At 35.1% G+C, this 57,671-nt stretch carries 53 protein-coding genes and 1 riboswitch (1 of these 54 running past the window's edge); of the genes, 18 read left to right on the top strand and 35 right to left on the bottom strand.

Annotated features, from left to right (window positions below):
- The 27 genes from dnaE to pgk form a co-directional block, all read right to left on the bottom strand.
- Positions 1-2,818: the 5' portion of a DNA polymerase III subunit alpha gene (gene dnaE, locus B9N71_RS01660; RefSeq protein ID WP_085163884.1), read on the bottom strand. The gene continues 662 nt to the left of window position 1, outside the view; the window shows 2,818 of its 3,480 coding nt (coding positions 1-2,818); the start codon lies at positions 2,816-2,818; its stop codon lies off the left edge, out of view.
- Between the two features lie 179 nt (positions 2,819-2,997).
- Positions 2,998-3,165, bottom strand: a complete 168-nt coding sequence (locus tag B9N71_RS12935; RefSeq protein WP_167370036.1) for a hypothetical protein — start codon at positions 3,163-3,165, stop codon at positions 2,998-3,000.
- Positions 3,166-3,516: 351 nt separating this feature from the next.
- Positions 3,517-4,761, bottom strand: a complete 1,245-nt coding sequence (fabF, locus tag B9N71_RS01655; RefSeq protein WP_034910454.1) for a beta-ketoacyl-ACP synthase II — start codon at positions 4,759-4,761, stop codon at positions 3,517-3,519.
- Between the two features lie 161 nt (positions 4,762-4,922).
- A complete protein-coding gene (acpP, locus tag B9N71_RS01650) occupies positions 4,923-5,156 on the bottom strand; it encodes an acyl carrier protein (RefSeq protein WP_034910452.1) in 234 nt (77 codons plus the stop codon).
- 150 nt (positions 5,157-5,306) lie between these two features.
- A complete protein-coding gene (gene fabG / locus B9N71_RS01645) occupies positions 5,307-6,041 on the bottom strand; it encodes a 3-oxoacyl-ACP reductase FabG (protein ID WP_085163883.1) in 735 nt (244 codons plus the stop codon).
- Positions 6,042-6,060: 19 nt separating this feature from the next.
- A complete protein-coding gene (fabD, locus tag B9N71_RS01640; RefSeq protein ID WP_085163882.1) occupies positions 6,061-6,996 on the bottom strand; it encodes an ACP S-malonyltransferase in 936 nt (311 codons plus the stop codon).
- Positions 6,997-7,031: 35 nt separating this feature from the next.
- Positions 7,032-7,985: a beta-ketoacyl-ACP synthase III gene (locus B9N71_RS01635; protein ID WP_085163881.1), complete on the bottom strand. Its 954-nt coding sequence runs from the start codon at positions 7,983-7,985 to the stop codon at positions 7,032-7,034.
- Between the two features lie 4 nt (positions 7,986-7,989).
- The gene (gene plsX / locus B9N71_RS01630) at positions 7,990-9,036 is read right to left on the bottom strand and encodes a phosphate acyltransferase PlsX (protein ID WP_085163880.1); all 1,047 of its coding nucleotides are present in this window, start codon (positions 9,034-9,036) and stop codon (positions 7,990-7,992) included.
- Positions 9,037-9,069: 33 nt separating this feature from the next.
- Entirely contained in the window at positions 9,070-9,237 is a 168-nt protein-coding gene (rpmF, locus tag B9N71_RS01625) for a 50S ribosomal protein L32 (protein ID WP_025316508.1), read from the bottom strand.
- Between the two features lie 4 nt (positions 9,238-9,241).
- A complete protein-coding gene (yceD, locus tag B9N71_RS01620) occupies positions 9,242-9,751 on the bottom strand; it encodes a 23S rRNA accumulation protein YceD (protein WP_085163879.1) in 510 nt (169 codons plus the stop codon).
- Between the two features lie 241 nt (positions 9,752-9,992).
- Positions 9,993-11,915 (bottom strand): BglG family transcription antiterminator, encoded by a 1,923-nt coding sequence (locus B9N71_RS01615; RefSeq protein WP_143421982.1) that lies wholly within the window; start codon positions 11,913-11,915, stop codon positions 9,993-9,995.
- The gene (gene dagF, locus B9N71_RS01610) at positions 11,916-12,656 is read right to left on the bottom strand and encodes a 2-dehydro-3-deoxy-phosphogluconate aldolase (RefSeq protein ID WP_065589631.1); all 741 of its coding nucleotides are present in this window, start codon (positions 12,654-12,656) and stop codon (positions 11,916-11,918) included. It abuts the gene before it with no gap.
- Complete coding sequence (locus B9N71_RS01605; RefSeq protein ID WP_065589632.1) at positions 12,656-13,795, bottom strand: DgaE family pyridoxal phosphate-dependent ammonia lyase; 1,140 nt, start codon at positions 13,793-13,795, stop codon at positions 12,656-12,658. Before B9N71_RS01605 ends, dagF begins: the two co-directional genes overlap by 1 nt.
- Positions 13,773-14,927 (bottom strand): amidohydrolase/deacetylase family metallohydrolase, encoded by a 1,155-nt coding sequence (locus tag B9N71_RS01600; protein WP_085163877.1) that lies wholly within the window; start codon positions 14,925-14,927, stop codon positions 13,773-13,775. Before B9N71_RS01600 ends, B9N71_RS01605 begins: the two co-directional genes overlap by 23 nt.
- 58 nt (positions 14,928-14,985) lie before the next feature.
- The gene (locus tag B9N71_RS01595; protein WP_065589668.1) at positions 14,986-15,624 is read right to left on the bottom strand and encodes a DUF4310 family protein; all 639 of its coding nucleotides are present in this window, start codon (positions 15,622-15,624) and stop codon (positions 14,986-14,988) included.
- A gap of 29 nt (positions 15,625-15,653) precedes the next feature.
- Positions 15,654-16,406 carry a DUF4311 domain-containing protein gene (locus B9N71_RS01590; protein WP_034910435.1) on the bottom strand — a complete coding sequence of 251 codons (753 nt, stop codon included), beginning with the start codon at positions 16,404-16,406 and terminating at the stop codon, positions 15,654-15,656.
- 20 nt (positions 16,407-16,426) lie between these two features.
- On the bottom strand, positions 16,427-16,723 hold the full coding sequence (locus B9N71_RS01585) for a DUF4312 family protein (RefSeq protein ID WP_085163876.1): 297 nt from the start codon (positions 16,721-16,723) through the stop codon (positions 16,427-16,429).
- Positions 16,724-16,736: 13 nt separating this feature from the next.
- Positions 16,737-17,105 carry an SFCGS family glycine-rich protein gene (locus B9N71_RS01580; protein WP_085163875.1) on the bottom strand — a complete coding sequence of 123 codons (369 nt, stop codon included), beginning with the start codon at positions 17,103-17,105 and terminating at the stop codon, positions 16,737-16,739.
- Between the two features lie 46 nt (positions 17,106-17,151).
- Positions 17,152-17,481: a hypothetical protein gene (locus B9N71_RS01575; protein ID WP_051634154.1), complete on the bottom strand. Its 330-nt coding sequence runs from the start codon at positions 17,479-17,481 to the stop codon at positions 17,152-17,154.
- Between the two features lie 654 nt (positions 17,482-18,135).
- Complete coding sequence (gene rpoC, locus B9N71_RS01570; protein ID WP_085163874.1) at positions 18,136-22,353, bottom strand: DNA-directed RNA polymerase subunit beta'; 4,218 nt, start codon at positions 22,351-22,353, stop codon at positions 18,136-18,138.
- 90 nt (positions 22,354-22,443) lie between these two features.
- Entirely contained in the window at positions 22,444-26,472 is a 4,029-nt protein-coding gene (rpoB, locus tag B9N71_RS01565; RefSeq protein WP_085163873.1) for a DNA-directed RNA polymerase subunit beta, read from the bottom strand.
- A 245-nt stretch (positions 26,473-26,717) separates the two neighbouring features.
- Positions 26,718-27,086, bottom strand: a complete 369-nt coding sequence (gene rplL / locus B9N71_RS01560; RefSeq protein ID WP_034884317.1) for a 50S ribosomal protein L7/L12 — start codon at positions 27,084-27,086, stop codon at positions 26,718-26,720.
- 58 nt (positions 27,087-27,144) lie between these two features.
- A complete protein-coding gene (gene rplJ / locus B9N71_RS01555; RefSeq protein ID WP_065589635.1) occupies positions 27,145-27,642 on the bottom strand; it encodes a 50S ribosomal protein L10 in 498 nt (165 codons plus the stop codon).
- A gap of 231 nt (positions 27,643-27,873) precedes the next feature.
- Positions 27,874-28,575, bottom strand: coding sequence for a 50S ribosomal protein L1 (rplA, locus tag B9N71_RS01550; RefSeq protein ID WP_034910418.1), 702 nt, complete (start codon positions 28,573-28,575; stop codon positions 27,874-27,876).
- 3 nt (positions 28,576-28,578) lie between these two features.
- Positions 28,579-29,007, bottom strand: a complete 429-nt coding sequence (rplK, locus tag B9N71_RS01545; RefSeq protein WP_034884321.1) for a 50S ribosomal protein L11 — start codon at positions 29,005-29,007, stop codon at positions 28,579-28,581.
- Positions 29,008-29,194: 187 nt separating this feature from the next.
- Entirely contained in the window at positions 29,195-30,274 is a 1,080-nt protein-coding gene (fbaA, locus tag B9N71_RS01540) for a class II fructose-bisphosphate aldolase (RefSeq protein ID WP_085163872.1), read from the bottom strand.
- A 73-nt stretch (positions 30,275-30,347) separates the two neighbouring features.
- Entirely contained in the window at positions 30,348-31,511 is a 1,164-nt protein-coding gene (gene pgk / locus B9N71_RS01535; protein WP_085163871.1) for a phosphoglycerate kinase, read from the bottom strand.
- A gap of 224 nt (positions 31,512-31,735) precedes the next feature.
- Here pgk and rpsT point away from each other — a divergent pair, with 224 nt between their 5' ends.
- The 4 genes from rpsT to dtd all read left to right on the top strand — a co-directional run bounded on the left by rpsT (position 31,736) and on the right by dtd (position 34,039).
- Complete coding sequence (gene rpsT / locus B9N71_RS01530) at positions 31,736-31,999, top strand: 30S ribosomal protein S20 (protein ID WP_025316521.1); 264 nt, start codon at positions 31,736-31,738, stop codon at positions 31,997-31,999.
- A gap of 198 nt (positions 32,000-32,197) precedes the next feature.
- Positions 32,198-32,740, top strand: coding sequence for an SPOR domain-containing protein (locus B9N71_RS01525; protein WP_167370035.1), 543 nt, complete (start codon positions 32,198-32,200; stop codon positions 32,738-32,740).
- A gap of 23 nt (positions 32,741-32,763) precedes the next feature.
- The gene (locus B9N71_RS01520) at positions 32,764-33,597 is read left to right on the top strand and encodes a virulence factor BrkB family protein (RefSeq protein WP_244178505.1); all 834 of its coding nucleotides are present in this window, start codon (positions 32,764-32,766) and stop codon (positions 33,595-33,597) included.
- Positions 33,598-33,604: 7 nt separating this feature from the next.
- Positions 33,605-34,039, top strand: a complete 435-nt coding sequence (gene dtd, locus B9N71_RS01515; protein ID WP_065589641.1) for a D-aminoacyl-tRNA deacylase — start codon at positions 33,605-33,607, stop codon at positions 34,037-34,039.
- Between the two features lie 155 nt (positions 34,040-34,194).
- Here the strand turns inward: dtd and metA are convergent, their stop codons facing one another.
- The 6 genes from metA to rne all read right to left on the bottom strand — a co-directional run bounded on the left by metA (position 34,195) and on the right by rne (position 41,716).
- Positions 34,195-35,127 (bottom strand): homoserine O-acetyltransferase MetA, encoded by a 933-nt coding sequence (gene metA / locus B9N71_RS01510; protein WP_085163869.1) that lies wholly within the window; start codon positions 35,125-35,127, stop codon positions 34,195-34,197.
- A gap of 211 nt (positions 35,128-35,338) precedes the next feature.
- The gene (locus B9N71_RS01505; protein ID WP_065589643.1) at positions 35,339-36,151 is read right to left on the bottom strand and encodes a peptide ABC transporter ATP-binding protein; all 813 of its coding nucleotides are present in this window, start codon (positions 36,149-36,151) and stop codon (positions 35,339-35,341) included.
- Positions 36,152-36,173: 22 nt separating this feature from the next.
- Complete coding sequence (locus tag B9N71_RS01500) at positions 36,174-37,163, bottom strand: peptide ABC transporter ATP-binding protein (RefSeq protein ID WP_065589644.1); 990 nt, start codon at positions 37,161-37,163, stop codon at positions 36,174-36,176.
- Between the two features lie 2 nt (positions 37,164-37,165).
- The gene (locus B9N71_RS01495; RefSeq protein WP_085163868.1) at positions 37,166-38,026 is read right to left on the bottom strand and encodes an ABC transporter permease subunit; all 861 of its coding nucleotides are present in this window, start codon (positions 38,024-38,026) and stop codon (positions 37,166-37,168) included.
- Positions 38,019-38,759 carry an ABC transporter permease subunit gene (locus B9N71_RS01490; protein ID WP_167370034.1) on the bottom strand — a complete coding sequence of 247 codons (741 nt, stop codon included), beginning with the start codon at positions 38,757-38,759 and terminating at the stop codon, positions 38,019-38,021. Before B9N71_RS01490 ends, B9N71_RS01495 begins: the two co-directional genes overlap by 8 nt.
- Before the next feature lie 266 nt (positions 38,760-39,025).
- Positions 39,026-41,716, bottom strand: a complete 2,691-nt coding sequence (rne, locus tag B9N71_RS01485; protein WP_085163866.1) for a ribonuclease E — start codon at positions 41,714-41,716, stop codon at positions 39,026-39,028.
- A gap of 742 nt (positions 41,717-42,458) precedes the next feature.
- Here rne and syd point away from each other — a divergent pair.
- The 7 genes from syd (at position 42,459) to B9N71_RS01450 (ending at position 48,669) form a co-directional block, all read left to right on the top strand.
- A complete protein-coding gene (gene syd / locus B9N71_RS01480) occupies positions 42,459-42,992 on the top strand; it encodes a SecY-interacting protein (protein WP_085163865.1) in 534 nt (177 codons plus the stop codon).
- Positions 42,993-43,110: 118 nt separating this feature from the next.
- Positions 43,111-44,286, top strand: a complete 1,176-nt coding sequence (locus B9N71_RS01475; protein WP_085163864.1) for an amino acid aminotransferase — start codon at positions 43,111-43,113, stop codon at positions 44,284-44,286.
- Between the two features lie 289 nt (positions 44,287-44,575).
- Positions 44,576-45,937, top strand: a complete 1,362-nt coding sequence (purB, locus tag B9N71_RS01470; protein ID WP_085163863.1) for an adenylosuccinate lyase — start codon at positions 44,576-44,578, stop codon at positions 45,935-45,937.
- Positions 45,934-46,458: a GNAT family N-acetyltransferase gene (locus B9N71_RS01465; protein WP_085163862.1), complete on the top strand. Its 525-nt coding sequence runs from the start codon at positions 45,934-45,936 to the stop codon at positions 46,456-46,458. Before purB ends, B9N71_RS01465 begins: the two co-directional genes overlap by 4 nt.
- Positions 46,455-47,237: an amino acid ABC transporter substrate-binding protein gene (locus tag B9N71_RS01460; RefSeq protein WP_085163861.1), complete on the top strand. Its 783-nt coding sequence runs from the start codon at positions 46,455-46,457 to the stop codon at positions 47,235-47,237. Before B9N71_RS01465 ends, B9N71_RS01460 begins: the two co-directional genes overlap by 4 nt.
- The gene (locus tag B9N71_RS01455; protein WP_034910372.1) at positions 47,234-47,905 is read left to right on the top strand and encodes an amino acid ABC transporter permease; all 672 of its coding nucleotides are present in this window, start codon (positions 47,234-47,236) and stop codon (positions 47,903-47,905) included. Before B9N71_RS01460 ends, B9N71_RS01455 begins: the two co-directional genes overlap by 4 nt.
- 11 nt (positions 47,906-47,916) lie before the next feature.
- Positions 47,917-48,669: an amino acid ABC transporter ATP-binding protein gene (locus tag B9N71_RS01450; RefSeq protein WP_085163860.1), complete on the top strand. Its 753-nt coding sequence runs from the start codon at positions 47,917-47,919 to the stop codon at positions 48,667-48,669.
- Positions 48,670-48,706: 37 nt separating this feature from the next.
- Here B9N71_RS01450 and B9N71_RS01445 read toward each other — a convergent pair whose 3' ends face one another.
- Positions 48,707-50,065: an MmgE/PrpD family protein gene (locus B9N71_RS01445; RefSeq protein ID WP_085163859.1), complete on the bottom strand. Its 1,359-nt coding sequence runs from the start codon at positions 50,063-50,065 to the stop codon at positions 48,707-48,709.
- A 234-nt stretch (positions 50,066-50,299) separates the two neighbouring features.
- On the opposite strand from B9N71_RS01445, the gene folK reads away from it, so the two are divergent.
- The 3 genes from folK to gluQRS all read left to right on the top strand — a co-directional run bounded on the left by folK (position 50,300) and on the right by gluQRS (position 52,301).
- Positions 50,300-50,785, top strand: a complete 486-nt coding sequence (gene folK / locus B9N71_RS01440) for a 2-amino-4-hydroxy-6-hydroxymethyldihydropteridine diphosphokinase (RefSeq protein WP_034910368.1) — start codon at positions 50,300-50,302, stop codon at positions 50,783-50,785.
- A 136-nt stretch (positions 50,786-50,921) separates the two neighbouring features.
- Entirely contained in the window at positions 50,922-51,377 is a 456-nt protein-coding gene (gene dksA / locus B9N71_RS01435) for an RNA polymerase-binding protein DksA (RefSeq protein WP_065606514.1), read from the top strand.
- Between the two features lie 33 nt (positions 51,378-51,410).
- Positions 51,411-52,301: a tRNA glutamyl-Q(34) synthetase GluQRS gene (gene gluQRS / locus B9N71_RS01430; RefSeq protein WP_085163858.1), complete on the top strand. Its 891-nt coding sequence runs from the start codon at positions 51,411-51,413 to the stop codon at positions 52,299-52,301.
- Here the strand turns inward: gluQRS and moaA are convergent.
- A complete protein-coding gene (gene moaA / locus B9N71_RS01425) occupies positions 52,281-53,255 on the bottom strand; it encodes a GTP 3',8-cyclase MoaA (RefSeq protein WP_085163857.1) in 975 nt (324 codons plus the stop codon). The two genes, gluQRS and moaA, sit on opposite strands and share 21 nt — an antisense overlap.
- Positions 53,252-53,373: riboswitch (molybdenum cofactor riboswitch) on the bottom strand. Its footprint overlaps the gene before it by 4 nt.
- 314 nt (positions 53,374-53,687) lie before the next feature.
- Between moaA and B9N71_RS01420 the strand changes: the two genes are divergently transcribed.
- The 4 genes from B9N71_RS01420 to B9N71_RS01405 are packed head-to-tail and all read left to right on the top strand — an operon-like array spanning position 53,688 to position 57,348.
- A complete protein-coding gene (locus tag B9N71_RS01420; protein WP_085163856.1) occupies positions 53,688-53,972 on the top strand; it encodes a hypothetical protein in 285 nt (94 codons plus the stop codon).
- Positions 53,973-53,984: 12 nt separating this feature from the next.
- Entirely contained in the window at positions 53,985-56,069 is a 2,085-nt protein-coding gene (locus B9N71_RS01415; RefSeq protein ID WP_085163855.1) for a hypothetical protein, read from the top strand.
- A complete protein-coding gene (locus B9N71_RS01410; protein WP_065561355.1) occupies positions 56,060-56,695 on the top strand; it encodes an SEN1982 family lipoprotein in 636 nt (211 codons plus the stop codon). Before B9N71_RS01415 ends, B9N71_RS01410 begins: the two co-directional genes overlap by 10 nt.
- Positions 56,696-56,700: 5 nt before the next feature.
- A complete protein-coding gene (locus tag B9N71_RS01405) occupies positions 56,701-57,348 on the top strand; it encodes an SEN1982 family lipoprotein (protein ID WP_065561354.1) in 648 nt (215 codons plus the stop codon).
- Positions 57,349-57,671 lie beyond the last annotated feature (323 nt).

Genomic DNA, 57,671 nt, shown 5'->3' with positions numbered 1-57,671 from the left:
CCGCAGCATAAGCATGCTCAACTTGTTCAGGTTCTTCCGCTAAGACTCCAAACATATCTTCTTGACCAATATCTTGAGCTTTTGCATATTGATCCGCTGCCTGCATTGCATCATTAATACTATGCAAAATAGCTGCTCTGTGAGGGCCTAATTTATCAAATGCCCCTGCCATAGTAAGTTTTTCAAGTACACGACGGTTGATCTTTTTCATATCTGTTCGAGCACAAAGTTCGAATATATTTTTAAAATATCCACCACTATTACGTGCTTCAACAATTGCCTCAATAGGACCTTCACCGACACCCTTTATAGCCCCAATCCCATAAACAATCTCACCTTTATCATTCACATGAAAGTGATAAAGACCACTATTAATATCTGGTGGATTAACCTTTAATCCCATCCGTAAGCATTCATCAACCAAACCGACAATTTTATCAGTATTATCCATATCGGCAGTCATAACTGCAGCCATAAATTCTGATGGATAATGAGTTTTTAACCATAATGTTTGATAAGAAACAAGCGCATAAGCTGCTGAATGAGATTTATTAAAACCATAACCAGCAAATTTTTCCACTAAATCAAAAATGCGCATGGAAAGCTCACCATCGATACCTTGCTTTTCTGCACCTTCTTTAAAAACAGAGCGTTGCTTTGCCATTTCCTCAGGTTTTTTCTTCCCCATAGCTCGACGTAATAAATCCGCACCACCTAATGTATAACCCGACAAAGTCTGAGCAATTTGCATGACTTGTTCTTGGTACAAAATAATACCGTATGTTGGTTCTAAGATAGGTTTTAATGATTCATGTTGATATTTAATATCAGGATAGGAAACTTCTTCTCTGCCATGTTTACGGTCAATAAAGTTGTCTACCATACCTGATTGTAACGGACCTGGTCTAAATAAGGCAACTAAAGCGATCATATCCTCAAAACAGTCGGGTTTTAATCGCCTTATTAAGTCTTTCATACCTCGAGATTCAAGTTGGAACACAGCTGTTGTTTCGGCTTTCAATAACAAATCAAATGACGCCTGATCATCGAGAGGAATTCGAGTAATATCGATAGGTTTATTTCCTTCTCTTAACTGACGTTCATTAATCATTTTGATTGCCCAATCAATAATGGTTAATGTCCTTAGTCCTAAAAAGTCAAATTTAACAAGGCCTGCATATTCAACATCATTTTTATCAAACTGGGTTACTGGGTGATTTCCTTCTGGATCACAATAAATTGGCGAAAAATCTGTAATCTTAGTTGGTGAAATTACAACGCCCCCAGCATGCTTACCTGCATTTCTAGTTACACCTTCTAATTGACGTGCGATATCAATTAATGATTTAATTTCTTCATTATTATCGTATAACTCCTGAAGTTGAGGCTCAACTTCAAAAGCTTTAACCAATGTCATTCCCGGATCTAAGGGAATTAATTTGGAAATCCGATCAACAAAGCCATAAGGATGTCCAAGTACTCGGCCAACATCCCTGATTACCGCTTTAGCCGCCATAGTCCCAAAAGTAATAATTTGAGAGACTGCATCACGACCATACATATCAGCAACATGATCAATTACTAGATCTCGCTTTTCCATACAAAAGTCGACATCAAAATCAGGCATTGAAACACGTTCTGGATTCAAAAATCGTTCAAAAAGTAAGTCAAACGCCAGTGGGTCTAAATCGGTAATTTTTAAAGCATACGCAACTAGTGAACCCGCACCTGAACCACGCCCAGGTCCCACGGGAATATCATTATCTTTCGACCATTGAATAAATTCCATAACAATTAGAAAGTATCCAGGAAAACCCATCTGATTAATAACCGTTAATTCTGTTTCTAAACGCTCATCATATTCAGGTCTTCTTTGTTTTCTAACTTCTGGATCGGGAAATAAAAACTCAAGTCTTTCTTCTAAACCTTCACGCGATTTATGCACCAAAAAATCTTCGGTCGACATATCACCAGTAGGAAATTTAGGTAAAAAATATTCACCTAACCGGATGGTTACATTACAGCGCTTTGCTATTTCAACACTATTTTCAAGCGCTTCTGGTATATCAGAGAATAGTTCACACATTTCCTGTTCAGATCGTAAATATTGCTCTGATGAGTAATTTTTAGGTCGGGAAGGATCTTCAAGTGTATTCCCATCATGAATAGCAACACGAATTTCGTGAGCTTCAAAATCTGAAGCTTTTAAAAAACGAACATCATTAGAAGCAACCACGGGTAATTGATACTGTTCAGCCAATCTTACTGCACTATGAATAAATAGCTCTTCATTGATTCGTTTAGTCCGTACTAGCTCAAAATAAAAATGCTCATTAAAATTTTCAAGGTAAAAATTAATAGCATGCTCAATAATAGTTTGATTATTGCGAACGATACCGATACCAATATCACTTTCTCGTCCAGCTAATACAATTAACCCTTCTCGATGCTCAATTAACCACTCATTATCAACAACAGGCAAATCTCCAATGTATCCTCGCTGATAAGCTTTAGAAATCAATAAAGTAAGATTTTGATATCCCTGATTATTAGCTGCTAACAGAGTTAGATGATAAATATCATCAGGCAATTGAGAACTTCTAATAGCGAGATCTGCACCAATGATAGGTTTAATACCTTTTGACATTGCTGAGCCGTAAAACTTAACCAGTCCACAAAGATTAGTAAAATCAGTGATCGCAAATGCAGGCATCTGCAACTTGCTCATTTCATTTACTAATGCACCTACCTTAGCAATTCCATCAATCATAGAGAAATCACTATGTAAATGAAGATGAATAAATTTTGGTTCTGCCATAATTACCAGAAATGAAGGATAAAATTAGCTTTGAATTATAACACAAGCAAGAAGAATATTCTTATTCTCTTTACCTACATGAACTTACAACAAAATGTAAAAGAAATAAAAATTCTTGATGTAAAAAACCAACCAGAGTACATTTAAAGTTAGCACAATTAATCTAAAAAAGTGCAAAACTATTTACGACGTAGTCCCTCTGTAGTTGCTACTTTTATAACGATTTTCATCAACTCTTCATCACTGGTATTAGCTAAGCCAAATTCAGCCAGCATGGTTGATAAACCGACAGATTCGCAGAAATTATATACAGTTTCAATCATATCTGAATTACTATCGATTAACATTACCAATGTACCTATCGCTACTGTTTCTCCAGCCAATAATCATGCGTTGTTTCTGATACAGTAAAGCCATTATGAATGGCATGAGCAACAGGCATCCGCCACATTTAAAGCTTCTAAAATATAAGAATAAAATTTGAACATACACTAAACATATCGTCTTCAATCAAGGAGAAAATATATTTGTTGATATAAATATAAAACAAGCTTTAACATTCAATTTACCAAATAGAATGTTAGAAAAATGAGGAATACGCTACATTTTTACTTAATAAAAATGGACTATTATTGACAACACATTAACAAGAGATGAATAAATTCCCACCATTTTTAGTGATGGGAAAATAATTAAAATTATATTTTTTTAAATAGGACCGAACCATTGGTTCCGCCAAAACCAAAAGAGTTACAAAGTGCATATTCTAAATTTTTAACCTGACGCGCTGTATGAGGAACATAATCAAGATCACATCCCTCATCAGGATTATCAAGATTAATTGTCGGCGGAACAGCTTGATCACGTAATGCTAGGACAGTGAAAATTGACTCAACTGCACCAGCTGCACCCAATAAATGCCCTATCATAGATTTAGTTGAACTCACCATCACTTTGCTAGCATTTTCTTTAAAAATACTTTTTACCGCTTGGGTTTCAGCCTTATCACCAGCGGGGGTCGATGTACCATGAGCATTAATATAACCAACCTGATCTGGAGCAATACCTGCATCACGAAGTGCACATTTCATTGCTAAGGCCGCACCACTACCATCGGCTGGTGGTGAAGTCATATGATAAGCATCACCACTCATACCAAATCCAACTAGTTCAGCGTAAATCTTAGCTCCGCGTTTTTTGGCATGTTCATATTCTTCTAAGAACATGATTCCTGCACCATCACCCAACACAAAACCATCACGGTCTTTATCCCAAGGACGGCTTGCTGCTTTAGGATTGTCGTTATTAGTTGATAAAGCACGGGCTGCACCAAAACCACCGATACCCAATGGGGTACTCGCTTTTTCGCCACCACCCGCTAACATCGCATCTGCATCACCATAAGCAATCATGCGTGCAGCATGACCAATATTATGAACACCTGAAGAACAAGCTGTTGCAATAGTAATACTCGGTCCTTTTAATCCATAAATAATAGATAAGTGACCTGCAATCATATTAACAATTGTTGATGGTACAAAAAACGGGCTAATTTTGCGTGGTCCACCATTTACTAATGCACTGTGGTTTTCTTCAATCAACCCAAGCCCACCAATACCAGAACCTATAGCACAACCGATTCGTTCTGCGTTTTCATTCGTGATTTCAATGCCTGCATCTTGCATTGCCTGCATACCTGCAGCAATGCCATATTGGATAAAATAATCCATTTTACGTGCATCTTTGCGTGAAATATTATAATCTTCGCCATTAAAGTTTTTAACCATCGCTGCGAAGCGCGTTGCGAAAGGGGCTGTATCAAAGTGCTCTATGAGTTCAACACCACTTTGCCCAGCTAATAAAGCTTGCCAAGTGGATTCAACTGTATTACCTACAGGAGATATCATGCCCATTCCAGTAACAACAACTCTGCGTTTAGACACATTGCCCTCCAGGAAAGGATTGAAATGAAATTTGAATCATTGAAAAATTTTATTTTGAGTTTTCTAAAGATTTATACCGACTTGTTTTTAATTTAATAATTAAAGATATAAATACAAACTAGGCGATCATTTGACCGCCTATCATAAAAACTCTACTAACCTTATTGATTTGCAGTAATATAATCAATTGCAGATTGAACAGTTGTAATTTTTTCAGCTTCTTCGTCAGGAATTTCAGTATCAAATTCTTCCTCTAAAGCCATAACTAATTCAACTGTATCAAGAGAGTCAGCGCCAAGATCTTCAATGAAAGAAGATTCGTTTTTAACTTCTTCCTCTTTTACACCAAGTTGCTCAACAATAATTTTCTTAACTCGCTCTTCAATAGTGCTCATACTCTTTTTTTTCCTATAAAAATCGCCGAAAGTGGCGGTGAATGTAAGTTTATAAAATGTTGAAAAAGATGCCAATCATTTTCCAACCCAATTGCTTAGTTTTTGTTCAAAACGTTAAAATAATGGCTCATTTTACACTATTCTAACCAATTACACCATATACATGCCACCATTGACATGTAAAGTTTCACCAGTAATATAAGATGCTTCATCTGATACTAAAAATGCTACTGCATTAGCTATTTCTGTTGGTTCACCTAATCGTCCAGCAGGAACTTGTGCTAATGTTAAAGATTTTTGTTCATCGGTTAATGCATTGGTCATATCAGTTGCGATAAAACCAGGTGCAACCACGTTAACAGTAATACCTCGTGATGCAACTTCACGTGCTAATGATTTACTAAAACCAATTAATCCAGCTTTAGCTGCAGCATAGTTAGCTTGGCCCGCATTTCCCATTGTGCCTACTACTGAGCCAATGGTTACAATTCTTCCATAGCGTTTTTTCATCATTGTGCGCAATAATGCTTTAGATAAGCGAAAAACAGATGTTAAATTTGTATTCAAAATATCTTGCCATTCGTCTTCTTTCATTCGCATTAATAAATTATCACGAGTAATACCTGCGTTATTAACCAAAATATCAATATCACCAAATTCAGCCTTAATTGCACCAATAACTGACTCAATTGATGTTTCATCTGTCACATTTAAAGCAAGACCTTTACCATTTGCTCCTAAGTAATGGCTAATAGCTTCAGCACCTTTTTCTGTTGTTGCCGTACCAATAACAGTTGCGCCACAAGCAACTAATTTTTCTGCAATTGCTTTACCAATTCCACGACTTGCGCCCGTAACTAAAGCAATTTTTCCTGATAGGTTCATAACTACCCCTTTTACCATTTTACTTTGTGTTTTCTAATGCCGTTTCTAATGATACTTTATCATTAACCACAAGACCAGAAAGTGTATCAACAATACGTTTAGTTAATCCAGTTAATACTTTCCCTGGCCCCATTTCAACTAAAAGTTTTACATCTTGTTTTGCCATATACTCAACAGTTTCAGTCCAACGTACAGGGCTGTAAAGCTGAGCAATTAATGCAGTTTTAATTTTTTCTGCAGACGTTTCAACTTTAACATCAACATTATTGATAACAGCAAACTTTGGTGTGTTAAATTCAATATCGTTTAATGTAGTCGCTAATTTGTCAGCTGCTGGCTTCATTAACGCACAATGTGATGGTACGCTAACAGCAAGCGGTAATGCACGCTTAGCACCCGCATCTTTACATAGTGAGCCTGCACGTTCAACAGCTTCCTTATTACCAGCAATAACTACTTGACCAGGTGAATTAAAATTAACTGGCGCAACAATCTGCCCTTGAGCCGCTTGTTCACATGCTTTGCTAATTGATTCGTTATCTAATCCAATAATAGCATACATTGCACCTGTGCCGCTTGGCACGGCTTCTTGCATTAATTTTCCGCGTAATTCGACTAATTTAATCGCATCTTTAAACTCAATCACGCCTGCACAAACTAAAGCAGAATATTCGCCTAAACTATGACCAGCCATAAAATCAGGTTGAGTACCATTAACACTTTGCCAGATTCTAAATATTGCAACAGATGAAGCAAGTAGTGCTGGTTGTGTTTGCCATGTTTTATTTAGTTCTTCAACAGGGCCTTTTTGTACTAAATCCCACAAATCATAACCTAACACATCAGAAGCTTCATCAAATGTTGATTTGACAATCGGAAAATTATCAGCAAGATCTTTTAACATACCGACAGCTTGAGAGCCTTGTCCTGGAAATACCATTGCAAATTTGGTCATTCTTAAATCCTTGATCATTAAAAATACTTCATAAACTAAAATCTAACTAGTGCAGATCCCCAAACAAATCCGCCACCAAAGGCTTCTAATAAAATTAGGTGACCTCGTTGAATTCGTCCATCTCTTACACCAGTATCTAAAGCACAAGGCACAGAAGCAGCAGAAGTATTGCCCTGCTTATCTAATGTGACAATAACTTTATTCATATCCATATCTAGGCGTTTTGCGGTTGCAGAAATAATTCTTAAATTAGCTTGATGGGGGACTAACCAATCTAAATCTGCTTTGTTGAGCGTGTTCTCAGTTAAAAGCTCGTCAACCAAATTTGACAGCTCTTTAACTGCCACTTTAAACACTTCATTGCCATGCATTGTCATATAAACAGGATCATTCATATTACGGCGATCAACATATGGATATTTTAATAGATCACCATAACGACCATCAGCATGAAGATGCGAAGCAATAATACCTGGTTCTTCTGATGCGCCGACAACAACCGCTCCTGCACCATCCCCAAAAATGATAATGGTGCCTCGATCATTTGGATCAACACCACGGGTTAACATGTCAGAACCAACAACTAAAGCATTTTTAATTGCACCACTTTTAACATATTTGTCAGCAATATCAAGCGCATAAATAAACCCAGAACAAGCAGCTGACACGTCAAAAGCAACGACATCACCAATACCTAATTTAGCTTGTAATTCTGTTGCAGAACTTGGAAATGCATTGCCCGAAGTTGCTGTTGCAACAATAATCATACCTATTTCTTCTTTATCGATATTGGCCATTTCAATTGCATTTATAGCAGCTTCATAAGCCATGCTCGTTACTGTTTCATCTGGCGCTGCGATACGTCTTTCTTTAATACCAGTACGCGTTGTGATCCATTCATCACTGGTATCAACCATTTTTTCAAGATCTGCATTAGTTCTTATCTGTTTTGGAAGATAACTCCCAGTTCCTAATATCTTTGTATACATCTAATTATTCGCTCTTGGGTAGTGCGGAAGAAAGGCTCGCTGCAATCTTCTCAGGTATATTTGTTTGTATAGCCAAAATAGCTTGTTCTATTGCTGCATAAAATGATTTTTGATTGGCACTACCGTGACTTTTAATCACAATACTTCGAAGTCCAAGCAAGCAAGCACCATTATATCGTCCGGGATCTAAATAACCAAAATTTTTTGCAATTTTCCTTTGTAGCCATTTACTCAATAATTTCAATAATAGTGAATGATGACCTAACGATAATTTAAAAGAAGACATAAAAATTTTTATTAAACCTTCTACTGTTTTTAACGTTACATTACCCACAAAACCATCACAAACAAGTACATCGGTTTTACCTGTTAAAAGTTCGTTACCTTCTAAATAACCGATATAATTAATTTGGTTATTTGATTTCAAAATAGCAGAAGCCGCGCGAATTTTATCCAAACCTTTAATGTCTTCTTCACCAATATTAAGTAATGCAACACGAGGATATTCAATATTAAGCACTGTTTTAGCTAAAATTTCACCCATTATCGCAAACTGAACTAACATATCACTATCACACTCGGCATTAGCTCCTAAATCCAATACTACTGTATTTTGATTATTTAATGCTGGAACTATAGCAACAAGTGCAGGACGATCTATACCAGTCAATGAATGCAAAAGTAGTTTTGACAGCCCCATTAACGCACCAGTATTACCAGCACTTACACATGCTTGAGCTTTATTATCTTTAACTAACTCAAGCGCAATTCTCATAGAAGATCCTTGACTATGACGAATTGCATAAGAAGGTTTCATATCATTAGCTATTACTGATGTCGATTCCATCAACATCAATCGACCTTCTTGTTGGTATTGGGTAATTAACTTTGAATTTTCTTTAGGCAAAAAAAGATTAATTTCTGTTAGACAGCCTACCAGAAAGATTGAAAGAGTTGGATAATTATTTAGTGCTTGTATTGCAGCAGGAACAACAACACGAGGACCGAAGTCCCCGCTCATAGCATCTAACGCAATGGTTAGATTATCCAAAATGTCACCTGAGGATTTCTAATTACTAAATAATTATTTAGAAATCACTTTACGACCACGATAATAACCATCAGCGGTTACGTGATGACGCAAATGTGTTTTACCTGATTCATCAACTGAGATATTAGCAACAGTTAATGCATCATGAGAACGACGCATACCACGTTTTGCACGAGTTTTACGATTCTGTTGAACAGCCATGGATTTACCCCTTATTCTTTAAACTAACTAAAATTGCAAATGGATTTGTTTTTTCATTCTCAGTAGGAATTTCACCAAATACCATATCTGCCTCTGACACTTCGCAGTGTTTACTATCATGTACCGGCGCAATTGGTAACGAGAGAATAATTTCGTCCTCAAGTAACGCTAATATATCTACTTCACCAAACTCGTTCATCAAAACGGGTTCATAATGTTCCGGTAGCGTCTCTGCTTGAGCATCGCTCTTAACAGGACTAAATTTATTCGTCACATGAACTTCAGTGACAAAAGGTTTAAAACAACGTTGACAAGTTTGTTCTAACGTTAATTTTGCATCAATATTGATAATGCAGAGTTTTTGTTCATCATAATAAAAAGACAAACTACATTCAATATCACTTTTTGGGTTATCAACCCTATTTACCGCTTGAAGTGGATAATATCCAATATAATCAAGTCGTTTTTGTGCCGATTTAATCGGGTCAATAGTAAATGGTAATTTATTTTGCATAAGATATGCATACTACCTTAAAAAAATTTTTTGGTGTAGTTAAAAACTACACAATGCCATAAGGCGCGCATATTACCTTTAAATCAAGGTTTCGTCAATGGGATCACACAATATAATTTGTTTTAGTTGTTGATTATTACTTTAATATTCATTTTGTTAATGATAATTTTTTTCTTGTAAAGTTCTTTCAGGAAACACCCATATTTCAGTATAAAAGTAGTTATTTTGGTCTTTTCATTTATTATGATAATCGGCACAAACTATCTTTCATAATCGCTCGAAAATCATCAAAAGTTCTGCTATCTAATAAACGTTTGGTAGACTTTTCTTTGACAAAGTTTACAAACAAATTATATATTCGCATAGCATCTTCATATTCATCTTTGCTAATTGCTAATAAAAAAATAACATGTGCAACTTCATTTTTATCCCAAACAATACCTTGTGGTGCTAAAATAGTCGTAACTACAGTTTTTCTTGCCAACAATCCAACTGAATGAGGAATAGCAATATTTTCACCTAATAATGTAGAGACTATTTTTTCACGCTCAACAACTGATGGATAAAAATCACTACCAACATATCCTGATTGTTCAAGCCTTACACAAATACTTTTAAAAATCTCTTTTTGTGTCATTGGTTTATCAATAATAATAAAGAACTTTTCATCAAAAAAACGTTCAATAATATAAGGCATTTTTCGATCAACCATTGCCAATCGCCCTAATTGTTCAAGCTGATAAGCTGTCGGAAATGGTGCTATTTTGACAATTTGTTTGTCTTTTTCGGTTAAGCGAACAGTTGATACAACAAAATCCTCTTCTATTTGTGTTAATTGCTCATACTCTCGATAGGAAAGTGTACGATTAATTTGGATATGCGGAAAATCTCTCTTAATTTTTGATTCAACCATACGCAAAGTTGAGTTACTGAGCTCACTAACTAATAGAATTTGTGCAAATCTTTCATGCCCTGCACTATAATTTCGCTCCAATGCTACACCAATATGTAAGGCTAAATAACTTATTTCATCTTCTGTCATTTTTGATTCGGTGTACTTTTCTGTATTAGTTAACGCAGAAAGCGTAATATCATAAGCAAATGGATAATATTGTTTAATTTCATGCAATAAAGGATTGGTTGTTCTTATTTGATATTTTATCCTAGATAACATTGATGACGTATGAATCAGCATATCTTGGCGTAATTTAGTATCATCCCATAAATTATAGTGATATGTATCATTAATATAAGATAATATATGCTCAACTAACGCCAAACTTTTTGCTTGATTTGGGGATTCTGTTATTATTCGAGAAATAATTTGTACACACAGATAATTAAATTCCGCATCACAAAGTACACTGCCTAAAAAATATGAAAACTCTTCTGAAATTTCACGTGCAGCACTAATAACTGTTGTATTAATTTGATCAACTTGATATTCAAGCAGCTCATAACCTTGAGTAATACGAGTAATAGATACAGCGCAACTGTAAAGCAAATATCCCTGTCCTTCAGCATTTAACTTTAGTTCAAAACGTTCAAGTTGGTTTTGTAAAATCTTTTCAAGATAATCTAAATCAATATCATTTAATATTGTCTGACGAAGCCTGCTTACGTTTATAGTATCTTCTGCCATATGACGTTGCCACAATATATCAGTTAAACATGCTCGAATTGATGACTCCTCTCCAACTAAGTACATCCCATAATAAGGACGATTTTCAAGAGATAAATTGTACTTATCTAAATATTGTTTAACCTCAATAACATCATTTTGTAAAGTACTGCGACTTAAAAACCACTCATCAGCGATATCATCCAATTTCACAGAATTGGACTGTGTTAAAAAAGCAATCAATAAAGCCGAAACCCTTTCTTTACTAGTTCTTGGTACTTGCTCAATTGCTTGAGTAATAGGCAATTGAGCATAACTGACTGGATCGGTTACTACAAGTTGATATCCTACATTTTTAGTATAATCAACTTGAGCACCATAACTACGTAAAACATCGTTAAGTGCTGAAACATCAGTACGAATTGTGCGAGTAGATACTGAAAAGCGATTAGCTAACTCTTGCTGAGGTAGTGTCTCTTTTTTTATAGTATCAAATAAATACGCTAATCGCTGATAAGAGAAAAGCACTTTAGATGACATCATTTATCCTACTAGTTTTTGTGTGATAGCTAAAAGTTGTTTGACATCATTGGTTCGCGTTGCACCAGTCGCTTTGTCAATAATAGAACTATAGATGTGTGGAATAATTTTTTTTACACCTGCATCTAAGGCAATTTTTAAAATTGCTTCATAATTATCTAAATCAATTCCACCTGTCGGCTCAAGATAGAAATCGTACTCAGCACAACACTTAGCCACATACTCAAATTCATCTTTATGTTTTAGACCTCCCATAGGAAAATATTTTATTGAACTGCCGCCCATATCTTTCAGTAAAGCGATAGCTGTTTCCACTGGAATAACTCCTGCTGGCGAATTTGAGCTTAAAGGTCCAGTTGCAATATTAACTAAACCAACTTTACCTGTCGGCGAAACTAAACCATTAATGATTGTTTGTTTTTGTCCTAACAATGCTCGGCTAGTCGCAACACCCGTGAAGACTTGGTTAATATGCTGTGGTTGAAGTACCGCTGAAATTTCAGACACCATAGTTGACTGATTTGGATCACCTGCACCAAGCCCCACAGAAATAGCATTATCGATAGCTGCGGCGTATTTTTGCATATCCTCAATCGCCGATTCATTATCTGAATAGTTTTTAGATAAGATACCAACAACTACATGACTTTGTGCCGCTTCATAAATCTCTTTTGCATTATCGATTGAATTTGCTAAAACATTTAAACAAACACGATCATTATAATAATTTGGAGTCAGTTGCATTATTTTGCTCCTTGAATAATATTTTTGATTTTGTTGTAAATAATATCGAGTTGGGCTGATGTTACACTACGCACATCGGCATCAACTTTACCTTCATTGGCTTTATATTCTCTGAAATACACTGCTATTTCGCCTTTTTTCATCAGGTCAACTATCTCAATTGCAGATTTACCTATTACACTTGCATCAAACGTTATTTCTGCACGCGCAATATCACGTCCTGCGCCATCCCAAACGACTCTGGCTGATACTCCATCAAGTGTATTTAGGCTTTCAATAAATGGCGTCATTTTAGTCACCATTTGCTGTCCTGTTTCAGTCTTTTTATCAGTAATATAAAGTTCAATAGCTTTTGTTAATCCTAAAATACCTTCTTTTCCTACTTTCATTGGTCGGCCAATACCTTGTGATTGTAGTTTTAACCATTCCACCGCCTGATGACGACCAATAACCAAACCACTAGTTGGCCCTTCGATTGCTTTAGCACCACTATAAACAACCAAATCTGCGCCTTGCTGATAATAAGTTTGTAAATCTTCTTCTGCCGCTGCATCAACAATTAATGGGACATTATGTTTTTTTGCAATTGCTGCTGTTTGTGCAACCGACAACATACTTTTTTGTACACAATGATGTGACTTAATATATAAAATTGCGGCAGTATCTGGATTAATTAGTGATTCAATATGCTCAGGCTTACACTCGTTGGCATAACCAGCTTCAACAATAATCCCTCCACCTAAAGAAACCATTGTGCCAATTGGTGCACCAAAATTAACATTATGACCTTTAGGAACAATGATTTCACGGGGGACATATTTGTCAGATGAATGTAAATTAAATAATAAATCGCGATCATCCTTAATAATTAATCCAGCAACAGCTTGGGCAATACCAGCAGAAGCACATGATACTACCACCGCATTTTCAACATTAAGCAATTTAGCAATATATTGGCCTGTTTTATCAACCAAATCTTTAATTTCAAAATATTCATTTAGCCCATGGGATACAGTATCGACCACTTCAGGCCTTGGCGTTGAAACACCTAAAATTGTCATTCGTCCTGATGCATTAATTACCTTTTTTAGGTTATATTTACTGTAAACATCTTTTTCAGTTTGAGATTCTGAGCTCATTTTTACTACCTTCTTCTGTTATTTCAATTCGTATCAAATGGTTTTTCTCATCAGCAACAATAGAGGCTAGAGGAACAAATTGCTCATCACTTTGTCTAACTTCACCTTCTGAATCTAATAATGAAACTGTTTGCTGTCTAATATCAAAAATAGTCAAATCTGCATCATAACCAACCGATAAAACACCTTTATTTTTAAGTTGCAAAACTTGTGCCACATTTTTCGTCACACTATCAATGATTCTTTTTCGACTATAACCAAGACAGATAAACTTTGTCATCACATTAGCCAGACTAAAAACTGGTCCCTGTAAACGGTTTTTAGAATAAATATCAGAGCTAATAGTATTAGGATAAATATCTAAGCATTTAGCTCGTTCTGCTACTGAAAAACTAAAACTTTCACCACCATGACCGACATCCAATATCACACCACGTTCAATTGCTCGTTTAATTGAACCACGCAGTTTATTTTGTTTATCAAAGATTTGATTGGGTTTACCATTAAAACAATGTGTAATAATGTCACCTTTTGTTAACAAATCAGCAATTTCATCAAGCTCTGGAGGATTATTGCCAACATGGATCATTAAAGGTAAACCACTCTTTTTTTGCATTTCTTTAGCTTTAATTAAGGGTAAAATGCCATTTCCACCTACTACACTACGGCTCATTCGCACTTTGATCCCAATAATAAAATCGGGATACTTAGCTAATGCCGAATCAAATAATGATAAATCAATATTTTGTAAATCGGCCAGTTCACTTTGCCTTAATAACCCGATTTTAGAAATATTTAAGAAAGAGTAAACATGTGTACTTGCTTGCTGAGCTAATTGATAAAACTCATCTACATCGATAGCTCCAATGCTACCAGCATCAACAACCGCGGTAACACCAGCTTTAACGCCGATCAAATCAGGCTCATCATGATAAATAGGTGAACGAGCAAAACAATGGGTGTGTGAATCAATCCATCCGGCACTGACATAGTGCTTATTTTGTAGATCTAAGACACGCTCAGATTGGTCTGTAATAGAACTAGCAATCGCAACAATCTTTCCATGATGAATAGCAATATCTGTTACTGATTCATCAATTTGTTTGGCATTTTTTATAATTAAATCATACATAATTTATTCCGAATCCCCTCTTTGCAATTTAATAAATTACAGAGGGGAATAACTAATATTATAAAATTGGAAATATACCACCAAAAATCATAGCACCTAAAATAGCTCCACCTGTGATTGGTTTTTTCCATACATAAAAAAGTAGCGCCCCCAATAATGAACCGGTACCAATAGGAATTGAAGCAACCATCGCAGATAAAATAATCATAGGACCAAGAAATCGTCCTGATGCATTACCTGCCCCCATCATGACATCAGCACCAAAAGTCGAACCACCACCACTATTGACAGTGAATTTACGGATAATAATAATAATTAAGCCTATAAGCACACCTAATATCAATCCAGTTGCTAACGCTGCAAAAAAATTTTCAATAGGTAAAGTATAGCCGCCAGCTAGCAGTAACGCAGGTACACCAAGCCCAATACCTGTTTGCAATGCACCACCGATATCTAAAATGCCGACCAAGGAACCCTCAATAACACGAGCAAATAAAAAACTAGCACCAAAAGCCGCAACAGCGCCATAATCGCCAGTGGTCATTCCTGATTTGAGCATAGCAACAAATGCAATTTCATTAAATGCACCAATACCGTACACATAGAATGTATGCGTTCCAGCAAAAATACCGGCAGATAATAGCCCACAAATAATAGGGAAAGACCAATCGGCATACCAAAAACTTTTATTGACCATTGTTTGTGTATTCATAATGTGTCCCTATATTATTTAAACCAATAAGATAAACCATCTCTAAACGAGTTAATCATCTTCAAATCAAAACCACGGAAATATCCACTCATAACAAATAAAATAATGACAGCAACTAACATGATTTTCATCACACGGTTCCAGCCACTATCATCTACACCTTTGCCAATCAATATACCCAACACCAACCCTGGTACTGCATTGCCCATAATTAACTGTGCAAGCCCACCAAATAACGTTCCCCAAAATCCACTACGACGCCCTGCATCTAGAGCGGCTAACCAGAAAATAACAGGCATAACCGTTGCAACTAACAAGTTAGCGGCAGGAACAAGAACCTTCGTTGCAGTAATTTTTAGCGAATCAGGAATAACTGAAGTGGTTGTATTTAAAAATAACACCACAATCATCCCAATAAATGCACAAGCAAATGCCATTTTTTTAGGATCATGTAAGGTTTCTGCAAGATTACGATTTTTTATCATCAATAAAGCTCCACCCCAGTTAGGGATGATGCGATGATCAACGTCTTGAGTAAAAGAACCAGCAGCAACCGATGAAGCCCACGCATTAAAAAAAAACCCTAAACCAAATGAAAAGTGCGCTGCAGGATCACCTTCACAAGAATTAAGTTCACCTAATGTCCGAAACGCACCCATCCCTTGATAAGTTGGCGCATGAAACATTCGAGCAGCTCCCGCACCGACCCCAAAACCACAAAGTCCGCCGATAATAATAGACTTGAATGCAATAATTAAAATTTCCATAACTTCCCTTTTACGTTATGTTATTTTGAAGTAAATTTAATATCATTTAAATCAATAAAAATTACGTTAACAGATACATCAAGCGTGATTTCATAAAATGTCTTTTTCCTTGGCAAAAAGATAAACAAAAAACGTTCTGTTGTTATCTTTTCTATTGCTGATACAACTTGAATATCAATTGGTTCTATTCGCAACATAATATTATTAATGTTTTTGAGTACTTCTTTCTGAACCTGACTTAAAGCTATAGCAAAAGCTCGCTGCTTAGAATCACCATGACCTTTTACTCTAACAAGTATTTGTTCTGTTTTTTTCATTCTTATTTACCGTTTATGAACGTGAATATTTTTTAAGAAATGCTTTTGCTACACGTTGTCCTAATTCTTCCGTGTCCATAAAACCAAAACCAAGAACTTTACAGCCGTCATTAATAGCTGTTTCACCTTCCTCAATTGATCGCATACCATGGCGTTGTGAATAGCCATATTTATTTTGTGCAGTAATAGCACCAGCTCCACCACTACCACAAAATGAAAGGCCCAAATCGGCATTTTCTTTATTCATTACATCACCTAATTTCATATCTGCTGCCATACCTGGAATGACGATTGCACGACAACCTTCTACTGAGTTAATTCCCTCCGCAATTTTTTGCCCTTTTCCCATTCTATCGCCGATAACAATAACTACTTCTGCCATAATATTTCTCCTATTAATTATTGTTTTTTACTTGTCTAGTAATCGTTTAATTTGCTTTAGCTACTTCATAATGAACTGCCAATAAATATGCTTCTTCTATCGGTAAATTATCAAATAAGTTTATTGTTTTTCTTGCCAGTTCTAAAGATTCTTCTGAAAGTTCATCAAATAACCCAGGGTCGACTTCAGGTAATGTTTCTAATGTTTTGGCCCTTTCAACCATAGCTTTTACATGTGAAAATAACATCGCTTTTTGAACATCATTTTGTATGATTTGATGCTGTACTAACCAACTATTGATGATCGTAATGGTTTGTTCAGTAACTAACTCTGGTTCTAAATTATCCTCGATCATTCGAAATTTTATTGGGTTCATAGCTAATACATATCTCTTATTGTTTTTTGAATTGGATAGAATAAGCGTAAATCAATCAAGGCTTAATGTGGATAGAGAATTTTTCCGTCTGCAAGAGGAAATTTATTATAAAGTTTGCTAAATACAGCAATAAGCAAGAATTGTTACTCTTGATACAACTATTTATTGATTAAATCTATGTTCAATTTTGTGATTTAGATCATAAAACCCGACCTTCACAAATACATTTAAAAATACAATTTCTATAATTTGATTAATTAGATAATACTGTCATTTATACATTGAGGATAATATTCAAACATTGTAAAAAATAGGTAAAAATTAAAAAATTAGTTTATTTTTCCAAAAACGCTCAGGTTTACTATTGATTTTATTTGATTTTTTTAATATTTAAAAAATTAATCTTTTTATACTTAGCTATTTATATTATGAAGACTATGAGCAAATTGTGCAAAATTAACTTAAGCTTTAAAATCCACTTTAGACATCCACTCTGTAGAAAACAGCGCATAGCTTTCTTCTATTTTCTCTTGTGAAAGGTAAAGACGATTCATTACAACATACATGCCTATACTTTTTATATTTATGACTTTTAGTCATCATATAAAAAAATAGCACGCTATGCGTGCTATTTATGAATCAAATCTAATGAGACTATTGATTTTCTTCAGCAGAATTTAGTAACTCAGCTAAATTAGCTGTAGCTTCTTCAGCTGAAATTGTTGTTTGAATCTCATCAGTCGATGGCATTGCTCGTTTACGTAAACGTTCCTTATGGTAAGCATAACCTGTACCAGCTGGAATTAATCGACCAACAATTACGTTTTCTTTTAAGCCACGTAATTCGTCATTTTTACCAGCTACCGCTGCCTCTGTTAAGACGCGAGTCGTTTCTTGGAACGAAGCTGCAGAAATAAACGATTCAGTCGTTAATGATGCTTTGGTAATACCAAGTAGATCGTGTAAATAAACAATTGGTTCTTTACCTTGAGCCTCAAGTTCACGGTTGATAATCTTCAAGCGTGAAACTTCAAGTTGTTCGCCTTCAAGCAAGCGAGAGCCACCAGGATGGATAACTGTTGCTTTACGTAACATTTGGCGCACAATAACTTCAATGTGTTTATCGTTAATTTTTACACCTTGTAGACGATAAACTTCTTGAACCTCGTTTACAATATAACGTGTTACAGCATTAACACCACGTAGACGTAAAATGTCATGAGCCGATTCAGGTCCATCAGAAATTACATCTCCACGACCAACTTGTTCACCTTCAAATACGTTAAGTTGACGCCATTTTGGAATCATTTCCTCATATGGTTCACTACCATCTAACGGAGTGATAATTAAACGACGTTTACCTTTCGTTTCTTTACCAAATGAAATGATACCATCAATTTCAGCTAAAATAGCAGGCTCTTTTGGTTTACGAGCTTCAAATAGGTCAGCAACACGTGGTAAACCACCGGTGATATCTTTGGTACCAACAGATGCTTGTGGAATACGAGCAAGTGTGTCACCAATATTGATTTCTGCACCATCTTCTAACTGTACTAACGCTTTACCTGGTAAAAAGTATTGTGCAAGCATTTCTGTACCAGTAAGATAAATATCTTTACCTTCAGCATCAACAATTTTAATTGCTGGACGTAAATCTTTACCCACCCCAGTACGTTCAGCTACGTCTAATATCACAATAGATGATAAACCAGTTAACTCATCAGTTTGGCGAGTAATAGTTTGTCCATCAACCATATCAACAAAACGAACAAAACCTTTTGCTTCTGAAATAACTGGCATTGTATGCGGATCCCAGTTAGCAACGGTTTCACCCGCATCAACTGTTACACCATCACCTTTACTTAAAATCGAACCGTAAGGAACTTTATAGGTTTCTTTCATTCGACCTAATTCATCAATAATAGTTAATTCAGCATTACGCGAAGTAATAACCAATTTCTTATCTGGGTTAGTTACAAATTTAGCATTAGTTAATTTAATACTACCTTTGTTTTTAACTTGCACACTTGATTCAGCAGCAGCTCGCGATGCCGCACCACCAATATGGAACGTACGCATGGTTAACTGAGTACCTGGTTCACCAATTGATTGCGCAGCAATAACGCCGATGGCTTCACCTTTATTAACCAAATGACCTCTAGCCAAATCTCGTCCATAACATTTTGCACAAACACCAAAATCAGTATCACACGAAACGACTGAACGTACTTTAACGCTATCTACCGATTCAGCTTCAAGTAAGTCACATTTACTTTCATCAAGTAAAGTATTACGTGGAATTAAGATATCTGCACTACCAGGTTTTAATACATCTTCAGCTGTGACTCGACCTAATACACGCTCACGAAGTGGTTCTTTAACATCACCACCTTCAATAACTGGGGTCATGACCACACCTTCTAAGGTGCCACAGTCGTCTTCGATTACCACTAGATCTTGTGCAACGTCAACTAAACGTCGAGTTAAGTAACCTGAGTTTGCGGTTTTTAATGCAGTATCGGCAAGACCTTTACGCGCACCATGAGTAGAAATAAAGTACTGAAGTACGTTTAATCCTTCACGGAAGTTCGCTGTGATTGGTGTTTCGATAATCGAACCATCTGGTTTTGCCATCAAACCACGCATACCGGCAAGCTGACGAATCTGTGCAGCAGAACCACGTGCACCTGAGTCGGCCATCATGTAAATACTATTGAAAGAAGATTGAACTTCTTCCTCACCTTCACGGTTAATGACTTTTTCAGTTGATAGGTTATCCATCATGGCTTTAGCAACACGTTCATTAGCTGCAGCCCAAATATCGATAACTTTATTATAACGTTCACCAGCAGTTACTAAACCTGATTGGAATTGCTCTTGAATTTCAGCAACTTCAATTTCAGCTTCATTGATGATTTGTGATTTCTTAGCTGGAATCTCCATATCATCAATACCAACAGATACCCCTGAACGTGCTGCATAAGCAAATCCAGTGTACATAATTTGGTCGGCTAAAATTACCGTATCTTTCATACCTAATTGGCGATAACAAATATTTAAAATCTTAGAAATCGCTTTTTTACCAAGAGGTTGATTAATAACAGAGAAGTTCATTCCTTTTGGCATAATTAACCATAAAATTGCACGACCAACAGTTGTATCAACAATCGAGGTAGTATCTTCCCACTCACCTACACTATTTCGTTGGCTTTCAGTAATACGAACTTTAACTTTAGCATGTAATTCAACTAGACCTAAACGGTATAGCTTTTCAGCTTCTTTAGGACCAGTTAATACCATGCCTTCGCCTTTGGCATTAATTTTATCACGAGTCATATAGTAAAGACCTAAAACCACGTCCTGAGAAGGAACGATAATAGGTTCTCCACTTGCAGGTGAAAGAATATTGTTGGTTGACATCATTAACGCACGTGCTTCTAACTGAGCTTCTAACGTTAATGGAACGTGAACCGCCATTTGGTCACCATCAAAGTCAGCATTAAATGCCGCACAAACTAGTGGGTGTAATTGAATCGCTTTACCTTCAATTAGGATAGGTTCAAATGCCTGAATACCTAATCTATGTAATGTTGGAGCACGGTTTAATAATACTGGATGTTCACGAATAACTTCATCTAAGATATCCCAAACAATTGCATCTTCACGCTCAACCATTTTCTTCGCAGCTTTAATGGTTGTTGCATAACCGCGACGTTCTAATTTCCCATAAATAAATGGTTTGAATAATTCAAGTGCCATTTTCTTTGGTAAACCACACTGATGCAAATGCAAGTATGGACCTACAGTAATTACAGAACGACCCGAATAGTCAACACGTTTACCTAACAGGTTTTGACGGAAACGACCTTGCTTACCTTTGATCATATCAGCAAGGGATTTTAATGGGCGTTTGTTAGAACCTGTAATCGCACGACCTCGGCGACCATTATCTAATAATGCGTCAACAGATTCTTGTAACATACGTTTTTCATTACGTACAATAATATCTGGTGCAGCTAAATCCAATAAACGTTTTAAACGGTTATTACGGTTAATAACTCTACGGTAAAGATCATTTAGATCTGATGTTGCAAAACGCCCACCATCTAGTGGAACCAATGGACGTAAATCTGGTGGCAACACAGGTAATACATTTAAGATCATCCATTCAGGTTTGTTTTCTGATTGAATAAATGCTTCAATAATCTTAATACGTTTAGTTAGTTTTTTACGCTTAGTTTCAGAATTAGTAGTTGCTAGCTCATCGCGTAGAGCTTCACATTCTGCTTGCACATCAATATTACGCAATAATTCTTGGATAGCTTCAGCACCCATACGAGCATCAAACTCATCACCAAACTCTTCTAACGCGTCAAGATATTGCTCTTCAGTTAAAATCTGACCTCGCTCTAAATTAGTCATGCCACCATCAAGAACCATAAATGACTCAAAATAAAGCACTCGTTCAATATCGCGAAGTGGCATATCAAGTAATAAGCCGATGCGAGAAGGTAATGATTTTAAAAACCAGATATGAGCAGTTGGAGATGCAAGTTCAATGTGCCCCATACGTTCACGACGTACTTTAGCTTGAGTTACTTCAACTCCACATTTTTCACAAATAACACCACGGTGTTTTAGACGTTTATATTTTCCACATAAACATTCATAATCTTTTACTGGTCCGAAAATACGTGCACAAAACAACCCATCACGTTCAGGTTTGAACGTACGATAATTGATTGTTTCAGGTTTTTTGACTTCACCAAAAGACCATGAACGAATCATATCAGGAGAAGCAAGGCCTATCTTGATAGCATCAAAGTCTTCAGTTTTTGTTTGTGCTTTTAGAAACTTTAATAAGTCTTTCACAATTGACTCCTATGGAGTTAAACCAATTAGATAACTTATTATTACTAATAAGTTATCCCTATAAATAGAAATCATTTAAGTTAGAGAAAATTACTCTTCATCTAACTCTATATTTATACCTAGCGAACGAATCTCTTTTAATAGTACATTAAATGATTCTGGAATCGCAGGCTCCATACGATGATCACCATCTACAATATTTTTATACATCTTAGTTCGACCGTTTACGTCATCTGATTTAACAGTTAACATTTCTTGTAAGGTATAAGCTGCACCATATGCTTCAAGTGCCCACACTTCCATCTCACCAAAACGTTGACCACCAAATTGAGCTTTACCACCCAATGGTTGTTGAGTAACCAGACTGTATGAACCTGTAGAACGAGCATGCATTTTGTCATCAACTAAGTGATTCAATTTGAGCATATACATATAACCTACAGTAACTGGACGTTCAAATTTTTCACCTGTACGACCATCATACAAAGTAATTTGACCAGAAGTTGGTAAGTCACCCAGTTCAAGTAATGCCTTAATTTCTTGCTCTTTAGCACCATCAAATACAGGTGTTGCTAATGGCATACCATTACGTAAATTTTGTGCTAAAGTCATCACTTCTTGATCAGTGAATTGTGCAACATTAACTTTTTGCGCAGCACCTAAACCAAGATCATACGCTTTTTGAATAAATTCACGTAATTTAGCTAATTCTTGCTGTTCTTTTAGCATAGCATCGATCTTCTGACCAATACCTTTAGCAGCCATACCCAAATGAGTTTCTAATATCTGTCCAATATTCATACGGGACGGAACACCTAGCGGATTCAATACGATATCAACTGGACGACCTTTTTCATCATATGGCATATCTTCAATTGGATTAATTTTTGAAATAACCCCTTTGTTACCATGACGACCAGCCATCTTATCACCAGGCTGAATTTGACGTTTAACTGCCAAGTAAACTTTAACGATTTTAAGAACGCCAGGCTGTAGATCATCGCCTTGAGTAATCTTCATACGTTTAGCTTCAAGTTTTTTGTTAAACTCTGTTTTTATTTCGTCGTACTGTTCAGCCAACTGTTCTAATTGAGCTTGTTTATCTTCGTCTGCAATACCAATTGTTAGCCATTTTTGATGTGGTAAAGCATCTAATTTATCCGCTTTGATTCCACCTGAAATTAATACATCACGAATTCGAGCAAACAATGCAGCTTCTAAGATTTTAAGTTCTTCAGTTAAATCTTTTCTCGCCTGCTTGAGTTGCATCTCTTCGATTTCAATTGCACGTTTATCTTTTTCTACGCCATCACGAGTAAACACTTGAACATCAATAACAGTACCTGAAACACCATTTGGCACACGTAATGAGGTATCTTTAACGTCAGATGCCTTTTCACCAAAAATAGCACGTAGCAATTTTTCTTCTGGCGTTAATTGAGTTTCACCTTTAGGTGTCACTTTACCAACCAGAATATCGCCACCTTTTACTTCAGCACCGATGTATACAATACCTGATTCATCAAGTTTAGACAGTGCTGCTTCACCTACGTTTGGAATATCCGCCGTAATTTCTTCTGCACCTAATTTTGTATCACGAGAAATACAAGATAACTCTTGAATATGAATCGAGGTAAAACGGTCGTCTTGTACCACTTTTTCAGAAACTAAAATAGAATCCTCAAAGTTATAACCATTCCATGGCATAAATGCCACTCGCATATTTTGCCCTAATGCCAATTCACCTAAGTCAGTAGATGGACCATCTGCAAGTACATCACCACGTTCAACTTTTTCTCCCAACTCCACACATGGAATTTGGTTAATACAAGTATTTTGGTTAGACCGTGTATATTTAGTTAAGTTATAAATATCAATACCTGTTTCACCAGCATATATTTCATCAGCATTAACATTAACCACAATACGCGATGCATCAACATATTGAACTGTACCACCACGACGAGCAACCGCTGTTACACCCGAGTCAACAGCTACTGCACGTTCCATACCAGTCCCAACAAACGGCTTTTCAGCTTTTAAGGTTGGTACTGCTTGACGTTGCATGTTCGCACCCATTAAGGCACGGTTCGCATCATCATGTTCAAGGAATGGAATCAATGAAGCACCAACAGATACAATTTGTTGTGTTGATACGTCCATATAATGAATTTGTTCAGGACTATATAAACCTGATTCACCACTTAAACGACAAGTTACTAAATCTTCTTTAAAACGACCATTTTCATCAAGATTTGAGTTTGCTTGAGCAATTACAAATTCACTTTCATCAATCGCTGATAGATAATTAATTTCATCAGTTACAATGCCATCAATAACACGACGATATGGTGTTTCTAAAAATCCATACTCATTGGTACGAGCATAAACTGCTAATGAATTAATCAAACCAATGTTTGGACCTTCAGGCGTTTCGATTGGACATACACGCCCATAGTGCGTTGGATGTACGTCACGCACTTCAAATCCTGCTCGCTCACGCGTTAAACCACCTGGTCCTAAAGCTGAAATACGACGTTTATGCGTAATTTCGGATAATGGGTTGTTTTGATCCATAAACTGAGATAACTGACTTGAACCAAAGAATTCACGAATCGCTGCTGAAATTGGTTTAGCATTAATCATATCTTGTGGCATTAGTGAATCAAGATCACCTAGAGATAAGCGTTCTTTCACTGCTCGTTCAACACGAACTAAACCAATACGGAATTGGTTTTCTGCCATTTCACCAACACTACGAATACGTCTATTACCTAAATGGTCGATATCATCAACTTCACCGTGACCATTACGAATAGCAATTAATTTCTTCATTACGTCAACGATATCATCTTTCGTTAAAACGCTTTCACCTTCAATGTCATCACGCCCTAATGAACGGTTAAACTTCATTCGACCAACAGCAGATAAATCATAACGTTCTTCAGAAAAGAATAAATTATCAAATAACGCTTCAGCTGCTTCTTTTGTAGGTGGCTCACCTGGACGCATCATGCGATAAATTTCAACTAATGCTCCAAGTCGGTCACGAGTTGAATCAACATTTAATGTCTCAGAAATAAATGCACCATGATCTAAATCATTAGTGAATAATGTTTCTATTTTTTTATAGCCCGCATTCGTTAATTGAAGTAATAGTTCTAATGAAATCGGTGTATTGGCAAAAGCAATTACCTCACCTGTTTCTTCATCAACATAATTTTTAGCAAGAACTTTGTTAACAATATATTCAACTGGTACATCAATTTTGCTAACTTTATCTTTTTCTAACTCACGAATGTGACGAGCTGTAATACGTCGGCCTTTTTCAGCGTAAACTTTACCTTTTGACTCAATATCAAATAGTGCTGTATCACCACGTAAACGCTCTGGAATAAGATCCATTTTTAACTTAGATTTGCTAACTTCAAAAATAGTTTTTTCAAAGAAAATATCTAAAATTTCTTCTGTTTCATAACCTAATGCACGTAAAATAATTGTTGCTGGAAGTTTACGACGACGGTCAATACGAGCAAAAAGATTATCTTTTGGATCAAATTCAAAATCAAGCCAAGAACCACGATAAGGAATAATCCGAGCATTATATAAAACTTTACCAGAAGAGTGCGTTTTACCTTTATCACTATCAAAGAACACACCTGGACTACGATGTAATTGCGATACGATTACACGCTCTGTACCGTTTATCACAAATGTACCATTGTCTGTCATTAAAGGAATTTCGCCCATATAGACGTCTTGCTCTTTAATATCTTTAACTGTTCCCTCTGGCGCATCTTTATCATAAATAACTAAACGTAATTTTACGCGCAACGGTGCTGAGTAAGTGATCCCTCTAATTTGACATTCTTTAACATCAAACACAGGTTCGCCCATCATAAAGCTCACGTACTGTAACTCAGCGTTACCACTATAACTTTTTATCGGAAATATTGAACGGAATGCAGCTTCTAAGCCATATTGTCCTTCTGGATCTTGCTCAATAAATTTCTGGAACGAATCAAGTTGAATAGAAAGAAGATACGGTATATCCAAGACTTGTGGACGCTTACCAAAATTCTTACGAATTCGTTTTTTCTCGGTATAAGAGTAAACCATTAGTTCCTCAACTTGCTTATCTGCTATTTTAGCATGATTAAATATTCATCAGGGTGTTATCGCCAACTGATACACCTGACACCTCATCGAAAATATCTATAAATATCAATTGATTAGGCTTAATAAATATACTATTTCTTTATTATTTTTTATTGATAATCTTCAAATAAAATTCTTTAACTTATTATAGCGCAAAAAGGCTGGAGGTATAAAACCCCCAGCCATTTATCGGAATATCGATAAACTTATTTAAGCTCGACAACTGCACCAGATTCTTCAAGTGCTTTCTTAAGTTCATCAGCATCGGCTTTGCTAACGCCTTCTTTAACTGTTGCTGGAGCTGATTCAACAAGGTCTTTAGCTTCTTTTAAGCCTAAACCAGTTGCACCACGAACTGCTTTGATAACAGCTACTTTATTAGCACCAACATCTTTTAAGATTACATCAAATTCAGTTTTCTCTTCTGCTGCTTCAGCTGGACCTGCTGCGGCTACGGCTACAGCTGCTGCTGCAGAAACACCAAATTTTTCTTCCATCATTGATACAAGCTCAACAACATCCATAACAGACATTTCAGCAACTGCATCTAAAATTTGTTCTTTAGTGATAGACATAATATAGTTTCCCAAATTTACATTTTTTAATTAATAAAATTCACAATCAAACCGCCAATTAAGCAGCTTCTTTTTGATCGCGAACCGCTGCAAGAGTACGAACCAATTTGCCAGCTGCGGCTTCTTTCATGGTTGACATCAAGCGAGCTAATGCTTCTTCATATGTAGGTAATGTTGCTAAGCGATCAATATTCGCTGCAGTAATCAACTCACCTTCAAAGGCTGCGGCTTTAATCTCAAATTTTTCATTTTCTTTCGCAAACGCCTTAAAAATACGCGCTGCAGCACCTGGGTGCTCATTTGAAAATGCAATTAGAGTTGGACCAACAAACGTATCTTTTAAACACTCATATTGAGTGCCCTCAACAACACGGCGTAATAGCGTATTACGAACAACACGCATATAAACACCCGCTTCACGAGCAGATTTACGTAATGCAGTCATTTTTTCTACAGTTATGCCTCGAGAATCAGCAACAACTGCAGATAGCGCACCTTTGGCGATTTCATTGACTTCAGCAACAATTTCTTGTTTATTTTGAAGATTTAGTGCCATTGGTATTGCTCCTGGATTATACTAGGCAAAAGCCTAGACTTATTCAAGCTAGCTACAAATATAGCTAGCACAACCACGATGAGCAGAATCCTTCTATTATATCTTATCAGGTTCTGTCACCGTCTACGTAGGAAAATTAAGTAGTCACACAACAACCACACCTACGGTCTTGGACGGGGTCTGGTTAAGGCCAGACACCAACCGATTTCTCTATTTAATTATAAATAATAATTAAACAGTTGCATTTAATGTTGCTTGATCAATAGCAACACCAGCACCCATTGTAGTAGAAAGGCTAACTTTCTTAATAAATACACCTTTAGAAGAGGCTGGTTTTGCACGTTTCAACGCAACAAGTAATGCTTCTAAATTTTCTTTAAGCTTATCTGCATCAAAATCAGCTTTACCAATAGTAGTATGGATAATACCGTTCTTATCATTACGGTAACGGATCTGACCAGCTTTAGCGTTTTTTACAGCTTCTGCAACGTTAGGAGTTACAGTTCCAACTTTAGGATTTGGCATTAAACCACGTGGTCCTAAAATTTGACCTAATTGACCAACAACGCGCATAGCGTCAGGTGATGCAATTACGACATCAAAATCCATTTCGCCTTTTTTGATTTGATCTGCAAGATCGTCCATACCCACTAATTCAGCACCAGCTTCTTTTGCAGCCTCTGCATTTGCACCCTGAGTAAAGACAGCAACACGCACGCTACGTCCAGTACCATGAGGAAGAACGATCGCACCACGAACATTTTGATCTGATTTACGTGAATCAATACCTAAATTAACAGCAACATCAACACTTTCTGTAAATTTCGCTGTAGCTAATTCTTTTAATAAAGTAATTGCTTCATTGATTTCATATTGTTTAGTTGCGTTTACTTTTTCGCGGATAAGTTTAGCCTTCTTAGATAATTTAGCCATGAATTAACCCTCCACTTCCAAGCCCATTGAACGAGCTGTTCCTTCAATAGAACGCATCATCGTTTCAATGGTCGCACCATTCATATCTGCAGCTTTCAATTCAGCGATTTCGCGAATTTGTGCACTTGTTACTTTACCTACTTTTTTCTTATTAGGTTCACCTGAACCAGACTTGATTTTAGCCGCTTTCTTTAACAAAACAGCTGCTGGAGGTGTTTTAGTTACAAATGTAAATGAACGGTCAGAATAAACTGTAATTACAACAGGAATTGGTAATCCTTTTTCCATGCTTTCTGTTTTAGCATTAAATGCTTTACAGAATTCCATAATATTCACACCATGTTGACCAAGTGCTGGACCAACTGGTGGACTAGGATTTGCTGCACCAGCTGCAACTTGCAACTTGATGTAAGCTTGTACTTTTTTTGCCATTTCTAGTTTCCTTTGCTTGGGTGCAAACGCCTCTATTAATAATAATTATTAATAAATAGACAGCTCCCCTAAGTTAAATGAGGGCAGAATTATCCTATAACTTAATTGAAAATGCAAGATTTAATTTAAGTATAGATAAATCAAAAGCAAGGCAAATACCTTGCTTTAATCCTAAATTACATAAAAATTAAAGAACATCTACAGCGTTAAGCTCTTTAAATGCAAGTTCTAAACGAGTAACTAAAGAATCTTGTCCCTTACGTAACCATACGCGAGGATCGTAGTATTTTTTATTTGGAGCATCAACACCTTCAGGGTTACCTAATTGCCCCTGTAAATAAGCTTCATTTGCTTTGTAGTAATCTAAAATACCTGACCAGTTAGCCCATTGCGTATCTGTGTCAATATTCATTTTAATTACACCATAACTAACTGCTTCAGCAATTTCTTCCGGTGTAGAACCTGATCCACCATGGAATACAAAGTTTAATGATTTAGCTGGTAGATTATATTTTTCAGATACATATTTTTGTGAGTTATCTAAAATTTTTGGCGTTAATTTAACATTACCTGGTTTATAAACTCCATGCACATTACCAAATGAAGCTGCAATAGTAAAACGAGGACTGATAGCACTTAAACGTTCATAAGCATAAGCTACATCTTCCGGTTGAGTATAAAGTGCTGAGCTATCCATATGACTATTATCAACACCATCTTCTTCACCACCAGTACATCCTAGCTCTAACTCTAAAGTCATTTTCATTGCTGACATACGAGCAAGATATTGACAACAAATATCAATATTATCTTTTAATGACTCTTCTGAAAGATCAATCATATGAGATGAAAATAATGGTTTACCTGTTTTAGCAAAATGAGTTTCGCCTGCATCCAGTAACCCATCAACCCATGGAAGTAATTTTTTAGCGCAGTGATCAGTATGAACAATAACAGGGACTCCATATTTTTCAGCCATAAGATGAACATGTTTTGCACCAGAAATAGCACCCAACACAGCACATTCTTGACCTTCTAATTTTAGGCCTTTACCAGCAATAAATTGAGCTCCACCGTTAGAAAACTGAACAATAACAGGAGAACCTACTTTTGCGGCTGTTTCAATAACGGCATTGATAGTATTTGTGTCAACACAGTTAACCGCAGGTAATGCAAAGTTATTTTCGCGAGCGATTTGAAATACTTTTTGAACATCATCACCAGTGACAACACCAGGTTTAACAACATCAGAAATCTTAGTAACCATTTTATTACCTATAAATTTATTTATAAAAATTAAAGGATGAGTAATTATCTCATCCTTTTACTGAACTCAAATACTAGGCCTTTGCTCTAGCTTCTAACATCGCAACAGCGGGTAGTTTTTTACCTTCAACAAATTCAAGAAAAGCCCCGCCACCAGTTGAAATATAAGAGATTTTATCTTCAATACCAAATAGATCGATTGCAGCTAATGTATCCCCACCACCAGCAATTGAAAAACCTTCGCTATCGGCAATTGCTTTGGCCACAATTTCAGTACCACGACGGAAATTAGGAAATTCAAAAACACCCACTGGACCATTCCATAAAATGGTTTTAGCATTTTTGATAATATTTGCTAATACTTCTGCTGATTTATCACCTAAATCAAGAATTTGTTCATTTTCTTTAACATCTTTAACTGATTTTTCAGTCGCTGTTGCTGTTTCACTAAATTCTGTTGCAACACGAACATCAGTTGGAACTGGGATTTCACAGTTAGCCATTAATTTTTTAGCTTCTGGAATTAAGTCTGCTTCATAAAGAGACTTACCTACATTATAACCTTCAGCGGCAATAAAAGTATTAGCAATACCGCCACCAACAATAATTTGGTCAGCAATTTTTGATAAAGAATCAAGTACGGTTAATTTTGTTGATACCTTAGAACCGGCAACGATAGCAACCATTGGCCTTGCTGGATTATCTAATGCTTTACCTAACGCATCAAGTTCAGCTGCTAACAATGGCCCAGCACAAGCCACTGGCGCAAATTTACCAGCACCATGAGTCGAAGCTTGAGCTCGGTGAGCTGTACCAAATGCATCCATTACATAAATATCACAAAGAGCAGCGTATTTTTTAGACAAAGCTTCATCATCTTTACCTTCGCCTACATTGAAACGAACGTTTTCAAGTACAACTAATTCGCCTTCTTTTACATCTACACCATTGAGGTAATCTTTTACTAAACGAACAGGGAATGACACGTGTTCTTTTAAATAATCAACAACAGGTTGTAAAGAGAACTCTGGATTATACTCACCTTCTGTTGGACGGCCAATATGAGAGGTAACCATTACTTTAGCACCTTTTTTGATGGCTTCTTCAATAGTAGGTAGTGATGCTTTAATACGCGCATCGGAAGTTACCTTACCATTTTTGACCGGCACATTAAGATCTGAGCGAATAAATAAGCGTTTTCCTTTTAGATCAAGATCTTGCATTCTAATAATAGACATGATACTTCCCCTTGTAAAATATAAATAAAATAAAACTTACGCTATTCTAACATAAAAATTCTTTTTAGGTTATAGGGATTGCTGTGCAAATAATAAACATTAATAATAAATACAAAAACTACCAACATATTTTTTTATGTAACGCCATTGACAATAGGAAGAAATTAAGGCATATTTTGCCACCTTATTAATATGTAATTTTTATCTAAACTTGGGAGTTGACTTTGGCTAATATCAAATCAGCTAAGAAGCGTGCGGTTCAATCCGAAAAACGCCGTAAACATAATGCTAGTAACCGTTCAATGATGCGTACTTATATTAAGAAAGTTTACGCAGCTGTTGCAGCTGGTGATAAACAAACAGCTGAAGTGGCATTCAAAGACATGCAAGCAGTTGTTGACCGTCAAGCGGCTCGTGGCTTAATTCACAAAAATAAAGCTGCACGTCATAAAGCAAATTTAATCAAACAAATTAAAGCGTTGGCTTAATACATTAATTTTTTAACTAACATAGTTAAAGAAATACGAAAAAAAGTGGTGTAAGCCACTTTTTTTATTTATATACTAGTTTTATTTTACACAATATTATTAAAAAGAGAGTTTATTGTGGTTCAGCGTGATTATGTCAGAAAAAAGAGCCAATCAAAAAAAAGTAAGTCACGAAATAAGCCTAATTTTATGATATTTTTGGCTATTATAATCATTATTTTATTTTCTGCTATTCTCTATTTTGTTGCAAATAATACACCTAAAAAAACCGCTGAACCGCCAAAAACAAAAACTCAACCTCCTTCAATAACTTTACCTGAACAACCTCAAGAGCGTTGGACATACCTTAAGGAATTAGAAACTCCTAATGCTAATTATGGTTCCGCGTCAAGTTCAATTGCTAGTGAAAGAGAGCAAATCCTAAATAGCTTTGTTAATAATTCACGCAGTGTGACGTCTTCTAAAAAAGAAGCAACAACGCAAAACCAAACATCAAATGTAACATCACAACCAACACAAGCTATTACAAACAAATGGCTATTGCAATGTGGAGCATTTAAAGATAAATCGAATGCTGATAAACTAAAAGCTAAGCTTGCAATGACTGGGGTTAGTGGCAATATTTCTTCAGGCCAATTATATCGAGTCACAGTAGGACCTTATACCAGTAAAAAAGAAGCCGATATCACATTAAACTTATTAAATAGTAATGGGATTAATAATTGTGTTATTTCTAACTAGAATATAAAAAGCCGATGAGATCAATGACGCAAATACAGATTTTTATAAAAATGTTATGGAATCGTATCAACCATGACCGGCTAACAACATCTTCTGCGGGACTTGCTTATACCACTATACTAGCACTAGTTCCACTTATTACCGTTATTTTTTCTTTACTTTCAGCTTTTCCTATGTTTGATGAAATTAGCCATTTATTGAAACAATTAATCTATAACAATCTTGTTCCAACGGCGAGTGACACCATTCAAAATTATTTAGAACAATTCATCTCCAATACAAAAAAAATGACCTTTGTTGGTGTAATTGGTCTGATTGTTACATCACTGTTGCTTATCAACTCAATTAATACAGCACTTAATCATATTTGGCAAACTAAACGCAAACGTTCCTTCATGTACAATCTAACCATGTATTGGACAATACTAACCTTAGGCCCAATTTTAATTGGTTCTAGTATAGCAATTAGCTCTTATATTTTTTCATTGAAATGGCTATCTACCGCAACAACGGGTAATATACTACTTAATTGCTTACCATTTAGTATTTCTATGATTGGATTTTGGCTACTTTATAGCATTATCCCGACCGAGTCTGTACCTTTAAAAGAATCGATGATTGGAGCGTTTGTCGCTGCAGCATTATTTGAAATAGGTAAACGCGCATTTGCACTATATGTTACTTCGTTTCCAACATATCAACTTATTTACGGAGTAGTATCATCAATCCCCATTATGTTAGTTTGGATCTATTTTTCTTGGTGCATTGTCTTGTTTGGGGCCGAATTTGCAGCAACCTTAACTGACTATAATAGACAAAAAAAACATATTGTTAACAACCCTTCTTTACCAGAGTAATTAAATTATGATCGCCTTAATCCAACGAGTAAAACAAGCTAGTGTGACAATAGACAATAATATCATTGGACAGATTAATCAGGGTTTACTGATTTTCCTGGGAGTTGAGCAAGATGATGACGAACAAAAAGCAATTCGTTTATGTGATAAAGTTTTAGGTTATCGTATTTTCAGCGATAATGAAGGAAAAATGAATTTAAATGTTAACCAAGCTAATGGCGAAATATTAGTTGTTTCTCAATTCACCCTAGCTGCAGACACTAAAAAAGGAATGCGACCAAGCTTTACAAAAGGCGCTAAACCCGATGAAGCAAATAGGCTTTACCAATTTTTTGTAGAACAATGCCAACAAAAAATAACAACTCAAACAGGCCAATTTGCAGCTGACATGCAAGTATCATTGATTAATGATGGTCCTGTAACATTCTGGTTACAAGTCTAGTTATATAACTAAAATTACATTTAGATAATATTTCGCAAGTTTTACCAATTATTATTTAATATTTGGCATTGTAAGATCCTATTTAAATAGGTTATTGTTAAATAAATCTAGCAACAACCTAACAAAATTTGATTATAAGATGCGGCTAACCTTTATTAGTCATCAATCGTTAAATTTCGAGTAGTTAAATCAAATGGAGTTAACTGGTAAACATAATAGTTGAGCCAATTACTAAATAATAGGTAAGCGTGGCTACGCCATGTGGCTTTTGGTGTTAAATGAGGATTATTATCAGGAAAATAATTATATGGCATATCAGGATGAATACCTGCATTTAAATCTCGATAATATTCATTTGCCAACGTTGAAGAATCATATTCAGGATGACCTGTTACAAACACCATTCGCTTATCAGCTGTAGCCATTAAATAAGGACCGGTAATATCAGACTCAGCTAAAATAGTTAAATCGGTATATGTTTTTATTTTATCAATTGGAAAATCAGCATAACGAGAATGAGGAGCCCAAAAGGTATCATCAAAACCGCGTGTTAAAATCGCATTAGATTGCACAATATGATGCTGAAAAACACCCGATAACTTTTGCGTGCGAGTAAATTTTGGTAAATCATATAAGACATTCAAAGCAGCTTGAACACCCCAACAAACAAACATAGTTGAAGTAACATGATCCTTTGCCCAAGTAATAATTTTGGCTAACTTAGACCAATACACAACATCGGAAAAAGCCACTTTCCCTAGTGGGGCACCTGTTATAATTAACCCATCAAAATTTTGCTCACAAATATCATCAAAATCACAATAAAAACTATTTAAATGTTCAATAGGCGTATTTTTAGACTCTCGCTGATCAATACGTAATAACTGAATATCAACTTGTAAAGACGAATTAGAAAGTAAGCGTAAAAATTGGTTTTCTGTTTCGATTTTTTTAGGCATTAAATTTAAAAAAAGAAGCTTAAGAGGTCGAATTTCTTGGGTATTAGCACGCGATGAAGTCATAACAAATACATTCTCATTACGTAATACATCAACCGCAGGTAATGAGTCAGGAATACAAATAGGCATAACAAAAACTCCTAAATCGGTAAGTAATTTTTAAACATCAAAATAGACGTCTAGAAATCTATATAGCTAAATATAGTATCTTTTAATTTATTTGTCGAGATTTTTTATTTAACAAAATCATCAGAATAATCAAATTACAAATTAACAAACATTCTAAAGAAATGTGTATTACTTCATGCAAAAATCAAAATCACTCCGATAGATTTGTTAATTAAAAAGTACGAGTATCGGTACGCCAAGTATCTGCAGTAAGCGCTTCACCAAAATAGCTATTAATTAATTTTTGGGTAATATCACTCAGCGGTGAAGCTAATACTTCAGCAGTATTACCATATTCAACCAATTCGCCATTATGCATAACTAAAATTTCATCGCTGATATGTTTCATCATCCCAATATCTTGAGTAACATATACATAAGAGATATTTTGTTCAGCTTGTAACATCAGCATTAAATTAACAATTTGTGAACGCATCGAAATATCAAGTGCAGCTAATGCTTCATCTAAAATTATCACTTTAGGTTTTAAAATCAATGCTCGAGCTAATGCCACTCGCTGTTTTTGCCCCGCAGCCATCACTGAAGGATAATAAGAGGCATGTTCAGGTAACAATCCAACTTGCTTCAATACATCTCTAATTAACTTTTCACGTTCATGAGCATCATAATTAGCATTACACTTTAATGGGATTTCAAGCAATTGCCCAATACGTAATCGTGGATCAAATGAACTTTCTACATGCTGAAATATCATACGAATTAGTTGACAACGATAGCTATAATCGCCGTATTGAACTTTATTACCGTCAATCCAGATATCTCCACTATCAGGCTTTATCATACCAACTAACATTTTTGCGAGTGTCGATTTGCCAGAGCCATTTTGTCCGATAATTGCAAGCGTTTTACCTTCATTAAGAGAAAACGATAATGGCTTCACTGCATTAATGTATAAATGTCCCAGAAATCCTTTAGGAATTTTAAATTGCTTAGATAAGTTACGCACTCTTAATATTGGATTCATCGTATATTCCTATTATTTATGGCTACTCATCAGTATTTAACGGAAAATGACAGGCTACGAAATGATCTTTTATCGGTATCAATTCTGGCGCCAAAATACATTTTTTCTGGGCATATGGACAACGAGGACCTAATCGACAACCTATTGGTAGGTGTTCTAATGATGGGATCACTCCAGGCAAAGTATTTAAAGGACTTTTATGCGGCATCGCTTTACCAAAGTCAGGAATTGCATAAATTAGCGCCTGAGTATAAGGATGATAAGGCGATTTAATTAAATCTTTACTATCAGCAACTTCAACTGTCTGTCCACAATATAAAACATTGATACGATCAGTCCATCTGGTAACCATTTGCAGATCATGACTAATAAATAAGATAGTGGTACCCACATTTTGATTCATACTAGCTAGCAACCTAAAAATTTGTGCTTCTGTAGTTGCTTCCATCGCATTTGTCGGCTCATCAGCAATAAGTAGCTTAGGCTGATTAGCCAACGCAATTGCAATCATGACTTTTTGACATTCACCTTCAGTCAATTCAAACGGATAAGATTTTAATATCTCCTTATGATTCTTAATTCCTACCCGATGCAATAACTCAATCGCTCGATGTTTACGCCAAAATAACCTTTGCCACCAATGCCCTTTAAATGTCCTTCTTGGAATTGCACTAATTAACTGTTGTCCTACTTTCATGGAAGGATCTAAGCAAGATTGTGGTTCTTGGAATATCATCGATATATTGGCACTAATGACTTTTCGGCGCTGTCTAGGAGTGAGTTTAAGTAAATCAATGTCATTAAAATAAAATCGATCAGCTGAAATCTTCCAATTGTGATTAGTCACACCTAAAATAGCTTTAGCGATAAGGCTTTTTCCAGATCCTGACTCACCAACTAAACCTCGAATTTCACCTTCTGACAACTTTAAATTTACACGATCAATTGCACGTAAAAGACCATCTGGTGTAATAAACTCAATGGTTAAATTCCGAATATCTAACAATGCCATAATTAAGTTCCTGCTCGACGGCCATATAATCCAAAATTGAATAAATAAACCAAAATAATTGTAGCAGAAACCGCAATTCCCGGAGATAAAAAGGCTAAATAATTAGTTGCAATGATATCTTTCATTTGAAACATCATCATACCTAAATCTGGTCGAGAAACATCATTAGCAAAACCTAAAAAAGTTATAGTAGTAATAGTTAAAATAATCGAACCAAATAGCGAAACAATTTCAGTCAAATAAATAGGTAAAATATTAGGTAAAATATAATGATTAAAAATTGTAAAGGAAGATAATCCATCAAGTCTATAGGCCGTAATATATGTTTTATTCCATTCATTGATGGCACGCTGATGAATATTATAAATAAAGCGTGGCGTATAAGATAACCCTATTACCAATAAAATATTAGTAATGTCATCTTCTAATAATAAGCTAATAACAATCACACCAAGTAACGGTGGTACTACCATACAAAATTTAAAAACAAATAATATAAAAGGGCGTATAAATGATATAAAAAACATTAAATAATTGATTAACCCACCAATGACTACCACATAAAAAACCGCCTTTAAGGTCATTGACATAGTTGAGCGATAACCAATTAACAAATAATCAAAAATATCTTGTCCTTTAGCGTTAGTACCTAATACATGATTAATATCACCATTAGACCACCAAGCAGGTGGTAATGAAGTTGGGTAAATAGGGTTTAAATGAGCATGAAAGAACCATTTGGTTGATAATGCCACAAAGGCAAGCGCCAATATGCCATAAAGGCCAACAACTAAGTAGAGATTACTATGCAACCGATTAAAGCTTAAATTGACATTTTTAAGCAATCTTGCTCGCCTAGACATAATGTTCCTTATGACGTAAAGGATAAATAACTACCGCCGAAATTTCGCCCAATAACGTTAACAAACTGATGACAGTGCCACAGGCTAAAATGGCAATAGAAATAACAAAATAATTATGATGATGATAAGCAAGCATCACCCATTGCCCCAATCCTACTCGATTAAATAAAATTTCAATTACCATAGTTGAAAAAAGTAGTGTTGTCGTATTATAAGTCAGCTGTGGAATAGTTGCAGGAATGGAATTAGGTAATAAATGGCGGCGTAAAATTTTAAACGGTGATCGTTCACGAATAATCGCCATTTTAATAAAATTCTGTCGTGATGTATTTCTTACATTCTGGCTAACGAGTTGAATAGTCATAATGCTTGGTTGAATAGCTAACATAATGATCGGCAAAAACAAATAGTGAAGTTGGCCCAATATCATATGCCATTTATCTGTTTTTGATGAAATTAAAAGATCCAATAACGAAGTTCCAGCTACTGATGACGATACATTAAAATTCATCGATATCGACCAAGTTGGCGATAACCAATACATAACAATAATAACAACCATAACTATAGGGCAAGAATACAAAGATAAAGATCCTAAACGGATAATATTATTTAACCAATGAATATTACTAAGTCCAAGAAAAATTCCCAATGGCAATCCAATCAGCAAAGCAACGAATAAAGCAAGAATGCACAGTTCAAATGTAGCCAATAGTGTATGGAGAAACGGCACTGTTTCTCCAGTTAACAATCTGAATTGACCTTGCAGTAACTGTTTAAAAAAAGCACTGTAGGCATCCAAAAAGCTTAAATTATTAATGTTAAATGTTGAGTGAGGGCTAAAATAAACTAAACAAAAACTAATCTGAGCTAATACGCAGATAATAAACAAAAACGTTACTATTTTCTTGAAAATATAGATAATCATTATTTATCTTTATCGCTATTATAATTAATTAAAACACGGCAACATAACCACGCCACCGTGTTTTAATCTATTTATTGATTATCCAGTATTACTGGTTTACTTGCTGCGGCATAAGCATGATCCTGAGCACTTAAACCACCAGCATTACCTTTACCTTCAAAATGATAATCTGATTCTTCACGCGATTTTATTTCAACATCATAAGTCATATATTCTGGTGCAGGTGCTTTAGTCATTGCTGATGAGGAATAACCTATCGAGTGTGAATCATTAATTACAAGATCATTATCATTTTTCTCACTAACGTTAAAATCCTCTTGAACACTTACAAATAACGGAGCTTTTGATACCTCATCAACACTAGCAGTTCTATTTACATCTTCCTCATTTTTAACAATAACAGGAAGTAAAAGCGATGGAATGACAGGTACCACATTATGTGGTTCATAATTAGCTATTTGACTGTAATCAACAACAACACGACCTAAAGCTAATTCCAATGATGCTGCAGCAAACGGCAATGGTATTGGAGACTGTTTTAGTTCTACATTACGAACACGGCGTTTATTACGTTGGCCATTCATTCGTAAATGTCTTGAAGTACGACGCTGACGTTTCGGTTGAATTTCCGATACAATATTGCCCTCAGCTGATTCTGAGACAATAACAGGTAATAATAAAGAAGGGATAATTACTCGTTCTTGTTCAGTCTGCACCGTGGCAGTAGTATTACTATTTTTCACACGAACACTTTTAGTTAATGCTCGTTGTTGGCGTCTTGGCTTAGCCTCACGCAGTTTTGGTTGTACCACTTCCTCGACAACTCTATCTGCCTTAAGATTGTTTTCAGAGTTTGACAAATTAGCATTTGAATTACTATTTTGTTTAGCTCTGCGATTATTATTTCGACTTGATTCTTTAACCTCGTCAATATTGCCTGCTGCAACAAAATTACCATTATTAGCAGCATTGTTATTTCGGTGATTACGTTGACGTCGATTGTTTGAACGTTGATTATCCCGTCTTTTAGTCGGTCTTGTTTTAACTTCTGGCTGTGGTTCTACTTTTTCAGTAACAAACAGTTTACGTAATTTACCAAATAATCCACTAAACAGACCGCCTGATTTTTTAGTTTTTGACTCTACCTTTTCTTTTGGTGTTGCACAAGCTTCAACTTTAGGTCCAGATAATACAGCTTGTTCAACAATAACTTCAACAGCTTGTTGCTCTTCTTCTTCTTCCTCAAGTTCACGAATCAATTTTGGAAGATTATAACTCAGTACATCTGTTTCTTCGCCTCTACGCTTACGAATCACCTTATACAATGGGGTTTCCATCTCTTCATCGCCAGCAATCACAATTTTGACATCAGGATGCATACTTTCAATATTGGTGATAGCACGACGTTTTTCGTTGAGTAAGTAGCTTGCTATTGGCACAGGAACAATAACATCGATTTGTACTGTATTATCTTTCATTGCTTCTTCTTGAATCAATCGAAGAATAGATAAAGACAATGAGTTATTGTCCCGAACTGTACCTGTACCTTGACAACGAGGGCAAATGTGATGCGTTGCTTCGCGTAATGAAGGGCTTAAACGTTGGCGCGACATTTCAAGTAAACCAAAGCGTGAAATTCGCGTGGTTTGAATTCGTGCACGATCGGTTTTCATCGCTTCTTTTAAGCGGTTTTCTACCTCACGCTGATTACGGACTGGTGTCATATCAATAAAATCGATAACAATCAAACCACCTAAATCACGTAAGCGTAGTTGACGAGCTATTTCTTCGGCTGCCTCAAGGTTAGTATTAAATGCTGTTTCTTCAATATCACTACCACGAATGGATTTAGCCGAGTTAATATCGATTGCTGTAAGCGCTTCTGTGGCATCAATAACAATTGAACCACCAGAAGGTAAGCGAACTTCTCGCTGGAATGCCGATTCAATCTGCCCCTCAATTTGGAAATGATTAAATAATGGCACATCACCCTCATAAAGCTTTAAGCGACCGATATACTCAACTCGTCCCAAATCAGCTAAACGTTTTTTAGCAATCTCAAGTACTTTAGGATTATCAATTAAAATATCACCAACATCATCACGCAAATAATCACGAAACGCACGAGTAATGATATCACTTTCTTTATGAATCAAGCTTGGTGCAGGATGTTTTTTGGCTTCGTTTTGAATTGCTGTCCAATAGTTAACTAATGCATCTAAATCTTGTTGCAACTCCTCTTGGCTTTTACCAACACCCGCCGTTCGAGCTATAACACCCATGCCTTTTGGCTTTTCAATTGCATCAATAATACGCTTAAGATCTGCTCTTTCTTCACCTTCTATACGGCGCGAAACACCGCCAGCACGAGGATCATTAGGCATCAACACCAAGTAGCTACCAGCTAAACTAATATAGGTGGTTAAAGCCGCACCTTTTTTGCCACGAATCTCTTTTTCAATTTGGATAAGGACTTCTTGACCTTCCTGTAGATGTTTAATACTACGACGACCAGAAATATTAGATGGGAAATAGCTTTCAGCAATCTCTTTTAAAGGTAAAAAACCATCACGCTCACCACCATACGAAACAAAAGCAGCTTCTAAACTTGGATTGATTTTAGTGATTTTACCTTTATAAATATTCGCTTTTTTTTGTTCATGTCCAAGGCTTTCGATATCTAAATCATACAATCGTTGACCATCAACAAGCGCAACTCGCAGCTCTTCTTGCTGGGTTGCATTGATTAGCATTCTTTTCATTATTCTACACTCTTGATTAATCTTAATTAACAGTAGGTAGAATCTTATTATTGATAAGTGATTATTTTAACAATGATGAATAATGGTACTTAACTAAATATTGGTATACAGCATTCATTATTTTATTTATGTTATTTTTGTTATTATTTTATGTGAACCTGATACCGCTTACACAACATCAATATCATACATTAAGTAACATGCTAAATTAAAAAGCACTAAATATTTAAAAAAACCTAATTGTATAATTTATTGACACTATTAATATGGCTAATTTGCAAACCTATGTTTCTTAACGGCTTTAGCAAATAAACTAAATCTTTATGCAATTGTTTAAAATAAACATATTATCTAATTATAATGATTCTACTTACGCTATTTTATTTTGAAAAACTGTAATGTCTAACGCCATTGCTGCATTACAAGGATAAAATTATCCGTCACTATTATTAACGTTTCAGTCAAGGATAGCAAGCAAATTAAACTGGCTGTTTTACAAACAGTTAAGAATTCATTTTTAGCTATATTCAACTTGCTTTAATCACACAATAAATAACTTATTTAATTTGCTTAAATTTTTTACTGAAACACATAGTTACCTGAAACTTTTTTACAAAATTTTTTCTTACTAATTATCCCATTAACTAAAAATAAAACACCGATGCAATTATGCATAACGAATCCTAATCAGTATAATTACAATAAAATGACATTATAATTTAAATATGAGATATATCTGTTTATGAACTCTGCCAATAAAACTGCCTTACTTAATTTTACTACTCGTTGGATTGAGCAATTCAAATACGCACCACAAAGCGAAGAACTACATGCCATCCCCTCGCCTTGTATTTTAAAAACGGACCATCTCACGGTATTTTGGCAACCATTTTTATTAGAACCACCAAGAGATCTCTCGATTGTTGAACAAGTTATTGGTATCATTTTACATCCCTCTGCTCACATTTTTTATGGTACACAATATGCTGGCAATATGACGGCTAAATTTACCGACACACATTTAACCTTAATTCAAGCATGGAACGATGATGACTTTTCAACTTTAGAACAAAATTTAATAGCTCATTTATCCCAACAAAAAAGATTAAAACGAACAGCAACCATTTTTATAGCTACGACGGATGACAGCACAAAAATAATTTCATTAAACAATTTAACGGGCGAAATAGTAAAAGAGGACTTAATTACAGGAGAACTAACGACATTAACTAATGATTTGATTTCATTTTTTAATCAACTTACAGTTTTTCAGTAACTATAAGAACGTTAAAAATTTTACAAAAATCTATTTTATCGTATACCTATTTGAAATTGTAACTTACAAAATAATGTGTATATAATGCAGTAATAATAATCAATTAAATAGGTGGATTATGTTTGAAAATTTGACAGCAGCACCAGCCGATCCCATTTTAGGGCTAGCAGACCTTTATAATAAAGATGAACGCACCAATAAAATTAATTTAAGTGTCGGTATTTATAAAGATGAAACGACCAAAACCCCTATTTTAGAAAGTATCAGAAAAGCAGGGCATTTGTTACTAAATGACGAAACCACAAAAAGTTACTTTCCTATTGACGGTCTCAAATCCTTCAATATTGCAACGCAAACTTTGCTTTTTGGTAGTGAAAATGAACGAGCAAGAACTGCACAAGCACCTGGAGGAACAGGGGCTTTACGCATTATGGCAGACTTTTTAGCTCGTCGAACCAAAATAAAACGAGTTTGGGTTAGTAATCCAACTTGGCCAAATCATCGTAGTGTATTCCAAATGGCAGGCCTTGAAGTACGCGAATACCATTATTACAGTGCACAAACGCACACTCTTGATTTTGATGCCATGATGAGTAGCTTAAACCAAGTTACCGCTGGCGAAGCGGTATTATTCCATGGATGCTGTCATAACCCAACGGGTATCGATCCAACCCCAGAACAATGGCAAGCTATATCGGATCTTGCCTTAAAAAATGGTTGGTTACCACTGTTTGATTTAGCTTACCAAGGCTTTGGACAAGGTATAGAAGAAGACGTTTATGGGTTACGGTTATTTGCCAATAATCATCCAGAACTACTTATTGCAAGTTCATATTCTAAAAATTTCGGTTTATATAACGAACGAGTGGGAGCATTTACATTAATTGCGGCAAATGCTGAAATTGCCGATCGAGCCTTTAGTCAAGTCAAAACAATTATTCGAGCTAATTACTCAAACCCTCCTGCCCATGGTGCTAAAATCGTCTCTTATATATTAAACAATGAAGAATTAAAAGAAGAGTGGATCGATGAATTAACAAGTATGCGTCAACGTATTCACCGCATGCGACAACTATTTGTAAAAACCTTACAAGACAAAGGTGCAAATCAGGATTTTAGTTTTATTGCCAAACAAAATGGCATGTTTTCGTTCAGTGGCTTGAACGAAGAACAAGTGCTAAAATTGCGTAATAATTATGGCATTTACATCGTAAACTCAGGACGTATCAACGTGGCTGGTATGACATTAGATAACATGTCCAGACTTTGCGAATCAATTGTTGAAGTACTATAGAAATTTTAATAATAAACAGTCATAACAATAGAAGCGCTCAAATAAAGGGGGTTTCTATTTACTTTCCCCTTTAAATTAATATGTTTTTTTACTATAAAAAACAGGTTTAACTTTGGCATACATATCCTTATTAATCAAAAATTATTCTAATGATTACTTACACCTCCCCCCTTCTCATTAGTATTTATTCCATTTGGTTATATCAATAGAAAAACAGATTATTAGACGATACTGCAATAATTACTAATAATTATTGAGTAAGATAGTAACAATTATTGAGGATAGTTTGGTGGCGTCACATATTTTAGATTTTTTAATTTTGGGCAATAACTTTGGTACTAACGAAATGAGAGCAATTTGGTCTGAGACAAATCGCTTGCAAAAACAGGTTGATGTCGAAGTTGCTTTAGCTAAAGCGGAAGGCGAGTTAGGCGTTATTCCAATTGAAGCAGCCAATTCAATCATATCCAAAGCCGATGCATCTAAATTATCAATTGAACAAATTGCCGAAGAAGCAGCTAAAGCCAAACATTCGTTAATGTCAACAATTAATGCACTGCAAAAACAAGTCGGTGATGCGGGTCAATATATTCATTACGGCGCAACTACACAAGATATCGTCGATACTGCAACTGTTTTACAATTAAAACAATCTTTTACTGTAATTGAACGCGATAGCAAACTAGTGGCACTAGAACTAAAACGTTTAGCTAAAAAGTATCAGTATTTACCCATGGTTGGACGAACCCATGGCATGCAAGCACTCCCTACAACCTTTGGTTTTAAACTTGCCGTATGGTTAGATGAATTTATTCGGCACTTACAACGTTTAAGTGAAATCAAACAGCGAGTATTAGTCGGTAATATTAGTGGTGCAATTTGTACTTATGCCTCAATGGGCAAGTTAGGACCACAAGTTGAAACGCGTGCTTTAACAATACTGGGACTAAATACCCCTAATATCGGTTGGCAAGCAGCTCGTGACCGTTTTTCTGAATATGCATCAGTCATTGCGCTAATTAGTGGCACATTAGGTAAAATGGGCAATGAATTTTACAACTTAATGCGTACCGAAATTAACGAAGTTGAAGAACCGTTCTCGGAAGGAAAAATAGGTTCAACTACCATGCCGCATAAACGCAACCCAGCGGCATTAGAAGGTTTAGCCAGTTTGACAGCTCCACTTTTAAAAAGTGTCGCATTAATTCACGAATCAATGAAAGTTGAACATGAACGCGATGCCATGAGTTGGCGAGCCGAATGGATCGCACTACCAGAAATTAACCTTTATATTTCAGCACAATTACAGACAGCCCTTGCCGTACTTAAAGGACTTAAAATCAATGCAGAAAAAATGTTGATCAATTTATCACTACAAAATGGTTTACTACTATCTGAAAAAGTGATGTTTGAAATCGGCAAACGATTAGGCAAACAAACTGCACATAATTTAGTTTACCAAAGCGCCATGAAAGCATTTGAACAAAATCGTCCATTTAAAGAGATATTATTAGAAGATCCAAGATTGAACCAAATATTGACCGCATCGGAACTTGATACTTGGTTAGATCCAATTAGCTATATTGGCTCTGCACCTGAAAAAGTAGCACAAGTTATTCAATATGCTGAACAGTGTGGAGTATTAGCATGAGCTTTCGCTTAATCACTCATAAAGACATTCCTGCTTATCAGGCGCTATTGCATAATGCTTATCAATCCACCACTCAATTAGGCATCCATTTTGCCGCAGCAACAGTCACGCAATCGCAAATTGCTGACCATATTAATTCCAATGCCGTGTATCTATTTGAAAAAGAAGGTGATCTACTATCAACCTTAAGTATTCGCTTTCCATGGGGTAATAACCCAGGACCTTATGGGTTACCGCATTTAGGTTGGTTTGCAACAGCACCACAATATAAAGGCAAAGGTTATGGTAATGCATTATGGGATTTTGTTGAACAGCAAATTCTAATTAACCAACTAAAATTACCTGCTGTCACGTTAGGCACTGCTGCAAATCATCCATGGCTTGCCCAAACTTATATTAATAGAGGCTATAAAAAAATAGGGCAAGCTAATTTAACACTCGATCATACCACACTTTATTTTGAAAAAATCTTAAATCACAAAAACTATACCGAATGGAAAAAAAGGAGTAATAAACAATGAAAAAAATAAGCAAGTTACTGTCCGCTCTTTTATTAACTAGCCTAGCCTTAATTGGTTGTGATAATAAATCCAATCACCAAGTAACAGAGCAAAATGTCATTAAAGTGGGCTCCACAGGACAAAGCTATCCAAACGGTTATAAACAAGATGGCAATTTAGTCGGATTTGATGTTGAAGTTACTGAAGCAATTGCTAACGAATTAGGCTATAAAGTCGAATGGATCATTGCTGAATTTGGTGGCTTAATGGGGCAATTTGATTCAGGGCGTTTAGATACTATTGCCAATGCAGTTGCGGTTACAGATGCTCGTCAAGCCAAATATGATTTTTCCAATACCTATAGCCTTTACGGTAGCCAAGTTGTTACCCACAAAGATAACAACGATATTAAGCAATTATCTGATTTTAAAGGTAAAACCATTGCCGGTGTGCTAGGCTCAAATCATATAAACAATCTAAAAAAAGCCTTTCCTAACAACGAAATAACAATCAAGACCTATGAAACACGAGATGGTGCAATGTATGACACGGAGTATCGACGAGTTGATGGTTATGTCAATTCTAAGCCAATATTACTGGCTGAAATTAAGCGTAAAAACCTACCGTTTAAATTAGTGGGTGAGCCAATTACTATTGAGCACGTTGCTTTTCCATTTAGTAAAGATGAAAAAGGCCAAGCACTACGTGAAAAATTCAATCAAGCCATCGAAAAGTTACGCACCAATGGCACATTGAAAAACCTTGCAATTAAATATTTTGGTGAAGATATTACCCTATGAATTTTAATGTAAACTATTTTTTAAGTGTATTTCCGCAGATATTACCTTATCTGCCTGTTACACTTTTTATTACCATCATATCGATTATGTTTGCCATTATATTTGGACTTGCGATTGCACTATTACGTAGCAATAAAATAATCATTATCGATTCGTTTTTTGCACTGTTTATTTCACTGTTTCGAGGAATACCTTCTGTTGTTTTACTGTTTATTATTTATTACGGATTACCACAAATTTTTCCTGTTTTAAAACAAATGGGCGCTACAACAGCAGCCATTATCTGCTTCAGTTTAAAATATTCGTCCTATTTAGCTGAAATTTTCCGAGCAAGTTTAAAGTCCGTTGATCAGGGGCAGAAAGAGGCAGGAATAACCGTTGGTTTAAGTAAAATACAAGTTTATCGAGGTATTATACTACCACAAGCTATGGTCAATGCTCTACCAAACGCCGGCAATATGTTCATTTCATTACTTAAAGATTCATCTGTTGCCTTTTTTGTTGGCGTGCAAGAACTATTAGCATCGGGGAAAATGTTAACTGCTAACTCATTCCTCTACTTCGAAACCTATTTAGCTGTAGGTATTGTTTACTGGCTAACTGTTGTTGCCTATTCTTGGATACAAAAACAATTAGAGCAAAAGCTCAGTATACCTTATCATCGTTAAGGAGTAAGGTTATGATTTCTGTTTCGCATTTATCTAAACGTTTTGCAAATAATGAAGTATTAAAAGACATCAACTTAAATATAAAACAAGGTGAAGTTGTTGCCATTATTGGCCCATCAGGCTCAGGAAAATCAACTCTGTTACGTTGTTTAAATTTACTAGAAAAACCAAATACAGGCACTATCAAAATAGGAACTGTATCACTTAATAGTAAGCATTATAGTATTAAAGAAGAAAGCAACTTACGAAAACAGTCCGCTATGGTTTTTCAACACTATAATTTATTTAAAAATAAAACAGCATTAGAAAATATAACTTATCCATTAATTGTTGGTCAAAAAATGGATAAAACCAAAGCAAAACAACAAGGATTATCATTATTAGAACGAGTCGGTATGTTGCCATACGCAACACAATATCCCATCACTTTATCGGGTGGTCAACAACAACGTGTTGCAATTGCAAGAGCTTTAGCTGTTAAACCAAATGTATTATTATTTGATGAACCGACTTCTGCACTCGATCCTGAACGAGTACACGAAGTATTGCAAGTCATGCTACAGCTAGCAAAAGAACGTATTACTATGATTATAGTAACTCATGAAATGGAGTTTGCTAAGTACGTTGCAGATAGAATTATCTTTATGGCTGAAGGAATGATTATCGAAGAGGGATCAGCAAAATCAGTCATCGATAATCCTCAAAATGAAATTACGCAACGATTTTTACGCCAGCTAACTGACGAAATTGATTTTGAAATTTAGTTAAAAACTATACTAACTAATGATAATAATTTAATATTTAAAGAGTAAATAAATAAGATAATAGAAATTGACGAAAATCTAAACCTTTTGCTAGTTTATGAATGTCTGTTAATAATTGCTCTGCTTTAGTTTGATCTTGAATCGCTGAATGCAATTTTAACGACATTTCAGTTTGGCTATATGGGTTTTTAGGAGAACCTTTGGGAATATCAATACGCTGACTTATCTTTTTACCATTTTTAAGAAAAATATCAATAATCACATAACGCCCATTATAAGCTTCTGGATGTGGCGTAAGTTGCGTTTGATAACTTCGTTTCATCTTCTGCATTAATTGTTTTATTGCATTTGAAATAGGTTGTGATGAAAACTGCTCAAAACTAAGTGGCAATCCTAAAAGAGTTAATGCTAAAACATATTCAGCCGAAAAACGTCCTTGCTGCGTCAATGAAGGGGTTTTATATATCAGTGCAGCATCACTATTTGGCGGTGCAAAATAAATAACAATATTATTAATATTATCAAATTCAAAGCTAGGATTTTGGTAAAGTAATTGACCTGCATCAGCAATATAAGCAGCAGCTGAACAATAAGAATAATTTTTAAACCATAATCCGGGATCCACAATCTTCCAAGTTTTACCCCAATGACTTAAATCAAAATGTGTATTACCTTGCCCATAAATAGCCAAAAAACCTAATTTATCATCTAAAAAATCTTGATCGGCATGTATACCAGCTCTTAACCATTCAACAGATTGTACAGCATGCTGTGCTGCTAGTCCTGCATGTAAAAATTTGATCGGAGTACCAATTAACAAACGCATTCCTGATGCTTGTGTAGCTGCTAATGTTAATGCCTGTGATAAAAAAGGTTCATCATAGAGATAACAAATAGCAGCAGTGGCAGCAATTCCACCCAAAGTAATAGTTGCATGCCAACCTTTTTCATAATGCTGTGGATTAACACTTTTACCCAACAAAGCCATCACTTCGATACCAATAACATAAGCCGTTAAAAAACGCCTACTATCAACCTTTTGTTCAATACTATCTAATCGAACACTAGCAATAAGAGCGGATAAAATAACGGCTGAGGGGTGGCCTCTAACATCTGAATGTACATCATCATAATCTAAACAATGCGCTTGGAAGCCATTAAAAAGTGCTGCTTGCCTTGCCGTAGCTAACTTTTTTTGACCAATCAGCAAAGCTCTAGTATTTCCACCCTCATCTGCTATCCATGCTAGTAATTTATGAACATCATCTTCCTGACGAGCTTGTAAACTACAGGCAAAATAATCGGTTATCCCCTTGATAGCGCAATCAATAACTTGAGGATCACTGATTATTGAAGTATTTTTTATTAAAATGCTTAATTGTTGACCTAAATTCATTTTATATTCTCAATAAATACAATAATTAATAAAAATAACCATTTAATAAAATAATTTGCTTTACCATAAGTAACATAGTAAAAAATAAATAAAAAGTTAAAGATTATATGGTTATATTTTTATAACACAAAGTCATAAGCATGAATCTATTTATATAATCATTCTTGGCAATTGTTTTATGTGCTAAGATATTGCCATCAATTGTATTTAACATCACAAAAAATAAGTCTAATTATGTCAATTTGTTATGTTGCTTTAGGGAGCAACCTTGAAGATCCGTTTGCACAAGCTAATCGTGCTATTGAATCATTACGCTGTTTGCCTAGCACAAAAGTGGTAGATATTTCACCATTTTACCGAAGTAAGCCCTTAGGGCCACAAGATCAAAATGATTATCTTAATGCAGTAATTAAACTGACGACAAGCTTATCACCTATAGCATTGCTTGATGAACTACAAGCAATTGAAAAAGCACAAGGACGCGTACGCAAAGATAATCGTTGGGGTGCTAGAACCCTAGATTTAGATATTTTACTTTATGATGACTTAGTCATTAATAATGAAAGACTTACTATCCCTCATTATCATATGAAAAATAGAGAATTTGTCCTCTATCCACTATTTGATATCAGTCCTGAACTTATTTTCCCCGATAACGACAAATTGTACGATTTGGTAGCTAAATGCCCTGAAAATGGATTAAAAAAGTGGAATAATTAATTATCTTTATTAATAACATATAGTTGTACTATTTTTTTTATTTTTTAATTATAAAAATGATAAAAAAAATTTGCCAAAGGCTGAATTATTGCTATAGTTTAGCGCTTTCAAATAATCTTTACTTAAGGGGATTGCAGTGAAAAAGGAACAAAAAGTAAATACATCTTCTCTTAGCCTGCTTTCAATTGCTGGGCTTGAGCCTTATAAAGAGGCAAAAGACGAGGAGTACATGAACCCTAAGCAATTGAAACATTTTAAACTTATTTTAGAAGCTTGGCTAACTCAGCTACAAGGTGAAATGGGAAAAACAGTTACGCATATGCAAGATGAAGCAGCGAACTTTCCAGATCCGGCTGACCGAGCAACACAAGAAGAAGAATTCAGCCTTGAATTACGCGCTCGAGATAGAGAAAGAAGACTCATCAAAAAAATTGAAAAAACGTTAAAGAAAATCGAATCAGACGATTTTGGTTATTGTGAATCTTGTGGTGTTGAAATTGGAATTCGCCGTTTAGAAGCAAGACCAACAGCCGATTTATGTATCGATTGTAAAACGCTTGCTGAACTTCGCGAAAAACAAATGGGTATGTGATCCCAGTTTTATCTATCATTCCAAATCAGACCTATGCATTATATCGGTCGTTTTGCCCCTTCACCATCAGGGCCATTACATTTTGGTTCGTTGGTAACGGCTCTTGGTAGTTATCTCCAAGCTAAATCTTGTCGTGGTAAATGGCTTGTCCGTATCGAAGATATCGACCCACCACGAGAAGTCAAAGGGGCATCATCACTTATATTAAAAACGCTTGAAGCGCTTAATTTATATTGGGATGATACAGTCTTGTATCAATCATCTTGCCGTGAGCGTTACCGCACTGTTTTAAAAACACTAATAGATAAACAACAAGCCTATTATTGTGACTGTACTAGACAACGAATTCAAAACCTAACAAATGGTATTTACGATAACTTTTGTCGTGAACGACATTTATCTATCAATAATAAGCAACAAGTTGCTATACGTTTAAAACAAAATCATCCTATTTTTCAATTTAAAGATCAGATTCGTGGCTTACAAACAGTTGAAAAAGCAAGTGCGCAAGAAGATTTTATTATTCACCGCAAAGACGGCTTATTTGCCTATAACTTAGTGGTAGTTTTAGACGATCATGAACAAGGAATTACCGAAATTGTTCGTGGCGCGGATCTTTTACCTGTTACTGCAAAACAAATCTCACTATATCAACTGCTTGGTTTTTCTGTGCCAAGTTACTGCCATTTACCACTAGTATTAGATAAAAATGGCAATAAACTATCAAAACAAAATCATGCTAGCCCGATTGATTTAAACAATTTTAAAGCGTTAACCGTCCAGGCTTTACAGTTTCTAGGGCAATGTGTGCCAGAAGATTGGCAAGACGCCACTCAAAAACAGTTACTAGATTGGGCTATACAACATTGGCAAATTGACAATGTCCCAAAACAAAACAGCCAATTATCCACCGATATAAGATAAATTAGGGGTGAGCCCTACACGATGATTATGTAACAAATGCTTTTCTGGTTTAATCATTAATGAAGCAAGAATTCTTGCTTTTAATTGTCGTTTCTGTTCTGAGCTTTCCAACAAATCACGTAAATCAACCGCCGCATCACCAAATAGGCAGTAATGTAATTTACCGATAGATGATACACGTAATCGATTGCAACTTTTACAAAAATCTTTTGAATAGGGCATAATCAAACCAATTTTTCCTTGATAATCGCTGTGCCCATAAATCTTAGCAGGACCTGATAATGTTTTTTTGGGTTGTAACTCCCAACCCTGCGCAATTAGTTGTTTTTCAATAAAACTACCAGACAAGTGATAACGATTGAATGTATCGTTGCTTTCGCCTGTTTCCATAAGTTCAATAAAACGCAACTCTACTGGAATATTTTTAATCCATAACAAATAATCATTTAAATTATCATTCATGTTTTTCATCAAAACAGTGTTAATTTTGACTTTTTTTATACCTACTTCTAACGATTTATCAACACACTGCAGTAATTCTTTAAGCTTATCTTGACCAGTAATTAATTTAAATAAATGGGGAGAAAAACTATCAATACTAATATTAATCGCATTTAAACCAGCTTGATGCCAATGGTGAATATTCTTTAATAAACGCGAACCATTGGTCGTAATAGCGAGTTCTTTCACACTGGAATAGGAAGATATGAGTGATAAGATATCAATAAAATCGCGACGCAAAGTAGGCTCGCCACCCGTTAACCGAATTTTACGCACACCAAGTTCAGTAAATGTTGCAACAACATTATTAATCTCACTGAGCGACAAAAATTTATGTTCCTTGTTAGGCTGATAACCACTTGGTAAACAGTACTGACACTGAAAATTACACAGCTCGGTAATCGACAAACGTAGATATTGAAATCGACGCTGATAATTATCAACTAATTGCATATATACATTAAACACCTTATCCAAATCGGGAAGCATAACCATTTCTGCGTTATACCGCGGCTAATCCACCATATGAAAATATCACTTAGGTAAAAAAGCTTCAGAGTTTGATTTAGTCTAGCATAGGCTTTATTTTTTGACTATGAGCAAAGTGATTTTTATAACGCGTCTTCTTTCCAATTAATAGAAACTTATCTATAAAAAATTTATTTACATTATGTTAATTTCTGCTAACCTTATTCAATTAAATTAATTATTTTATAATCCTAATCAATATATAATTAACCGAGGAATAGGTATAAATTTATAGCATAATAGATAATGTAATGGAATATAAGTTATATAAAGTGAGTCAATTTTAAATAAACACTAATAATAAAAGTTCCATGACAAATAACATCGATTTTGCAATAAATTGACCAATAATGAAGAATGAAAAAGGCATTTGCTTTTTTATTAGGCTGTGAAGATTCAAATCTAAAATCTATTGATAATACATTATTGGAAAATATAAAGACATATTATCTTCAAAAGATTCCAAGTAAAGATAATCAAATCTGTTTTTATTTAGGAAATATCTTATTTCCTTATCAAACTAAACAATTAACCTATTCTAAACAATCTATAACAAAAGTTTGGGTAAATAATCAACTTAATCAACATTTGGATCTATTTAACCGACTTATATTTAATCGCAAAACAATCCTATTTTTATAACAATCAATTATTATGAATAACAAAATAATAAAATCTGCCCGATATCTAACAAATTTAAGCTTAATTTTATTCCCAATCTTAGCATTCTCTGATGATGCTAGTCGCTATATAACTTATAACAATCTACTTTTTGATCGTGACGGCACAGTTATTATCGATAACAGCCAAGAAATTGACTCAATAAAATACCAAGATCATTATTGGATTGTGCAGTTAACCAACAGTAGCAATAACCTCCTCTACAGCAATATAAAAAAGATAGATAATTTTAAATTTGCTTTTGAAAAAAAAGGCAACATATTAAAGTTTAAAATCAAAAATAACTTAACTTATTTGGGCGCCGAACGAATAGCCTATTATTACCAAGATACACATTTATCAGTTGTCATTGATACCGATGGTAATTTAATTACACCAAAAGGAATTTATTATAAAAAAATCAATCCGTTCATTGATGGTTATGCAAAAGTTACTACTAAAAATGATGAGATTGGTTATTTAAATCTACAAGGTGAATTTTTCAAAAAACTTCCCCCAAAAGCGCAAATAAAAAAATCTCAATCCCAAACAAACTTAAATTCACAATGCAAAATAATCACATCTGATAAAATCATGCAGCTATGTAAAAAAAATAATAGCCAATATTTAATTAATAGCAAAACAGGCAAAGAAACCGATGTTGGATCTAAAGCATGGGATACTAATCGAGATAATGATTACAAAAACAATCTTTCCGCTGGTTATTTTTGGATAGGCAATTATCAAGATAGTTATCGTGTTTATCAATTATATGACTATGATGGGAAAATGCATTATGAAAATCAGTTTGATAGCATTTCTCCTTTATACGGTACAGTAAGTTGGGTAAAAAATAATTATAATTCTAAAAAATATCACCTTATTGATATCAAAGGTAAAACACTTGGTGAATATGATTATTATACAGTTAAAGATGTTGGTAAGGAAAAACTTTATTATGCCCAAAAAGCCGCACCCAAAAATCAAAGTGAGGATGAAAAAGAGTTATTAAAAATTTTGGATATAAATGGTAATATTTTATTTTATGAAGATATCGTCGGTCAGGCACAATACAACTTTTGCAACCGTAATTTTAAAGTATTAAAAAATAAGGAAAATAAAATAGTTTGGCCAACAGACTTAGAGCGAGAATGTCTTTTAGATCGTTATATTCAATCAGCAAAAACCGATAACGACAACAGTTATCGACATAAAGAGCAAGAAAGTAAAGCGATTGAAATACCAAAAGATAAAGTTCCCGAAATCAGCCGCTATTTTACACAAATTCAATCCAACAAAAATACCAATCCATTTACATTCGAAAAAGGTGATATTTATCTTACAGGTCCCAACACAACTAAAATTGAAGGTATCGCAGAACTAAGTATACCTGAAGGATATATATATAGTGAAAAATATAACCCATCTAACACAGAACATTGTGACAGGTTTGTTGCGCCAGCTTATGACAATCAAAACCGATTATGTATAAATGTTTATAAACTCGGATTTATTGACTTACTTGAAGTCAAAAAGTTATTTGATGACAAAACCAACATCGAAAATTTAAAAACAAAAATTTCTTCAAGAATAGAAGATTATAAAGAATACAAAGACTATCAAAAATTTGAATGGTTAATCGACCCTGAATTTGATTTTGAAAACCAAAGTTTAAAATTCGGCTATCGATATCACATAGCAGAAAGCGATCAAAACAGAACCAGTCAAATTATCGAATATATAAAATTTGCCAAAGACCACATCATTGTGTTTAAAAACGATTATTACGACGATTATAACGATTTTAAGCCAATGGAATTTGATTGGTTTAATCGCATTAAGGTTTTTGAAAAGGCCGATATCAGCTCGACTTATCCTTGCAGCAAATTATCAATAAAAGACTCGGCATTATCTGCCAATAAATTTATTTATTTAGATAAAGAATTTTGCTTTCCACTACCGATAACCACACTCTTTGAAAGATATCCTACGCAAACTGAATTAAATAGTTACCATGAGTTATTTTCCTTCAGGGAAAACCGATACCCAATAAAAGAGGGAAAAACCTTATGGAATTAATAAAATATCTTCTCAGCACAATAGCTGTAACAATAATCGGACTCACTCTAAATGCGTGTGATGCTCCGCCACAACAAAGCCAATCCGAACTCGAAAAACTGCCCGAGGTTTTTAATTTAACTGAACAACAATGGCAAAACGAAATCCAACAACGATTTGACACCATAAACGGTAATGGCGAACCAATAAAATGCATATCAATAGTAATGACTGCGCCTTATTACATATTTGATAGACGATACGACTCTGACACATTGATCCTATTACAAACGTTAACAGAAGCAGGCTTGCTAACAGAACAAATTGAAATTAGCGGAATGGATAAAAATCGCATCGTTTATATCTATAACCTTACCGAAGAAGGCAAAAAATACTATAGAAAATGGCCTAACTTGAGTTCGTCAGGATTTTGTTTTGGCAAAGTGATTGTCAAGTCGGTAACCAAAATAACGCCATATAGCAATTATATTGAAATTGAATATCAATATGTTATTGATAAATTACCCCCCAAATTAATGCCCCAAAATGAATTAAAAACCGATACCGTAAGGTTTTATTATGATGAACAAACAAAAAAGCTCTATAGCCGTGGTATTGGCTTAATTGTTAAAAACTATTGGGATTAATTATCATGAATCTAAAATATCCACTGATAACTACTTTCAGCTTACTACTATTTGGTTGCAATAATGTAGATTATAAGCAATCGCTACAAGAAACTTTAAGTAGAGAAGATAATCGTGCATTATGTTATTTCCTGCCAAATAACCAAAACATCTTTCCTAACGATGTGTTTTTCGATAAACAAACTGAAATACTCGACCTATTTGTCGATCTCAAATTCTTAAAAATCAAAAACATCACAGCCCAATTTTATGATGCCAATACAGATATAACCACCCTGCCTAGATCCCCCACCAAAATTGAAGGATTAAGATATCAATTAACTAATGAAGGTAAAAAATATTTTGTTGGTAATAAAGGTGCTTTTTGCTTTGGCGATATCATCATTGACAAAGTGAACGACACTTACAATATAGAAATGATAAGAGGAGGTTTTCAGGTCGACACAGGTAAATGGATAGATTATAACTATCATTATACTAATATCCCAGATTGGGCTTATGATCAACGTTTTGAGCAATACTATAAAAAAATTTCACTGAATAGTCAGATATTACACAGTGCCAGAGCAACTTATTATAATAGTAACAATAGTTATGAAACGGGAATTAATAAAACAAAATTAATTACTTTAAAAACTAAAGATGAAGAATAAAAATAACTTAATATTTTTATTTAAAAATTAATAAAAAATGAATACTCAATAAAAGTTGGATTTTTTAAATCTTCTTTTAAGAAATCAATTATCACTAACAAAGCCTTCTTATAGTTATTATAATCTTCAATGATACAAGTAACATTAAGAAGGATCCACTCAGTTTCCTCTTAACTCGGACATATCATTAATTTCATTTATTCCTGGGTTCAAACATGAAGTGCAATTTTAAACACGGTGGAGTGAAGAAAGTAGAAAGGTGATTTATACTAGCACCTTCGCACCACCACAGTTTGGAGATTGTGATCCTCGCCAAAATATTA

It is taken from the genome of Gilliamella bombi, assembly GCF_900103255.1.
GTDB classification, from domain to species: domain Bacteria; phylum Pseudomonadota; class Gammaproteobacteria; order Enterobacterales; family Orbaceae; genus Gilliamella; species Gilliamella bombi.
The sequence above is the reverse complement of the archived record's forward strand: the minus strand, read 5'-3'. Positions and strand labels throughout refer to the sequence as shown.

Coding starts and splice junctions, on each gene's coding strand:
- B9N71_RS12935 (WP_167370036.1), bottom strand. CDS start 3,165: ATGTTAATCGATAGTAATTCAGATATGATTGAAACTGTATATAATTTC.
- B9N71_RS01495 (WP_085163868.1), bottom strand. CDS start 38,026: ATGTCTAGGCGAGCAAGATTGCTTAAAAATGTCAATTTAAGCTTTAAT.
- rpmF (WP_025316508.1), bottom strand. CDS start 9,237: ATGGCTGTTCAACAGAATCGTAAAACTCGTGCAAAACGTGGTATGCGT.
- metA (WP_085163869.1), bottom strand. CDS start 35,127: ATGCCTATTTGTATTCCTGACTCATTACCTGCGGTTGATGTATTACGT.
- B9N71_RS01505 (WP_065589643.1), bottom strand. CDS start 36,151: ATGAATCCAATATTAAGAGTGCGTAACTTATCTAAGCAATTTAAAATT.
- B9N71_RS01520 (WP_244178505.1), top strand. CDS start 32,764: ATGACGCAAATACAGATTTTTATAAAAATGTTATGGAATCGTATCAAC.
- dagF (WP_065589631.1), bottom strand. CDS start 12,656: ATGCAACTGACTCCAAATTATTATAATGATCGTGTTTGTTTAAATGTT.
- fabG (WP_085163883.1), bottom strand. CDS start 6,041: ATGAACCTATCAGGAAAAATTGCTTTAGTTACGGGCGCAAGTCGTGGA.
- B9N71_RS01600 (WP_085163877.1), bottom strand. CDS start 14,927: ATGTATGATTTAATTATAAAAAATGCCAAACAAATTGATGAATCAGTA.
- B9N71_RS01605 (WP_065589632.1), bottom strand. CDS start 13,795: ATGAGCTCAGAATCTCAAACTGAAAAAGATGTTTACAGTAAATATAAC.
- B9N71_RS01585 (WP_085163876.1), bottom strand. CDS start 16,723: ATGAAAAAAACAGAACAAATACTTGTTAGAGTAAAAGGTCATGGTGAT.
- B9N71_RS01420 (WP_085163856.1), top strand. CDS start 53,688: ATGAAAAAGGCATTTGCTTTTTTATTAGGCTGTGAAGATTCAAATCTA.
- rpoB (WP_085163873.1), bottom strand. CDS start 26,472: ATGGTTTACTCTTATACCGAGAAAAAACGAATTCGTAAGAATTTTGGT.
- B9N71_RS01615 (WP_143421982.1), bottom strand. CDS start 11,915: ATGATGTCATCTAAAGTGCTTTTCTCTTATCAGCGATTAGCGTATTTA.
- pgk (WP_085163871.1), bottom strand. CDS start 31,511: ATGTCTATTATTAGAATGCAAGATCTTGATCTAAAAGGAAAACGCTTA.
- B9N71_RS01455 (WP_034910372.1), top strand. CDS start 47,234: ATGAATTTTAATGTAAACTATTTTTTAAGTGTATTTCCGCAGATATTA.
- B9N71_RS01415 (WP_085163855.1), top strand. CDS start 53,985: ATGAATAACAAAATAATAAAATCTGCCCGATATCTAACAAATTTAAGC.
- B9N71_RS01635 (WP_085163881.1), bottom strand. CDS start 7,985: ATGTATACAAAGATATTAGGAACTGGGAGTTATCTTCCAAAACAGATA.
- rplJ (WP_065589635.1), bottom strand. CDS start 27,642: ATGGCACTAAATCTTCAAAATAAACAAGAAATTGTTGCTGAAGTCAAT.
- B9N71_RS01450 (WP_085163860.1), top strand. CDS start 47,917: ATGATTTCTGTTTCGCATTTATCTAAACGTTTTGCAAATAATGAAGTA.
- folK (WP_034910368.1), top strand. CDS start 50,300: ATGTCAATTTGTTATGTTGCTTTAGGGAGCAACCTTGAAGATCCGTTT.
- moaA (WP_085163857.1), bottom strand. CDS start 53,255: ATGCAATTAGTTGATAATTATCAGCGTCGATTTCAATATCTACGTTTG.
- B9N71_RS01590 (WP_034910435.1), bottom strand. CDS start 16,406: ATGGAAATTTTAATTATTGCATTCAAGTCTATTATTATCGGCGGACTT.
- rplL (WP_034884317.1), bottom strand. CDS start 27,086: ATGTCTATCACTAAAGAACAAATTTTAGATGCAGTTGCTGAAATGTCT.
- rplA (WP_034910418.1), bottom strand. CDS start 28,575: ATGGCTAAATTATCTAAGAAGGCTAAACTTATCCGCGAAAAAGTAAAC.
- yceD (WP_085163879.1), bottom strand. CDS start 9,751: ATGCAAAATAAATTACCATTTACTATTGACCCGATTAAATCGGCACAA.
- acpP (WP_034910452.1), bottom strand. CDS start 5,156: ATGAGCACTATTGAAGAGCGAGTTAAGAAAATTATTGTTGAGCAACTT.
- B9N71_RS01410 (WP_065561355.1), top strand. CDS start 56,060: ATGGAATTAATAAAATATCTTCTCAGCACAATAGCTGTAACAATAATC.
- rne (WP_085163866.1), bottom strand. CDS start 41,716: ATGAAAAGAATGCTAATCAATGCAACCCAGCAAGAAGAGCTGCGAGTT.
- B9N71_RS01460 (WP_085163861.1), top strand. CDS start 46,455: ATGAAAAAAATAAGCAAGTTACTGTCCGCTCTTTTATTAACTAGCCTA.
- B9N71_RS01405 (WP_065561354.1), top strand. CDS start 56,701: ATGAATCTAAAATATCCACTGATAACTACTTTCAGCTTACTACTATTT.
- B9N71_RS01575 (WP_051634154.1), bottom strand. CDS start 17,481: ATGAACCCAATAAAATTTCGAATGATCGAGGATAATTTAGAACCAGAG.
- gluQRS (WP_085163858.1), top strand. CDS start 51,411: ATGCATTATATCGGTCGTTTTGCCCCTTCACCATCAGGGCCATTACAT.
- B9N71_RS01580 (WP_085163875.1), bottom strand. CDS start 17,105: ATGGCAGAAGTAGTTATTGTTATCGGCGATAGAATGGGAAAAGGGCAA.
- syd (WP_085163865.1), top strand. CDS start 42,459: ATGAACTCTGCCAATAAAACTGCCTTACTTAATTTTACTACTCGTTGG.
- B9N71_RS01445 (WP_085163859.1), bottom strand. CDS start 50,065: ATGAATTTAGGTCAACAATTAAGCATTTTAATAAAAAATACTTCAATA.
- dtd (WP_065589641.1), top strand. CDS start 33,605: ATGATCGCCTTAATCCAACGAGTAAAACAAGCTAGTGTGACAATAGAC.
- B9N71_RS01595 (WP_065589668.1), bottom strand. CDS start 15,624: ATGGTCAATAAAAGTTTTTGGTATGCCGATTGGTCTTTCCCTATTATT.
- B9N71_RS01475 (WP_085163864.1), top strand. CDS start 43,111: ATGTTTGAAAATTTGACAGCAGCACCAGCCGATCCCATTTTAGGGCTA.
- B9N71_RS01465 (WP_085163862.1), top strand. CDS start 45,934: ATGAGCTTTCGCTTAATCACTCATAAAGACATTCCTGCTTATCAGGCG.
- B9N71_RS01500 (WP_065589644.1), bottom strand. CDS start 37,163: ATGGCATTGTTAGATATTCGGAATTTAACCATTGAGTTTATTACACCA.
- fbaA (WP_085163872.1), bottom strand. CDS start 30,274: ATGGTTACTAAGATTTCTGATGTTGTTAAACCTGGTGTTGTCACTGGT.
- fabD (WP_085163882.1), bottom strand. CDS start 6,996: ATGACCAAATTTGCAATGGTATTTCCAGGACAAGGCTCTCAAGCTGTC.
- rplK (WP_034884321.1), bottom strand. CDS start 29,007: ATGGCAAAAAAAGTACAAGCTTACATCAAGTTGCAAGTTGCAGCTGGT.